This is a genomic window from Alteromonas confluentis (assembly GCF_001757105.1).
Taxonomy (GTDB): domain Bacteria; phylum Pseudomonadota; class Gammaproteobacteria; order Enterobacterales; family Alteromonadaceae; genus Alteromonas; species Alteromonas confluentis.
Map to the genome: position 1 here is coordinate 173,015 of NZ_MDHN01000008.1, position 50,798 is coordinate 223,812.

56 protein-coding genes and 1 other RNA gene (1 of these 57 cut by a window edge) are annotated in these 50,798 nt (G+C 47.7%); 37 read left to right on the top strand and 20 right to left on the bottom strand.

Annotation, left to right across the window (positions count from 1 at the left end):
• The 8 genes from recJ to BFC18_RS03935 form a co-directional block, all read left to right on the top strand.
• Positions 1–307 carry the 3' portion of a single-stranded-DNA-specific exonuclease RecJ gene (recJ, locus tag BFC18_RS03900; protein WP_070123882.1) on the top strand. The gene continues 1,424 nt to the left of window position 1, outside the view, so the window shows 307 of its 1,731 coding nt (coding positions 1,425–1,731); its start codon lies beyond the left edge, outside the window; it ends in the stop codon at positions 305–307.
• Positions 300–572 (top strand): hypothetical protein, encoded by a 273-nt coding sequence (locus BFC18_RS03905; protein ID WP_070123883.1) that lies wholly within the window; start codon positions 300–302, stop codon positions 570–572. The genes recJ and BFC18_RS03905 overlap by 8 nt, the downstream gene beginning before the upstream one ends.
• Before the next feature lie 5 nt (positions 573–577).
• Positions 578–1,273 (top strand): DNA repair protein RecO, encoded by a 696-nt coding sequence (recO, locus tag BFC18_RS03910; protein ID WP_070123884.1) that lies wholly within the window; start codon positions 578–580, stop codon positions 1,271–1,273.
• Positions 1,274–1,377: 104 nt separating this feature from the next.
• Entirely contained in the window at positions 1,378–2,121 is a 744-nt protein-coding gene (gene pdxJ / locus BFC18_RS03915; protein WP_070123885.1) for a pyridoxine 5'-phosphate synthase, read from the top strand.
• 3 nt (positions 2,122–2,124) lie between these two features.
• A complete protein-coding gene (gene acpS / locus BFC18_RS03920) occupies positions 2,125–2,526 on the top strand; it encodes a holo-ACP synthase (protein ID WP_070123886.1) in 402 nt (133 codons plus the stop codon).
• 2 nt (positions 2,527–2,528) lie between these two features.
• Positions 2,529–3,869: a 23S rRNA (uracil(1939)-C(5))-methyltransferase RlmD gene (rlmD, locus tag BFC18_RS03925; RefSeq protein WP_070123887.1), complete on the top strand. Its 1,341-nt coding sequence runs from the start codon at positions 2,529–2,531 to the stop codon at positions 3,867–3,869.
• 24 nt (positions 3,870–3,893) lie between these two features.
• The gene (relA, locus tag BFC18_RS03930) at positions 3,894–6,080 is read left to right on the top strand and encodes a GTP diphosphokinase (protein ID WP_070123888.1); all 2,187 of its coding nucleotides are present in this window, start codon (positions 3,894–3,896) and stop codon (positions 6,078–6,080) included.
• On the top strand, positions 6,058–6,510 hold the full coding sequence (locus tag BFC18_RS03935; RefSeq protein WP_070123889.1) for a MazG nucleotide pyrophosphohydrolase domain-containing protein: 453 nt from the start codon (positions 6,058–6,060) through the stop codon (positions 6,508–6,510). The genes relA and BFC18_RS03935 overlap by 23 nt, the downstream gene beginning before the upstream one ends.
• Here the strand turns inward: BFC18_RS03935 and BFC18_RS03940 are convergent.
• A complete protein-coding gene (locus BFC18_RS03940; RefSeq protein WP_070123890.1) occupies positions 6,473–7,390 on the bottom strand; it encodes a type 2 periplasmic-binding domain-containing protein in 918 nt (305 codons plus the stop codon). The genes BFC18_RS03935 and BFC18_RS03940 overlap by 38 nt on opposite strands.
• Positions 7,391–7,677: 287 nt before the next feature.
• Here BFC18_RS03940 and rplM point away from each other — a divergent pair, with 287 nt between their 5' ends.
• The 10 genes from rplM (at position 7,678) to BFC18_RS03990 (ending at position 15,242) form a co-directional block, all read left to right on the top strand.
• Complete coding sequence (rplM, locus tag BFC18_RS03945) at positions 7,678–8,106, top strand: 50S ribosomal protein L13 (RefSeq protein WP_070123948.1); 429 nt, start codon at positions 7,678–7,680, stop codon at positions 8,104–8,106.
• 12 nt (positions 8,107–8,118) lie between these two features.
• On the top strand, positions 8,119–8,511 hold the full coding sequence (gene rpsI / locus BFC18_RS03950) for a 30S ribosomal protein S9 (RefSeq protein WP_070123891.1): 393 nt from the start codon (positions 8,119–8,121) through the stop codon (positions 8,509–8,511).
• 493 nt (positions 8,512–9,004) lie between these two features.
• Complete coding sequence (gene petA / locus BFC18_RS03955) at positions 9,005–9,634, top strand: ubiquinol-cytochrome c reductase iron-sulfur subunit (RefSeq protein WP_070123892.1); 630 nt, start codon at positions 9,005–9,007, stop codon at positions 9,632–9,634.
• Positions 9,635–9,636: 2 nt separating this feature from the next.
• The gene (locus BFC18_RS03960) at positions 9,637–10,902 is read left to right on the top strand and encodes a cytochrome b (protein WP_070123893.1); all 1,266 of its coding nucleotides are present in this window, start codon (positions 9,637–9,639) and stop codon (positions 10,900–10,902) included.
• Positions 10,899–11,633 (top strand): cytochrome c1, encoded by a 735-nt coding sequence (locus BFC18_RS03965; RefSeq protein WP_070123894.1) that lies wholly within the window; start codon positions 10,899–10,901, stop codon positions 11,631–11,633. The genes BFC18_RS03960 and BFC18_RS03965 overlap by 4 nt, the downstream gene beginning before the upstream one ends.
• Before the next feature lie 113 nt (positions 11,634–11,746).
• Positions 11,747–12,379, top strand: coding sequence for a stringent starvation protein SspA (gene sspA / locus BFC18_RS03970; protein ID WP_070123895.1), 633 nt, complete (start codon positions 11,747–11,749; stop codon positions 12,377–12,379).
• Positions 12,376–12,834 carry a ClpXP protease specificity-enhancing factor gene (locus BFC18_RS03975; protein WP_170826560.1) on the top strand — a complete coding sequence of 153 codons (459 nt, stop codon included), beginning with the start codon at positions 12,376–12,378 and terminating at the stop codon, positions 12,832–12,834. Before sspA ends, BFC18_RS03975 begins: the two co-directional genes overlap by 4 nt.
• Before the next feature lie 138 nt (positions 12,835–12,972).
• Positions 12,973–13,683, top strand: a complete 711-nt coding sequence (locus tag BFC18_RS03980) for a spondin domain-containing protein (RefSeq protein ID WP_070123896.1) — start codon at positions 12,973–12,975, stop codon at positions 13,681–13,683.
• 11 nt (positions 13,684–13,694) lie between these two features.
• Positions 13,695–14,399 carry a spondin domain-containing protein gene (locus BFC18_RS03985; RefSeq protein ID WP_070123897.1) on the top strand — a complete coding sequence of 235 codons (705 nt, stop codon included), beginning with the start codon at positions 13,695–13,697 and terminating at the stop codon, positions 14,397–14,399.
• 72 nt (positions 14,400–14,471) lie between these two features.
• Complete coding sequence (locus BFC18_RS03990) at positions 14,472–15,242, top strand: winged helix-turn-helix domain-containing protein (protein WP_070123898.1); 771 nt, start codon at positions 14,472–14,474, stop codon at positions 15,240–15,242.
• Here BFC18_RS03990 and mgtE read toward each other — a convergent pair.
• The 13 genes from mgtE to BFC18_RS04055 all read right to left on the bottom strand — a co-directional run bounded on the left by mgtE (position 15,239) and on the right by BFC18_RS04055 (position 25,466).
• On the bottom strand, positions 15,239–16,597 hold the full coding sequence (mgtE, locus tag BFC18_RS03995) for a magnesium transporter (protein ID WP_070123899.1): 1,359 nt from the start codon (positions 16,595–16,597) through the stop codon (positions 15,239–15,241). The two genes, BFC18_RS03990 and mgtE, sit on opposite strands and share 4 nt — an antisense overlap.
• A gap of 156 nt (positions 16,598–16,753) precedes the next feature.
• The gene (locus tag BFC18_RS04000) at positions 16,754–17,596 is read right to left on the bottom strand and encodes a substrate-binding periplasmic protein (protein WP_170826561.1); all 843 of its coding nucleotides are present in this window, start codon (positions 17,594–17,596) and stop codon (positions 16,754–16,756) included.
• A 29-nt stretch (positions 17,597–17,625) separates the two neighbouring features.
• Complete coding sequence (locus BFC18_RS04005; protein ID WP_070123901.1) at positions 17,626–17,898, bottom strand: HPr family phosphocarrier protein; 273 nt, start codon at positions 17,896–17,898, stop codon at positions 17,626–17,628.
• Positions 17,898–18,743 carry an RNase adapter RapZ gene (rapZ, locus tag BFC18_RS04010; RefSeq protein ID WP_070123902.1) on the bottom strand — a complete coding sequence of 282 codons (846 nt, stop codon included), beginning with the start codon at positions 18,741–18,743 and terminating at the stop codon, positions 17,898–17,900. The genes BFC18_RS04005 and rapZ overlap by 1 nt, the downstream gene beginning before the upstream one ends.
• A 45-nt stretch (positions 18,744–18,788) precedes the next feature.
• Positions 18,789–19,232, bottom strand: a complete 444-nt coding sequence (gene ptsN, locus BFC18_RS04015) for a PTS IIA-like nitrogen regulatory protein PtsN (RefSeq protein WP_070123903.1) — start codon at positions 19,230–19,232, stop codon at positions 18,789–18,791.
• Between the two features lie 8 nt (positions 19,233–19,240).
• Positions 19,241–19,528, bottom strand: coding sequence for a ribosome hibernation promoting factor (gene hpf / locus BFC18_RS04020; RefSeq protein WP_070123904.1), 288 nt, complete (start codon positions 19,526–19,528; stop codon positions 19,241–19,243).
• A gap of 29 nt (positions 19,529–19,557) precedes the next feature.
• Complete coding sequence (locus BFC18_RS04025; RefSeq protein ID WP_070123905.1) at positions 19,558–21,042, bottom strand: RNA polymerase factor sigma-54; 1,485 nt, start codon at positions 21,040–21,042, stop codon at positions 19,558–19,560.
• A gap of 90 nt (positions 21,043–21,132) precedes the next feature.
• Positions 21,133–21,858, bottom strand: coding sequence for an LPS export ABC transporter ATP-binding protein (gene lptB / locus BFC18_RS04030; protein ID WP_070123906.1), 726 nt, complete (start codon positions 21,856–21,858; stop codon positions 21,133–21,135).
• On the bottom strand, positions 21,858–22,427 hold the full coding sequence (lptA, locus tag BFC18_RS04035) for a lipopolysaccharide transport periplasmic protein LptA (protein WP_083272903.1): 570 nt from the start codon (positions 22,425–22,427) through the stop codon (positions 21,858–21,860). Before lptA ends, lptB begins: the two co-directional genes overlap by 1 nt.
• A complete protein-coding gene (gene lptC, locus BFC18_RS04040; protein ID WP_070123907.1) occupies positions 22,396–22,959 on the bottom strand; it encodes an LPS export ABC transporter periplasmic protein LptC in 564 nt (187 codons plus the stop codon). The genes lptA and lptC overlap by 32 nt, the downstream gene beginning before the upstream one ends.
• Positions 22,956–23,510 carry a 3-deoxy-manno-octulosonate-8-phosphatase KdsC gene (gene kdsC / locus BFC18_RS04045; RefSeq protein ID WP_070123908.1) on the bottom strand — a complete coding sequence of 185 codons (555 nt, stop codon included), beginning with the start codon at positions 23,508–23,510 and terminating at the stop codon, positions 22,956–22,958. Before kdsC ends, lptC begins: the two co-directional genes overlap by 4 nt.
• A complete protein-coding gene (locus tag BFC18_RS04050) occupies positions 23,510–24,481 on the bottom strand; it encodes a KpsF/GutQ family sugar-phosphate isomerase (protein WP_070123909.1) in 972 nt (323 codons plus the stop codon). Before BFC18_RS04050 ends, kdsC begins: the two co-directional genes overlap by 1 nt.
• Positions 24,482–24,509: 28 nt before the next feature.
• A complete protein-coding gene (locus BFC18_RS04055) occupies positions 24,510–25,466 on the bottom strand; it encodes a calcium/sodium antiporter (protein WP_070123910.1) in 957 nt (318 codons plus the stop codon).
• A 558-nt stretch (positions 25,467–26,024) separates the two neighbouring features.
• Here BFC18_RS04055 and BFC18_RS04060 point away from each other — a divergent pair.
• The 8 genes from BFC18_RS04060 (at position 26,025) to BFC18_RS04100 (ending at position 31,478) form a co-directional block, all read left to right on the top strand.
• On the top strand, positions 26,025–26,825 hold the full coding sequence (locus tag BFC18_RS04060) for an ATP-binding cassette domain-containing protein (RefSeq protein ID WP_070123911.1): 801 nt from the start codon (positions 26,025–26,027) through the stop codon (positions 26,823–26,825).
• On the top strand, positions 26,822–27,598 hold the full coding sequence (gene mlaE / locus BFC18_RS04065) for a lipid asymmetry maintenance ABC transporter permease subunit MlaE (RefSeq protein ID WP_070123912.1): 777 nt from the start codon (positions 26,822–26,824) through the stop codon (positions 27,596–27,598). The genes BFC18_RS04060 and mlaE overlap by 4 nt, the downstream gene beginning before the upstream one ends.
• Positions 27,599–27,611: 13 nt before the next feature.
• The gene (gene mlaD / locus BFC18_RS04070) at positions 27,612–28,097 is read left to right on the top strand and encodes an outer membrane lipid asymmetry maintenance protein MlaD (RefSeq protein ID WP_070123913.1); all 486 of its coding nucleotides are present in this window, start codon (positions 27,612–27,614) and stop codon (positions 28,095–28,097) included.
• A gap of 72 nt (positions 28,098–28,169) precedes the next feature.
• A complete protein-coding gene (locus BFC18_RS04075) occupies positions 28,170–28,829 on the top strand; it encodes an MlaC/ttg2D family ABC transporter substrate-binding protein (RefSeq protein WP_070123914.1) in 660 nt (219 codons plus the stop codon).
• Entirely contained in the window at positions 28,826–29,134 is a 309-nt protein-coding gene (locus BFC18_RS04080) for an STAS domain-containing protein (RefSeq protein ID WP_070123915.1), read from the top strand. Before BFC18_RS04075 ends, BFC18_RS04080 begins: the two co-directional genes overlap by 4 nt.
• A 57-nt stretch (positions 29,135–29,191) precedes the next feature.
• Complete coding sequence (locus tag BFC18_RS04085; RefSeq protein WP_070123916.1) at positions 29,192–29,449, top strand: BolA family protein; 258 nt, start codon at positions 29,192–29,194, stop codon at positions 29,447–29,449.
• 14 nt (positions 29,450–29,463) lie between these two features.
• Positions 29,464–30,726 carry a UDP-N-acetylglucosamine 1-carboxyvinyltransferase gene (gene murA / locus BFC18_RS04090; RefSeq protein ID WP_070123917.1) on the top strand — a complete coding sequence of 421 codons (1,263 nt, stop codon included), beginning with the start codon at positions 29,464–29,466 and terminating at the stop codon, positions 30,724–30,726.
• Between the two features lie 527 nt (positions 30,727–31,253).
• A complete protein-coding gene (locus BFC18_RS04100) occupies positions 31,254–31,478 on the top strand; it encodes a hypothetical protein (protein ID WP_070123919.1) in 225 nt (74 codons plus the stop codon).
• A 50-nt stretch (positions 31,479–31,528) separates the two neighbouring features.
• Here the strand turns inward: BFC18_RS04100 and BFC18_RS04105 are convergent, their stop codons facing one another.
• The 3 genes from BFC18_RS04105 to BFC18_RS04115 all read right to left on the bottom strand — a co-directional run bounded on the left by BFC18_RS04105 (position 31,529) and on the right by BFC18_RS04115 (position 34,676).
• A complete protein-coding gene (locus BFC18_RS04105) occupies positions 31,529–32,530 on the bottom strand; it encodes a trypsin-like peptidase domain-containing protein (RefSeq protein ID WP_425388350.1) in 1,002 nt (333 codons plus the stop codon).
• A 252-nt stretch (positions 32,531–32,782) separates the two neighbouring features.
• Entirely contained in the window at positions 32,783–34,153 is a 1,371-nt protein-coding gene (locus tag BFC18_RS04110; protein WP_070123921.1) for a DegQ family serine endoprotease, read from the bottom strand.
• Positions 34,154–34,235: 82 nt separating this feature from the next.
• Positions 34,236–34,676, bottom strand: coding sequence for a ZapG family protein (locus BFC18_RS04115; protein WP_070123922.1), 441 nt, complete (start codon positions 34,674–34,676; stop codon positions 34,236–34,238).
• A gap of 391 nt (positions 34,677–35,067) precedes the next feature.
• On the opposite strand from BFC18_RS04115, the gene zapE reads away from it, so the two are divergent.
• The 6 genes from zapE (at position 35,068) to BFC18_RS04145 (ending at position 41,226) form a co-directional block, all read left to right on the top strand.
• Positions 35,068–36,168, top strand: a complete 1,101-nt coding sequence (gene zapE, locus BFC18_RS04120; protein ID WP_070123923.1) for a cell division protein ZapE — start codon at positions 35,068–35,070, stop codon at positions 36,166–36,168.
• 275 nt (positions 36,169–36,443) lie between these two features.
• Positions 36,444–37,166 (top strand): YebC/PmpR family DNA-binding transcriptional regulator, encoded by a 723-nt coding sequence (locus BFC18_RS04125; RefSeq protein WP_070123924.1) that lies wholly within the window; start codon positions 36,444–36,446, stop codon positions 37,164–37,166.
• Positions 37,167–37,293: 127 nt separating this feature from the next.
• Positions 37,294–37,836, top strand: coding sequence for a hypothetical protein (locus BFC18_RS04130; RefSeq protein WP_070123925.1), 543 nt, complete (start codon positions 37,294–37,296; stop codon positions 37,834–37,836).
• A complete protein-coding gene (locus BFC18_RS04135) occupies positions 37,833–39,266 on the top strand; it encodes a PepSY-associated TM helix domain-containing protein (RefSeq protein ID WP_070123926.1) in 1,434 nt (477 codons plus the stop codon). The genes BFC18_RS04130 and BFC18_RS04135 overlap by 4 nt, the downstream gene beginning before the upstream one ends.
• Before the next feature lie 39 nt (positions 39,267–39,305).
• An RNA gene (rnpB, locus tag BFC18_RS04140) (RNase P RNA component class A) lies at positions 39,306–39,655 on the top strand.
• 233 nt (positions 39,656–39,888) lie between these two features.
• Positions 39,889–41,226: a PKD domain-containing protein gene (locus tag BFC18_RS04145; RefSeq protein ID WP_070123927.1), complete on the top strand. Its 1,338-nt coding sequence runs from the start codon at positions 39,889–39,891 to the stop codon at positions 41,224–41,226.
• Positions 41,227–41,397: 171 nt separating this feature from the next.
• Here BFC18_RS04145 and BFC18_RS04150 read toward each other — a convergent pair whose 3' ends face one another.
• A complete protein-coding gene (locus BFC18_RS04150) occupies positions 41,398–42,741 on the bottom strand; it encodes an O-antigen ligase family protein (protein ID WP_070123928.1) in 1,344 nt (447 codons plus the stop codon).
• A complete protein-coding gene (locus BFC18_RS04155) occupies positions 42,738–43,448 on the bottom strand; it encodes a hypothetical protein (protein ID WP_070123929.1) in 711 nt (236 codons plus the stop codon). Before BFC18_RS04155 ends, BFC18_RS04150 begins: the two co-directional genes overlap by 4 nt.
• Positions 43,449–44,084: 636 nt before the next feature.
• Here BFC18_RS04155 and BFC18_RS04160 point away from each other — a divergent pair.
• The 5 genes from BFC18_RS04160 to BFC18_RS04180 all read left to right on the top strand — a co-directional run bounded on the left by BFC18_RS04160 (position 44,085) and on the right by BFC18_RS04180 (position 49,492).
• Positions 44,085–45,482, top strand: coding sequence for an undecaprenyl-phosphate glucose phosphotransferase (locus BFC18_RS04160; RefSeq protein ID WP_070123930.1), 1,398 nt, complete (start codon positions 44,085–44,087; stop codon positions 45,480–45,482).
• A gap of 22 nt (positions 45,483–45,504) precedes the next feature.
• Positions 45,505–46,113, top strand: coding sequence for a hypothetical protein (locus BFC18_RS04165; protein ID WP_070123931.1), 609 nt, complete (start codon positions 45,505–45,507; stop codon positions 46,111–46,113).
• A gap of 171 nt (positions 46,114–46,284) precedes the next feature.
• Positions 46,285–47,406: a glycosyltransferase gene (locus BFC18_RS04170; RefSeq protein ID WP_070123932.1), complete on the top strand. Its 1,122-nt coding sequence runs from the start codon at positions 46,285–46,287 to the stop codon at positions 47,404–47,406.
• On the top strand, positions 47,406–48,704 hold the full coding sequence (locus BFC18_RS04175; protein WP_070123933.1) for an O-antigen ligase family protein: 1,299 nt from the start codon (positions 47,406–47,408) through the stop codon (positions 48,702–48,704). The genes BFC18_RS04170 and BFC18_RS04175 overlap by 1 nt, the downstream gene beginning before the upstream one ends.
• A gap of 92 nt (positions 48,705–48,796) precedes the next feature.
• Positions 48,797–49,492: a sulfotransferase family 2 domain-containing protein gene (locus BFC18_RS04180; protein ID WP_070123934.1), complete on the top strand. Its 696-nt coding sequence runs from the start codon at positions 48,797–48,799 to the stop codon at positions 49,490–49,492.
• A 21-nt stretch (positions 49,493–49,513) separates the two neighbouring features.
• On the opposite strand, the gene BFC18_RS04185 is transcribed toward BFC18_RS04180, so the two are convergent.
• Positions 49,514–50,725, bottom strand: coding sequence for an IS256 family transposase (locus BFC18_RS04185; RefSeq protein WP_139138946.1), 1,212 nt, complete (start codon positions 50,723–50,725; stop codon positions 49,514–49,516).
• Positions 50,726–50,798 lie beyond the last annotated feature (73 nt).

Sequence of the window (50,798 nt, forward strand, 5' to 3'; positions counted from 1 at the left end):
TCTCACCCTTGCGCATGCATTGCGTCAGGCCGGGCCATTTGGTCAGGGGTTCGATGCGCCTAAGTTCGACGGTGTGCTGGATATTGTTGATCAGCGCATGGTGGGCGAGAACAAGAACCACCTCAAAGTGGTATTCCGCAAAGACAATGGCGAGGAAATCGACGGCATCGCTTTTGGCGTAGATACCAATGTGTGGCCGAACGCCGGTATTCTGCGTGCCGAAGTGGTGTATCAGTTAGACATCAATACGTTCCGCGGGCGCGAATCTGTGCAGCTATTGGTTGAGGAGATCGCGCCCCGTGACTGACGGCAAGGCCCTTACCGACAAACATCGCGACCTCACCCACAGCGAAAATCTGCGGGTGATCTCCCATGTTCAGCGGGAAGAGGGTGACTGGGTAAGACACACTTTAATGATTGAAGGCGTAGACGTGCCGTTTATTTTCCGTCGTAAGCAGCAGTATCAGTCGTTAAAAGGGGCGCGGGTAAACCTCACCTATTACCGGCAGAGTGAAGAGGTCGCCGGTATTGAATTTGAAACCATGAAAGTGGTGCGGATTAAGCGGAGCTAACCGGTATGTCGCAGTCGGAATGGCTGGATGCTTACGTGCTTCACCGTCGTCCTTATCGGGAAACCTCTTATATCGTGGACTTTTTTACCTTTCAACAAGGTAAAGTAAGCGCCGTGGCGAAAGGCGTGCGTAGCAGCAAAAACGACCGCAAAAGCCTGCTCCAACCCTTTCGCAAAGTGCGTGTTCAGCTTTCAGGCAAAACCGATTTAAAAAATCTACGTACCATCGAAGGCGACGGCCCTGTGCCCATGCTTTCCGGAAACAGCCTGTTTTGCGCCATGTACCTCAATGAAATTCTTAACCGCGTGATGCCCGCCGGCCTCGCCAGTGATACCGTGTATTTGCAATATCAGCATGCGCTCAATGCCATTGATGAACAGCCCGATATTGAAAAAATCCTCCGCGAATTTGAGTTTGCCTTACTTGAGGAAATGGGCATGCTGGCGGACTGGTTTTCAGACGGAATCAGCGGCGAGCCAGTGGAAGAGAGTGGCTGGTATTTATACTCGCCGGAACAAGGCTTTGTTACCTGTCATCAACGTGATCACAAATACCGTTTACCGGGTGCGGCGCTACTGGCATTGGGCAACGGGGAGTGGAACGAAGTGTCGCGCCGGGCAGCAAAACTTATCAATCGTCAGGCGCTTCATGTCTTGCTTGGCGGCAAACCGCTAAAAAGCCGGGAATTGTTTCGCAGTTAAACCCCATTGTGAAATGATTTTCAGCAACCACTTAGCGAGTTTTTTGCTACAATCCTCGCACTTCCTGGCTATCACGCTATTTCAGTTCAGAGGCACAATAATTCATGAAAGACATCCTGTTAGGCGTCAATATCGATCATATCGCTACGCTTCGTAACGCCCGTGGCACCAGCTACCCCGATCCGGTGCATGCAGCCGACATCGCTGAGCGTGCCGGTGCCGATGGTATTACCGTGCACTTGCGTGAAGACCGTCGTCACATTAAAGACAGGGACGTGGAAATTCTTGCCCGCACTATTAATACCCGCCTGAATCTTGAAATGGCCGTGACCGATGAGATGCTGGAGATTGCGCTTAAAACGCAACCCGCGTTTTGCTGTTTGGTTCCTGAAAAGCGTGAGGAACTCACCACTGAAGGCGGCTTAGACGTGGCTGGCAATTTTGATGCGGTGAAACATGCCTGCGATGTACTCGGCAACGCCGGCATAGAGGTGTCACTGTTCATCGATGCCGACGAAAAGCAAATTGATGCCGCGGTAGAATGTGGTGCGCCGTACATCGAAATTCACACCGGCCAATATGCCGAAGCCAAAAGCGAACGGGAACAGGAAGTGGAACTCGACAGGCTTCGAAAAGGCATAAGCTACGCCGCGAAGAAGGGCCTGAAAGTCAATGCGGGTCACGGCTTGCACTATCACAATGTGAAGCCCATTGCGGCAATTCCTGAACTGATTGAGCTGAATATTGGGCACGCCATTATTGCTCGCGCCGCGTTTGATGGCCTGGCAAACGCCGTTGCCGATATGCGTGCACTCATGATTGAAGCCCGCGCCGGGAGTGCTAAGTAAGTCATGGCCATTGTGGGAATGGGCACCGATATCGTTGAGATAGCCCGTATTGAAGAAGCGTTATCCCGATCATCGCGGTTAGCGCCTCGCGTGCTTACGCCAACGGAAATGACGCTGTTTGAAAGCAGCAGTGAGCCGGTGCGCTATCTTGCCAAGCGGTTTGCAGCAAAAGAAGCGGCCGTCAAAGCGTTAGGTACGGGGATCGGCCGTGGTATTGGCTGGCATCATATTGAAGTGTCTAACGATGAACTTGGGGCTCCTAAACTCGCTTTTTCAGATGCCTTCGCACAGCGCTGCGAGGCACTTGGCGTGACTCACAGCCACATTTCCATTTCTGACGAACAGCATTACGCCACCGCTACCGTGATCCTTGAATGCCTGCAACCCGCGGGCAAAGAGGTGTAAGCATGGTCAGTATTTATAAACCGGCTAAAAAACCGAAGAAGCAGCCCAGCGCAAAAACTGTGACCATTGAGTCTATGGACATGAATGGACAGGGCTTTTGCGGGCAGGACTCTTCTAAACAGGGAAGTCCGGTACTCTTTGTTGATGGCGCGCTTCCCGGCGAAACCGTAGAAGTGGCAATAACCCAAAGCCAGAAGCGCTTTAGCCGTGGTCGCGTGCGCAAGGTGCTGCAAGCCAGCGCTGAACGTCGCGCTCCGTTCTGTCCACTCATCAACACCTGTGGCGGCTGCCAGCTTCAACATGTCGATGCTGATGCGGCACTTAATATGCGACAGCAAGCCATGGACAGTTATTGGCAGAAGCAGCTTAACGTGGCCGATATTCCCTGGCAGCCTGCGATTACCGGCGAACGCCGTGGCTATCGACGCAAAGCGCGTCTGGCCGTAGACGCCCGCAACGACGATAAATTTATCATGGGGTTTCGTCAGGAACAGGGCAAAAACATCGTTAATGTAGACCATTGCCCGGTACTCAGAGACGATTTGTCTGCGCTGATAACCCCGCTAAAAAGTGTATTCGCAGGACTACCTGGTCGTCGTCACATTGGTCACGTCACCCTCACTGGTGGCGATAATGTGAACGCGGTATCGGTGCGTATGGTCAAACCGGCTAACTCTGCCTTTAAAAATGCGCTGACTGCGTTTGCCGAACAGAACCAGATTAATGTCAGTATTGATGGCCCTGATCAACACCAACGCTTGTATGAGGTGGCACCCTTAGTCTGTCACACTGAAGATGATCTGGTGCTGACACCGTCTGATGACGATTTCATTCAGGTTAACGGTGATGTGAACCGTAAAATGGTGGCGCAGGCCATGCAGTGGTTGAACCCGCAGGCGGGAGAACGCATTGCCGATTGGTTCAGCGGACTGGGCAATTTTTCTCTTTCGCTGGCAACGCGCGGCGCGCAGGTACAGGCCGTGGAAGGCGTGGCCGAAATGGTGCAACGGGCGAGAGAAAATGCGTCAAAGCAGGGCGTGAACAATATAGATTGGCTGCATCTGGATCTGTCTGACGAAAAAGCCGTACAAACTGCGTTGGCAGCCGGATTCGACAAAGTGCTTATCGATCCTTCACGTGAGGGGGCTTACGCCGTTTGCGAAGCGTTAAGCCAATCTGGCATCAAATCAATTTTGTATGTTTCTTGCAATCCGAGTACGCTGACAAGAGATGTGCAGTGCCTTCTGTCTGCCGGATACGCCATCGAGCAAGTGGGACTCATTGAAATGTTCCCGTATACACGGCATCTGGAAGTCATGATGTTACTAACGGATAACCAATAAGAAGTTAAAGCGAGTTGATGTGTTATGGTATCAACACGGAAAGTACACGAGCCGGACAGACCGTCCTTTGAAGCCTGGCTGGACAGCCTGTCGCTAGGTGACACAACCAAAGAAAAGCTGAAAGCAGTTTCGCACATGCCTGATCGCCTGCTGGTGGGTCAGGAAATGGTGGAAATTCTCCATCAATTGAATATGGACGACGCAACCTTGCAGGCTGCGCTGGTGTATCCTTATTGCGAAATGCATCACCTCTCCGACGCCGACGTGTTAAGCGAATTCGGCGAAGAGATCAGCGACCTCATTAACGGTGTTCGCCGAATGGACGCCATTAAAACGCTGCACAGTCGCCGTCGCAGCGAATCTTCTCTTTCGATGCCCGACGAACAGCATATCGATAGCATTCGTCGTATGTTGCTGGCCATGGTGGAAGATGTTCGCGCTGTGGTCATCAAGATGGCCGAGCGGATCTGCGCCCTGCAACAAGTGAAAAAGGCCGACGAAGAAACCCGGGTGCTGGTAGCCAAAGAATGCGCCACCATTTATGCACCGCTGGCGAACCGTTTAGGGATTGGTCAGTTGAAATGGGAACTGGAAGATCTCGCTTTTCGCTATTTGCATCCAAAAACTTATAAAGATATTGCGAGTCAGCTAGACGGCAAACGCAAAGAGCGCGCCAGCTACATCGAAAATATCGTGACCGATTTACAGGATCTGGTCGACCGGGAGCATATTAAAGCCGAGGTTTACGGCCGTCCTAAGCACATCTACAGCATCTGGAAGAAGATGCAGAAGAAGCATCTTACCTTTGAGCAGCTTTTCGATATCCGCGCCGTGCGCATTATCGCTGAGCGACTTCAAGACTGCTATGCCGCGCTGGGTACGGTGCATGCCAACTACAAGCATATACCGAAAGAATTCGACGATTACATCGCCACGCCGAAACCCAATGGTTATCAGTCTATCCACACGGTCATTGTGGGGCCCGCCGGAAAGCCGGTAGAAATTCAAATTCGCACCCAACAAATGCACCAGGATGCAGAGTTAGGTGTGGCGGCGCACTGGAAGTATAAAGAAGGCTCCACCGGTAAAGCGTCGGGGTACGACGAGCGTATTAACTGGTTACGCCGCATTTTGGCGTGGCAGGAAGAAGTGGCGGAAAGCGGCGATTTAGTGGAAGAACTGCGCAGCCAAGTCTTCGACGATCGCGTTTATGTATTCACGCCAAAAGGCGATGTGGTGGACTTACCTCAAGGTGCCACGCCGCTGGACTTCGCGTACTACATTCACAGTAACGTAGGGCACCGTTGTATTGGTGCGAAAGTAAATGGCCGCATCGTGCCGTTTACGTATCAATTGCAAAGTGGCGACCAGGTAGAGATCCACACCGGTAAAGAGCCGAACCCGAGTCGCGACTGGATGCATCCAGGCCTGGGTTATGTGCATTCTTCCCGTGCTCGAGCCACCATTCATTCGTTCTTCAAAAAGCAGGATAAAGAGAAGAATCTCCAGGCCGGTAAAGAGATGCTGGAGCGCGAACTTGCCCGTGCGCATCTGCCGGTGAAAGTGCCCGTTGAGGCCTGTGAGAAGTACAACCTGAATCACATTGATGATCTCTTTGCCGCTATCGGTGTGGGCGACATTCGTGTGATGACGGTAGTGAATCACGTTCAAAGTCTGCTTGAACCGCCTGCACCAGTGCAGGAGGAAGAAATCAGTCCGAAGGTGAAAACCCGTCGTAACGCCGGTGCCAAGGGCAAGCAAGATACCATTGTGATTGAAGGTGTTGGTCACCTCATGAGTCAGTTGGCGAATTGTTGTAAGCCGGTACCTGGCGAGCGCATTATGGGTTACATCACCATTGGTCGAGGCGTGAGTGTTCACAAAGAAAACTGTGATCAGTTGCAGCATTTGCTTGAGCAGCACCCTGAGCGACAAATTGAAGTGAACTGGTCGTCCGATCTTAATGTAGGTTTTGAAACCGATATTGATATCTTCTGTAGCGACAGAACCGGTTTGCTGCGTGATATTACTACGGTATTGGCCAACGAAAGCGTGGCGTTGTTAGGCGTGAACAGCTTAAGTGACAAGTCCCGTCAGACTGCACTCATTACGATATCTGTGGAAGTCTCTGACAATCAGGTGCTGGCCAAGGTAATTGCCCGTTTGCAACAGCTAAAAGGTGTGGTGGATGTCAAACGAAAAGCCCGTTAGTCCTTCGACGTCGTTCTTTTCTGCGCTGGACAGCGAGCCGACATCCCCGCTTGGGTATGCCTGTTCGCTGCAACAAGCATGCGCCAGCGTTGGCTTCGACTGGACCGAAATGCCACCGGTGCTGGATAAAGTCAGAGAGGAAATTGACGAAATTCAGCAAGAACTGGATTGCGAGCCGGTGAATCCGGCTCGTTTGCATGATGAAATCGGCGATGCATTTTTTGCTTTGGTAAATTTAGCCCGCCATGCGGGCATTTCGCCCGATGACGCCGTGGCAGCCGCCAGCAATAAATTTCGCCAACGTTTTGAATTGGTCGCGGCTTTGGCTGAGGCCGGAAAAGGCAGCATTGGCGATTACTCCCTGGAAGAACTGGATGCATTCTGGGGCCAGGCTAAAGTTTCGCTACAGACAAACCCTCAATCTCGCTGATCAACGCTTCAGGGTGCGAAATCCAGTTCGCGTGCTTTAGCTGATACGATAATACGTTAGACGCTAACCGGTGCACGCGCCGGTTTTTATCCCGCGCCATTGCCCAGCCTTGCTTGTGATAAGGGTAGCGATTAAATATTTCGACTAATTCACCGCTTACAAGCAAACGCTTAAGTCCTTCCTGTAATCGCTCCTGCAATTCCGGCTTGTTCGGATTTACAAAAAAGTACTCATAGCTGGGGTAAACCAGCAAATGATTTTGCTCAATGGTCAGTTTAGGGTTCTCGTGGTAGGAGAGGTCGCGGAATACCTCCACAACGTTACGGGGGAAGTAGTCAACAATGTCCTCTTCCAACAAGCGATACATCGACGAAAACCACGAACTCCAGGATATGCTCTGCACAGCAAATTCGTTGTACTTAAGAATTTGGGTATCTGGCCAGAATGTCCCTTGTACCGACGACATGGTTTTAAGCCTTGCCAGGCTAAGCTGAGCGGGGAAATCTTTTTGGCGGTTATCATGAATAACAAATACCCGGTGTCCGCCAAGACCTTGCAATAAAGGGAAGCGAACTGGCAGCAATTGCGACTCAAGTTCATCGGTGGTGACGCACCACATAATGTCGCTTTCACCGGCTCTTAGCGTTTGTATTTCACGGTTTTGCGGCAAGGGAACAGGGAAGGGGATGAGTGTGACGGCACCGTAATCGTTTTCCGTCACCCGAATGGCCGCATGCAACACTTCAATGTGGTAGCGCCCGTATTCCGGATCTGAAAAGGCCTGGGTATAAAGGTACTCTTCGGTCAACGCAGATTGCCCTGTAAAAAACAGCAACATGGTGAGATACATTCTGACTGAAAGGCTCATTTTACGTTTCATCGCATTTATTCTTCGTATTCTTTGCATAATAACGTTTGCGCAACATCCCCAACTAAATGTAGAACACAAATTAGCTAAATCCAATATTTCTGAAAAAATCTTATTAATTTACCTGCAGGGGTTCGCTTTTTGCCCAAAACCTGTATAATTCGCGCCCTGCCCAGTTACGCCCACCTTTGGGAAGGTGGAAGAATCAATGGGCTCGAAGGGGTCCGGTCATTGATTTTAATTAGATTTCCGGGGGTTCCGGTAATCTGTAACGAAGAATTTTTCGGGTGATTTTAGAAATGAAAACTTTTGTTGCTAAGCCAGAAACGGTACAACGTGACTGGTACGTGGTAGATGCCACTGACAAAACTCTTGGTCGTCTTGCGACTGAAATTGCACGCCGTCTGCGTGGTAAACATAAAGCTGAGTACACTCCTCACGTTGATACTGGCGATTACATCGTTGTTATCAATGCAGAGAAAGTGACTGTAACCGGTAATAAAGCGAAGGGCAAAATGTACTACGCGCACACTGGTTACCCTGGTGGTCTGAAAGAGACAAACTTTGAAAAACTGATTGCTCACAAGCCAGAAATGGTTATTGAGAAAGCAGTTAAAGGAATGTTACCAAAAGGCCCTCTGGGTCGTGAAATGTTCCGTAAAATGAAAGTTTACGCTGGTGCAGAACACAAGCACGCAGCTCAGCAACCACAAGTTTTGGACATCTAAGGAGCATTTGACATGGCAGATACTCAATACTACGGCACAGGCCGCCGCAAAAGTTCTACTGCTCGTGTGTTCCTGCGTCCAGGTACAGGCAGCATCGTAGTTAACAAACGTGCTCTTGACACATACTTCGGTCGTGAGACTGAGTGTATGGTTGTTCGTCAACCACTTGAGCTGGTAGAAATGACTGAAAAGTTTGACGTATACATCACTGTTAAAGGTGGTGGTTCAAACGGTCAAGCTGGTGCAATCCGTCACGGTCTGACTCGTGCTCTGATGGAGTATGATGAAGCACTGCGTCCTGCACTGCGTAAAGCTGGCTTCGTTACTCGTGACGCTCGTCGCGTTGAACGTAAGAAAGTTGGTCTGCATAAAGCACGTAAAAAGCCACAGTTCTCCAAGCGTTAATTCGTTTATTACTGTTGCAAAAAACCCGGTCATGTACCGGGTTTTTTTATCCTCAACATCCCCGCATTAAATTCCCTTCAAAAAACAATCTTATCCCGGCAGTAGTCTATACTGAAACTCGAATCGCAAGATGAGAATAGCCACACAATGCGTGTTGAAATTAAAAGGGAACTCTGCGTGTATTTTGTACAGCGGCATGTTAGCTTAACATTGTGTTAAAAACTGACCGTCGGCAAAAATTCAGCAAAAGACCGTTTTTTTCTCAGGACTTTGATTGAGCGCAGGTTATCGTTTTTTAATCAAAGATAAAACCTTGTAAGAATAAGGGCTTTTCACTTATCATCTTCGGTCGAAATTATAATAATGCATCGTGAAACTCGACGCTAACCCGCGTCAGCAGATGAAATCAAGACAGGCCGTCAGGTATTGTTCGTAATTATATTGTAAAAATAATGCGACAAGCCTGAGAGAATCCGAATCTGGAGAATTGTGGATGAGTAACGTATCAGTAGATGCAAAAGACTCTGCACTCAACGCACCTCAGCAAGACAATACACGTCGCCGTTTTTTAACGGTCGCTACGTCGGTTGTTGGCGCAGTGGGCGTTGCGGGTGCGGCAGTGCCTTTTGTTACTTCCTGGAATCCGAGTGCGAAAGCCAAGGCGGCTGGTGCTGATATTGAAGTCGATATCAGTGCTATCGAACCGGGTCAGCTAATCCGGGTGATGTGGCGTAGCAAACCAGTCTGGATTGTGCGTCGAACACCAGAAGTATTGGAAGAGCTGGCGACACACGAAGATCAACTTCGTGATCCCAATTCAGAAGCAGAACAACAACCTGCTTTTGCCCAGAACCGCTATCGTTCTATGAAAGACGAATATCTGATTTTGGTGGGTATCTGTACTCACCTGGGTTGTTCTCCGCAATATCAGAAAGACGGTGCATTTGAAGAAGCAGTTGAAGGCGTACCTAACGGTTTCTTTTGCCCGTGTCACGGTTCCAAGTTCGATATGGCCGGCCGCGTGTTTCAGGGGGTGCCTGCACCACTGAACCTGGTAGTGCCACCTTACCAGTATGTTAACGACACCACCGTTATCATTGGTTCCGAAGCGGAGGCCGTATAATCATGAATGCATTTCTGAATTGGATAGAGCAAAGAATCCCGATGATGCGGGTGGCGAATATGCACGCCATTCAGTATCCGGCTCCGCGAAACATGAACTTCTGGTATGTGTTCGGTTTCCTCGCCACCATTGTATTGGTGAATCAGATTGTTACCGGTATTTGGCTAACCATGAACTTCAACCCAACCTCGGAAGGCGCGTTCTTCTCTGTTGAATACATCATGCGTGAAGTCGATTTCGGTTGGATTATTCGCTACATGCACAGTACCGGCGCATCGGCGTTCTTTATTGTGGTGTATGCACACATGTTCCGCGGCATGATTTATGGTTCTTACCAGAAGCCCCGTGAATTACTGTGGGTGTTCGGTATGTTTATCTACCTGGCGCTAATGGCTGAAGCCTTTATGGGCTACGTGCTGCCTTGGGGCCAAATGTCATACTGGGGTGCACAGGTTATTGTATCCTTGTTCGGTGCCATTCCGGTTATCGGCCCTGATTTGGTAATTTGGATTCAGGGTGACTACGTTATCTCAGGGGCAACCCTTAATCGCTTCTTTGCCTTGCACGTTATCGCACTGCCGCTTGTCATTGTTATTCTGGTATTCCTTCATATTATTGCGCTGCACGAAGTGGGTTCTAACAACCCAGATGGCGTGGCCATTAAGCATAAAAAAGGCTCATTGCCAGAAAGTGAAAAAACCAAATATCAAATTCACGAATACTACACCAGCAAGTACGACATTGCTGACGACGTAGTGCCATTCTTCCCGCACATCGTGCTGAAAGACCTTGTGGCCTTCTCGGTATTCTTGTTTGTGTTCTGTTACATCATGTTCTTCGCCCCGGAAATGGGCGGTAAGTTCCTGGAGCATCCAAACTTTGAGATTGCGAATCCGCTGAAAACCCCGGAACACATCTTCCCGGTTTGGTACTTCACGCCTTTCTACGCCATCTTGAAAGCGGTGCCTAATAAACTGATGGGTGTACTGGCCATGTTCGGTGCTATCGCCGTACTGTTCGCGCTACCTTGGGTAGACCGTGGTCGGGTGAAATCATGGCGTTATCGTTGCGGTTTGCACAAAGTCAATCTGCTGGTATTTGCTGTTGTGTTTGTATTCCTGGGTTACCTGGGCGGCACACCACAGGAAAACTGGAAGATCATCGCGTCTCAGGTTGCGACTGTGCTGTATTTTGGTTTCTTCGTCGCACTGTTCTTATACAGTAAAAACGAAAACACTAAACCTGTACCTGCGAGGATCCCGAAATGAGAAAAATAATGTTGTTACTGGCATTCCTCGTACCGGGAATGGCGATGGCTGCCGGTGGAAATGTACATCTTGATAAAGCGCCTGTCGATCTTACCGACAAAGCTTCGATGCAGCGCGGTGCCAAAATTTTCATGAACTACTGTTTGGGCTGTCACTCGATGCAGTATCAGCGCTATCAGCGAACGTTCACGGATTTAGGCATTCCTGACGAAATCGGCCAGGAAAACCTACAGTTCACTGGCGAGAAGGTAACCGACTACATTACCCGCTCTATGCCAGAAGAATCAGCAGCCACCTGGTTTGGTGCGGCGCCACCAGATTTAACCCTGGTAAACCGTGTTCGTGGTTCCGATTGGATTTACACCTATTTGCGTAGCTTCTACGTGGATGAGTCCCGTCCTTTCGGTGTAAACAATCTGGTGTTTAAAGACGTGGGCATGCCCCATGTGCTGCAACCGTTGCAAGGTACACCGCGCCTGGCGCATGAAGAAGTCATGATCGATGGCGAGCAAAAAGAGCAGTATGCGGGTATTAAAACCGATGGCGACGGGGCATTAACGCCAGAAGAGTACGATCAGGCAATCGCCGATTTGGTTAACTTCCTCGCTTACAGCGGCGAACCCTTCCGTTTGCAGTCTGAAAGCATTGGAAAATGGGTACTGGCCTTCATTGTGGTGTTATTCATCTTTGTTTATCTACTGAAGAAAGAATACTGGAAGGAAGTGCACTAATTCGAGTTAATTTGTGTATAATACGCGAGGGGGCATTCCGCCCCCTTTTTTAGCATTTGTTTTTGGTCGGTTTTTGTCCAAAAACGGTAATATCTCTCGACGGAGGAAAATGAATGGCCGTAGCCGCGAATAAGCGTTCAATTATGACGTTGTTCTCAGATACCATCGACATATACAGCCACCAGGTGCGTATTGTGTTGGCGGAAAAAGGTGTAGGTGTTGAAATTAGCTACACTGATCCGACTAACCTGCCTGAAGATTTGATCGATCTGAACCCCTACGGTACGGTACCAACCCTCGTCGATAGAGAGTTAGTTCTATACAAATCTCACATCATCATGGAATACCTGGACGAGCGTTTCCCGCATCCGCCGTTAATGCCGGTTTATCCAGTATCCCGTGGTCAAAGCCGTCTAATGATGCACCGTATCGAGCAAGACTGGTATTCACTGGCAGGTCGTATCTTCCGTAACGAAGGCGACGTAGAAGATGCGCGCAACGAATTGCGTGAAGCATTGCTGTCTTTGGGTCCTATCTTTGCTGAAATGCCATTCTTCATGAGCGAAGAGTTCAGCCTGGTAGATTGCTACCTGGCGCCGCTGTTATGGCGTTTACCAGCGCTGGGTATCACCCTGACTGGCAACGGTAGCAAAGACGTAAATGCTTACATGAACCGCATTTTCTCACGCAGTTCATTCAAAGCATCACTGACCGATCAGGAACGTGAAATTCACAATCCATTATGAGTAAAATGACATCCAATCAGCCGTACCTGTTACGTGCTTTTTACGAATGGATTGTTGATAACGACCTTACGCCCTACATTGTTGTTGATGCAACACTTCAGGGCGTAGAGGTACCTCAGGAATTCGTCAAAGACGGTCAGATCGTACTGAACGTATCACCTTCCGCCTGCGTGAATTTCACGATGGATCTCGATGCATTGTCGTTTCAGGCTCGCTTCGGCGGCCAGCCTCGTCAGATTTATCTGCCTTGCTATGCCGTACTGGCTGTTTATGCCAGAGAAAACGGTGCAGGTACCGTATTTGCGGTAGAGGAAGACATGCAATTGCCGGAAACTAGCGGTAAAGACGAAACTGACACGCTGACAGCACCGTCTGCCGATGTGTCTGACGGTGATTCAGAAAATGCACCGGTACCGCCTAAGAAAGGCAAACCCAATCTGAAAGTAATTAAATGAAAAATCCGGCTTCTGCCGGATTTTTTATTTCTGCGTCGTGATCAGAACACCGCCATATTGTGATGGTTCTGTGAGAATACGGCGATAATTCTGCCCCATCATGCAATCTCACCTTTGAAGAAAACGGAAAGTATTGCAATGAAAGCCCCCTCACTACAAAACACCCTACTCGTTACTGGTTTGTTTACCGCCTCTTTTGCACAAGCTGCAGAACTAGAGATAACCGTTGAAAACCTTACCCGTGGCATTGCCTTTACGCCCATTTTAATTGCCGCACACGATATGGAGAGTCATTTATTCGTTACGGGAGAAATGGCAAGTACCGAACTTCAGGCTATGGCGGAAGGCGGCGATATTTCTGGTTTAGAAATGGTAGCAACCTCGGTAGCGGCTGATATGGCTACTAATCCGGCAGGCGGACTGCTAATGCCAGCCATGTCCACTACCACCATGTTATCGACAGAACAAATGAATACCCAGCTAAGCTTGGTGGCGATGTTGCTGCCCACAAACGATGGTTTTGTGGGATTGGATAGCTGGACCATTCCGGAAACACCGGGTACTTATAGTGTTTACCTGAATGCGTACGACGCTGGAACAGAAGCGAATGATGAGGTTCGTGGGAGTGGGACACCTGGTGAAGCGGGTATGCCGGTTCCACCGCCTCTTGAAAACGTGATTGGCATGAACGGAACCGGTGTTGCCGCCAGCATTACCAATGACAAGGTTCACATCCATCCTGGCAATATTGGTGATGCAGAAATAGACGGTGGCAGTAGCGACATTCAGAACACGGTGCATCGTTGGTTAAACCCTGTGGCAAAAGTGACCGTTGTGGTTTCTGAATAGGAGGGGAAAGCATGACTATTCGATTATTGAGAATGAGTGTCGCGACGGCATTATTGATCATGCTGGCTGCATGTTCTGATGATAACGATGACAGTGTCACTGAGGTGCCAGAAGAACCGGAGATGCGCACTTTTGAGGTGAGCGTGTTCAACCTCTCGGCCAATCAGCCCTTGTCTCCCATCGCGGTAATTGCCAGCGATGGCGGTATGTTATGGCACACCGGCGAAGCCGCTTCTGACGGCCTTGAAGCACTGGCAGAAGGCGGTGACAACAGTGTGCTTATCGGTGCTGATTCCACGCTGGGGTCAACAAGTGGTGATGCGCCGCTAGGTGCGGGTGAAAGCGAGATGCTAACGCTTTCTCTTGAAGCCGGTAGCGAGACAAGCATTAGCGTCGCGAGCATGCTGGTAAACACAAACGATGCGTTTTCTGGGATCACCGGTGTCGATCTTACCACCTGGGCGGTAGGAGAAACGAAGACGTATTTACCTGCAGTTTATGATGCCGGCACCGAGGAGAACACCGAAATGGCAGGGACAATTCCGGGCCCTGCTGATGGTGGCGAAGGCGTCAGCGAAGGGCGGGAAGCACTCGACGCGGTAACGATGCACAGTGGCGTGGTTACCGCTGATGATGGCCTGCCCGACTCTGTGCTGGACAGTTCTCATCGATTTGCGAACCCGGTTATGAAAATAATCATCAGTCGGGTGGAATAAACTGCATTTCCCTCCGGTCTGTCTAATTACTTAAAATAAATTTAAGCAATTAGGTAACAGGCCGGAGGGAAGATGATTCTGTTATATCAGCATGATCAGGCGAAATTGCGACATATTCGGCGCAATATACAGCAGATTGGACAGCAATGTCAGAGCTTCGACTCAGTGGAAACTTTGTCGGCGGCGTGTTTACTTCACCAAATCGCGATTATCGATTTAGAAATACCGGGGCAATGCTGCTTTGATGTTTGCCAGCAGTTACGTAGCCAGAACCCGAAAATGTCTTTGATTGCTGTCACTACTGCAACCAGTGAAACCGACCATATTTTGGCTCTGGAACTAGGTGCCGATGATGTTATTACGCTACCGTGTCACGACAGGGCTTTTCAGGCCCGGGTGAAAGTACAATTACGTCGAACCACACCGATACTTTATTCCTCTAAACCTGTTTCTCCCGTTGTCGATTATCCTTACTCTCACCAAAACAATGACGTACTGCAATGTGGCCTGTTGCAACTGAATATAAAAAGTCACGCTACTTTTATAGGCGGTGAGCCGTTGGCACTAACAGCCACGGAGTTCGCTTTGTTAAACCACTTTATGACACATCCAAATCAGGTATTTACCCGCAATCAGTTACTTAATGCCGTGTGGGGGCATCAATTGGAGTGCTATGAACATACCGTGGTTTCTCACATTAATCGGCTTAGAGCGAAGTTGTCTTGTGATAAACAGGTGGCGGCCATGCTTGAAACGGTGAGGGGCGTGGGTTACCGGCTAACATCGCCGGTAACCGAAGCGGCGCAACAGCGCAGCCGATTTGCGGTGGCTGCTAGCGCTTAAGTAAGCAGCAGGGTTGCGGTGCCAAGGAAAGCGAAAATACCCACCACATCGGTGATAGTGGTTAAAATTACGCTACCGGCGAGGGCTGGGTCGATTTTTAGACGCTTCATGATCATGGGTAAGGTAGCACCGGAAAGGGCTGCTGCTATCAGGTTTACCATCATCGCGAAGGCGATAACCACACCCAGCATGAGATCTTGTTTCCATAAACCAATGACAGTGGCAATTAAAGCGGCCCATATCACACCGTTCAACAAACCAATGGCCAGCTCTTTACTTACCAGCCAGCGGGCGTTGCTGCCATTAACATGACCCAGTGCCATACCGCGAATAACCAGCGTCAGGGTTTGGTTACCGGCGACACCACCCATGCTGGGTACAATGGTGTTCAATATTGCCAGCACAGCCATTTCACTGAGAGTATCTTCGAACAAATCGCTTACCGCCGCGGCCATCAACGCGGTAACCAGGTTTACCGCCAGCCACACAGAACGACGTTGGGTACTTTGCCAAACGGGAGCGAAGGTATCTTCTTCGTCATCTAGACCGGCCATACTCATCATGGAGTGTTCCGCGTCTTCCCGAATAATATCGACCACGTCATCAATGGTGATTCGGCCTACCAGGCGCTGTTTATCGTCGATTACCGGAGCAGACAGCCAGTTGTAGCGCTCAAATAGGCTAGCGACTTCATCGTCGGGCATGTTTACCGGAATGGCTTCAGGGTCGTCGTCCATGACTTCGGACACGGTATCGTCAGGGTCGGCAGTAAGTAATCGGGCAACCGGCACCAAACCTACCAGGTTATCGGTACGGTTCACCACATAAAAGGTATCGGTGTTTTCAGGCAAGTCGCCTTTCAAGCGCAAGTAGCGCAATACCACATCCACGGTTACATCAGGACGCAAGGTAATGGTGTCGGTATTCATGATGAAACCGGCGGTTTCTTCTCCGTAGGACATGGCTTGTTCAGCCCGCACTCTGTCTTGCGCGTCCATGGATTCAAGAATACCTTGCAGTACCTCTTCCGGCAGGGAGCTTAGGGTTTCTGCCAGATCATCGGTGTCCATCTCTTCAAGCGCATCAACCACTTTTTCCGGCACCATCTTGCTGATAATGCCGTTACGAACGTCTTCAGACAGTTCTTCTAAAATGTCGCCGTGGAAATCACCGTCGATGAGCTCCCACAATTCATCACGGGTTTTAGTTGGGCTGGATTCAAGGATTAACGCCACATCACTGGCTGGCAGCTCGTGAAGCATCTTGCGCACCGACACGAAACGGCCATCGGTCAACGCTGCATTAAGCGCCCTTAACTGGCTTTGTGGTGATTTGCTTTCGAGTGCTTCTGCCACGGAAATCCTTTGAGAAACAAACAGGGAGATTGGCGCTTAGCATACCGCAGCCCGCTTATGCTGTCATCGTATCAGAGTATGATAAAACCATATAAATAAAGAATAAACGGCCAGTTGGATGTTATTTAAACAGCGTGTAGCTATGTATCGAAATCTCTATTGTTGTTGTGAATGGGCGGTCTCGTCTCTGCGCATGTTTTCAAATAGTGAGGGCTTTTGCTCACCGATTGCCACTTCAGAAGCTACAGCAGCAAGCCCAGGCCGCTCATTGAGGTAATTCTGCAGAACCTCATTGAACTGGCTGACAAACTCGGGTGACACGCTGTACTTGCTAAACATGAAATGCACATTTTGCTTTTGAATAATCTCGTTACCTAGCGTCAAAGCAATATCATTTGAGTCGGCGGTAAACTGTAGTACTGCCGTGTCATCCAGAATCAAATCTACACGTTCACGCTTAAGAAAAGCCAGTCTTCGCTTTACACTTTCCAGGTGGATAAGCTGCTTGGGAAAGCGCGAAGCGATTTTCTCTTCAAACTCACTGCCATACCAGCCGCTGGTATTAAGTGCCAGCGTGTGGCCTTCGCTTAACAGTTGAAACAGTGTTTTGCCCGCAAACTCGCTTGCGCGCTCGGGAAGGTAGGCGAAGCCGATAAACTCGGCGCGATACGGTATCGAGAACAGGTTATTGCGTTGTCTGTCTTCGTTACGCGCGGCGCCGACTACGATATCAATGCCGCCCCGGGCAATTTGTTCACCAACCCGTCTTTCAGGGAGCGGATAGCTTTGTAAGTCGTAGTGCATGTGGGCGAGTATCTGTTTTAACAGTTCGTAATCCTCGCCGGTAAGCACATCATTGTGGTGGTAAATATAAGGCGGCCAATGTGCCGCACTGATCCCCAGAGTAGGGGCATTATCTTCAGCGGCATTTATTTGGGGAGTACAAACTAACATGGACAGCATGCTGAGCAGCAGCTGGGTAACACTTCTAACAGACACGTTCAATTCCATTTGTTGTGAGTGCGCGATCACTCGTCTTCGTTAAACCTACCGGCAATTAGCGCTTCTACAGCATCCATTGCTGCTTCTGCGTCAGGCCCTTCAGACACCACGACTACCTGTTCACCCTGGTGGCTTTCCATCATCATTAATCCTAACACGCTGTTGGCATTGGCCTGTTTATCACCTTTGTGCAAGGTGACTTCAGCATCAAACTGATTGGCTAACTGAACCAGTTGCGTTGCCGCGCGGGCATGCAAACCGAGTTTGTTTACAATGGTCAGTGATTTCTCTACACGCATTACTTACTTTGCTCACGGTGCCTGATTTGTACATCAGGGTGGTTTTCACGGAAGTTTTTTGCCAGCGATTCTGCTACGTAAACAGAACGATGCTGACCACCGGTACAGCCGATTGCAACGGTAACATAACTGCGATTATTGCGCTCGAGGTGAGGCAACCAGGTAGTGATTAGGTTCTGGATTTGCCAGATAAACTTCGTCACGATGGGCTGAGAACTTAAGAATACCTGCACCGGCGCATCAAGGCCAGTAAGATGTTTCAGGTCAGGCTCCCAGTGCGGGTTGGGAAGGAAGCGAGCATCAAACACATAATCAGCATCTTTTGGAATACCGTGTTTGAAGCCAAACGATTCGAACACCAGCACCAGTCGGGAGCTTTTCTTTCCAAGAATACGTTCGCGGATGAGTTCGGCGAGTTGGTGAATACTGAGTGAGTCGGTATCAATATTGAGGTCGGCACGCTCAGCGATAGGGGCCAGCAGCTCTTTTTCTGTTTGAATGGCATCCGACAACGATTTATTCAAACGTGCCAAGGGGTGCAAACGACGGGTTTCGCTGAAGCGTTTCAGCAGCATGTCGTCGCCCGCATCGATATATACGATGGTAACGGTCCAGGATTCTGGCAAGTAATCGAGAATTTCTACCAGTTCGGCAGGATCTTTAGGCAGGTTTCGAACATCAATGCTCACTGCAACCTGCTCGTACTCGTCGGCGACGGTATGGGTGAGTGCAGGAAGTAAATTAACCGGGATGTTGTCTACACAATAGTAACCGAGGTCTTCCAGCGCCCGTAATGCGACGGATTTCCCTGAACCGGAACGACCACTGATGATAATGAGCTTCACGTTTTTCTCCTGAAATACCGTGTTAACGCAGGCGTTTACAATAACTTACTGTAATGCGCGAATAATATCATCACTTGTATCAGCTTTTCGGATACTTTTTATTGTCTCTTTATCGCTAAGCTTGCCAGCAACCATGGCGAGCGTTTGCAGGTGACCGTCAGTTTGTTCCTGAGGTACCAGAAGGGTGAAGAAAATATCGACGGGTTTATTGTCTATGGCATCGAAATTAATGGCTGGTGTAGTGGTAACTACAATGGCAATCACTTTTTCGAGCCCGGCAAGGCGACCATGAGGAAGCGCGATACCATTACCAATACCTGTGCTGCCCATGCGTTCACGTGCCATCAAAGCACTTAACACCGTGGCTTCATCGATATCTGCGTTGTTTTTAGCGGCAATCCCACTGATGATTTCGAGGATGCGCTTTTTACTATTGCACTGGACCGCACATTCAGTGCGATCCAGGCTAACTATGGCTTGTATATCCATGAATTCAATTAATGCTTTTTAAGCTTTTCCTTGTGTTTCAGAACCTGCCGGTCGAGCTTATCTACCATGCTGTCGATAGCTGCGTACATGTCCTGATTTTCGGAAGAGGCGAACACCTCTGCGCCACTGAGGAAAACCGTTGCTTCTGCTTTCTGATTAAGTTTTTCGACATTCAAAATTACGTGCACATTCGATATGTGGTCGAAGTGACGTTCTAGTTTACTGAATTTCGTATCGACATAGGTACGCAAAGAATCTGTGATCTCAACATGATGACCAGTAAGGTTTATTTGCATATTTCGTCTTCCTTATTTTGAGCAGCCCATTAAATGAGGCTTTTGCGTTGGTTAGACGGCGGGATCGATAGGGACTCCCGGTACTTTGCTATTGTTCGCCGGGCAACCATGATGCCTTGATCGGCCAACAACGAAGCAATCTTGCTGTCGCTCAGCGGCTTGCTTGGCTTTTCAGCCGCAACCAGCTTTTTAATCAGTGCGCGAATCGCTGTGGATGAACACTCACCACCGGATTCTGTGGCCACGTGGCTTGAGAAGAAGTACTTCAACTCAAAAATGCCTCGGGGCGTATGCATGTACTTCTGGGTGGTAACCCGAGAAATGGTCGACTCATGCATATCTACCATTTCTGCGACATCGTTCAGCACCATTGGTTTCATCATTTCAGGGCCATGCTCAAAAAAGCCCATTTGTTGCTGAACAATGCAGTTCGCTACTTTAAGCAGGGTGTCGTTACGGCTTTCAAGACTCTTGATAAACCATTTCGCTTCCTGCATATGAGAGCGAATAAATTGTGAATCGCTGCTGTTGCGGGCCTTGCGGCTCATCGCGGCGTATTGTTGATTCACACTCAACTTTGGCAGGCTGTCTGGGTTGAGTTCTACCACCCAACGGCCATTTTTCTTCGCCACAGAAACGTCTGGAATAACGTATTCCGGTTCTTTGGTGATGAGCGCGCTACCCGGACGCGGATTCAGCGTTTGCAGAAGACGCATGGCTTCACGAAGCTGGTCTTCTTTCAGGCGCGTTTTCCGCATCAGCGTACGATAATCTTTGCTGCCAAGTAAATCGGCGTGTTCTCGTAACAGTAATCTGGCTTCTTCCAACCAAGGGGTATCGGGGGCGTATTGCGTTAATTGCACCAGTAAACACTCTTGCGGTGTACGCGAGCCAGAACCGATTGGGTCGAACAACTGGATGCGCTTGAGTACGCATTCCACTTCATCTTCTTCTACCGGTTCTTCCATGTCTTCACTGTTCACGCTTTGCAGAATGTCTTCCACGGTAACAGTGAGGTAACCCGATTCATCAATCGAGTCGATGATGGCCAGTGCGATAGCGCGGTCGATTTCTGAGAACGGCGTTAGGCGCATCTGCCATAGCAGATGGTCTTGAATATTTTCGGTGGTTTCACCCTGGAAGATTTGCTCGTCATCACCGCCGCCAGGGCCAGGGCCGGGGGCAGGCGCAGAAGACGCAGAAATGTATTCGTCCCAGGTGCTGTCGAGAGGGAGTTCATCGGGCAGGTCATTTTTTTCCAGCGCTTCGCCGGTGTCCATGCTTTCCGAAGCTGACGCAGATTCAGGCATGCTGTCATCGTTATCGAGATTATTCTTCTCAACAACATCGTTGTCTGAACTGTCGTCCACTTCCAGCAGCGGATTAGAATCCAGTGCTTCCTGAATTTCCTGTTGTAAATCCAGCGTCGACAACTGCAATAGTTTGATCGCCTGCTGAAGTTGCGGCGTCATTGTCAGTTGTTGACTAAATTTTAGCTGTAAAGATGGTTTCATCTACGTCTTATATTAACTCTGCAAAAAGTATCTGGCTAAAACGGCGATTTATTGTTCTTAAATTGCGGTTTGTTGTGCCGGATAACTTAACTATAGCCTGAATTGCTCTCCTAGGTATACATCTCGAACTTTTTGATTACTTAATACCTGTTCTGCGGTGCCCTGAGCAATCAGTTCTCCATGACTGACGATATAGGCTTCTTCACAAACATCAAGGGTTTCCCTTACGTTGTGATCGGTAATCAGGATGCCTATACCTCTGTCTCTTAAATGTTGAATGATCTTCTTTATATCATTAACCGAAATTGGATCAACTCCGGCAAAGGGTTCATCAAGCAAAATAAATTGCGGGTTAGCTGCTAAGGCTCTGGCAATCTCAACCCGGCGGCGTTCACCACCCGACAAACTCATACCTGTACTATTACGTATATGGTTAATATTAAATTCATCAAGTAGCGCGTCGGCTTCTTCTTCACGCTGATGGCTTTTTAAATCCTTTCGGGTTTGCAAAATAGCCATGATATTTTCATGTACCGTGAGCTTTCTGAATATCGATGCTTCCTGCGGCAAATAGCCAATGCCGCGACGTGCGCGCTCGTGCATCGGCTCGTGAGTCAGCTCATTGTCGTCGATATTAATTTTGCCTTTATCCAGCGGCACCAACCCTACGATCATATAAAAAGTGGTGGTTTTTCCCGCACCATTGGGGCCCAACAAACCCACAATTTGGCCGGTAGATACAGAAAGGCTTACATCGCGCACAACCTGACGAGATTTGTACGACTTAGCCAAATGGCTCGCGGTTAAGGTGGCCATTACTGATTGTCACCTTCGTTGTCATCGCTTTTCTTTTCGTCTTCAGACAACCCTTTTACGGTTTCTGGCTGAAATACCGTGGTAACACGACCACTGCTTGAGCTGTCACCGCCGGTGGCAAGAAGCTGCTCTTTGCCCATGTCGTAACGAATGCTATCGCCCTGAACCATGCTGCTATCTTGCTGAATTTGTGCCTGACCTTGCAGGGATATGAGCTTACTGGCAACTTCGTAACGAATTTCATTAGCGCTGGCTTTTACTTGTGCACCATCGTCCATGGTTTGTGAATAGCTGGCTGGTTCACCATAAGCCACAAACACTTCTTTGCCGTCACCATCGCTGGCAATAACCTGAACTTCATCGGCGGTGATCACCAACGAACCCTGGGTGATCTTCACGTCTTCTTTAAAGGTAGATGTTTTCTTCTTGCCGTCAATGAACTGCGACTTCGCATCAACTTTAATTGGCTTGTCGAAATCTGTGTTGTCGGCCAAGGCTACTGTGGGCATTACAGCAACAGAGAGCGTTGTAATCAGGCTAGCTGCCAGGGGAATAAATCGTTTGAACATGATCTATCAACTCATATTGTTGGGTACGCAGGTTTGCATTAAAACCATTGCTTTTGATGATGGTCTGAACACCGCGGATATCAACAGGTTGATCGGATGTCATCGTTTTATCATCCAGATTAACCTTAATGAAATCAGTTGTAATGGTCTGAACGAACTCGTCAGGATTCAGACTCTTAATCAGCACATTATCTTCTAACTGAATGAGATCGTCATTATATAATGTGCCTTTATCTGCGGTTACCTGCCAGGGAGCTTCATTTTCCGCAGCATAGACAGTGTATTTGGGTTGACTGAATAACACAAAGCCAAGCTGATCGTAATGTTCCATTGAAGCCGCGTACACTTCGTGATTCACCTTACCTTCATCGTTGTACAAGGTGGTGGTGAGGTTTTTGGCCTTGTAAGCCGGGCGTAACGCGCTATCACTCATCGATTGAGCGGGTTTTTCATCTTCGGCCATCCACACTGGCATGTACATCAACAATGCCATCACAAACAGTGCGGAAATACTGAGGCCTAATCGATTCATACACTGGCACCGTGAATAATATCCAGCGTACCCACCGCTTGCATGATCACATCACACACTTCACGCACAGCGCCGTATCCACCAGGCTTCGTGGTGATCCAATTAGCTTCACGGGTAACCGCGGGGTGGGCATCTTTAACGGCAATTTTGGTTTCAGCGTGCTTGTACATGCCTAAATCTGGCATGTCGTCGCCAATGGCCGCGACTTGTTCGGGGCTCAGACCAAGCTTCTGGCATAAATCTGCCATGGCATCGGCTTTGTTTTCCTGGCCTTGAATGATGTGTTTAACGTTCAGCGCTGTCATGCGGTTTTTCACAATGGCCGAGTCGCGACCGGTAATCACCGCCACTTCAATGCCGCTGTTTATTAGCGCTTTAATGCCATAACCGTCGCGGGTGTGAAAGGCTTTCAGCTCTTCTCCATCGTTGCCGAGGTAAATACGGCCGTCAGAAAATACGCCGTCTATGTCGCAAACCAACAGTTTGAGATTCTTTAGCTTTTCAAATCGCTCTTCACTGATAACGCCGTAAAAGGTGACTTCATGTCCCATTAGAGCACTCCTGCTTTCAATAGCATATGCATGTTGAATGCGCCGACAGGTTGCCTGTTCTCATCGACAACCATAAGCGCGTTAATTTTGAACTCTTCCATCAGGTTCAATGCTTCCACTGCCAGCGTTTCGGCGCGGGTTGTTTTGCCGCCGCGCGTCATCACCTGGGCTACCGGCGTAGAATGAATGTCGGTTTTCGCATCCAGAATACGGCGCAGATCGCCGTCGGTAAAAATACCCGCGAGCTTGTTGTCTTTGTCAGTGATACCTGTCATGCCCAGCCCTTTGGAAGAGATTTCCAGCAGCGCTTCAGAAATGGTGGCAGACGATGACACCAAGGGCAGTTCATTACCCGTCATCATAATATCACGGACTTTTAATAACAGTTTACGGCCAAGGCTACCGCCCGGGTGCGACAACGCGAAATCGTCTGACGTAAATCCTTTGGCATCCAGTAACGCAATGGCGAGTGCATCGCCCATCACTAATGTGGCGGTGGTACTGGATGTTGGCGCTAAGCCTAATGAACAAGCTTCTTTTTCCACGCTGATGTCTAATACCACATCGGCATGTTGCCCCAGAGAACTGTGGGCGCTGTTTGTCATAGCAATAACAGGTACGTTCAAGCGCTTCACCACGGGCAACAAGTTAACCAGTTCGCCGGTTTCGCCTGAATTGGAAATAGCCAAAAGCACGTCAGACTCACTAAGCATACCCAGGTCACCGTGATTCGCTTCACCAGGGTGCATAAAGAACGCCGGTGTACCGGTGCTGGCTAGGGTGGCTGCAATTTTGCGGCCTACATGACCGGACTTACCCATGCCACTTACCACCACTTTTCCTGTGCAGCTTGCGAGCATTGCGCAAGCGGCTTCAAATGTGGCATCCAAACGCTCGGTGAGGGCCGAAATTGCCTGAATCTCAATATCGATAACCCGTTTAGCCGAGGCAATATAGCTAGAATTATTCATTTATCCGTTTTCGCTTGTTCGTAAATACTTACCCGAATAGCCAGTACTGATAACCAAGAAAGCATAAAACAAAAATAGCACCTTCAAGGCGACCAAGCTGTCGCTTACCGATGAAATTGAAGCTTAAGAAAAACAACAGCACGGTAAGGCCAAACATCACCCACATATCCCGGTTGTACACGTTCTCATCTAACGGGCCTGGCGCAATTAACCCTGGCATACCAAGCACCGCCAGCAGGTTAAAGATATTCGAGCCAATCACGTTACCTAACGCTAAATCACTTTCCCCTTTCAATACGCCGGCAATACTGGCGGCGAGTTCGGGTAAGCTGGTACCGAGGGCAATAATTGTCAGACCAATAACCAGGTCAGAAATTCCAAAGAAGTGGGCGATATCTACAGCCGCTTCTACCATGAAATGTGCGCTTAACGGCAACAAAACAAGCCCCACGCCTACCCAAAGTACTGCCGAGCCGGTATTTACACCTTCGGGAATTTCGCTGTCGGTGTCTTTCACCAACGGATCTTCTTTATCTACCTGCAGTGAAATCCATGCCATTGCGGCGAGTACGAACACGAACAGACCGAACAGAATCATACCTTCAAAATGCGCTAACTTACCGTTATTCAGGAAGAACATGGCCAGAACGGTAACGCCGAGCAATACCGGAAATTCGCGTTTGAGGGTAGAGGAAGACACCACTAAGGGTTTTACCAGGGCTGTAATACCCAGTACCAAAGCTACGTTGGTAATATTTGAACCCAGCGCATTCCCCACCGCGGTATTCATGTTACCGTTCGAGGAAGCAATGGCCGAGACCACAATTTCAGGTGCAGATGAACCCATAGCAACGATGGTCAGACCGATCATCATGGGTGAAATGCCTATATTTTTCGCCAGTGCAGAGGCGCCGTACACAAAGCGGTCAGCACTCCAGCTAAGTACAGCAAGTCCCAGCAGGAAAATGCAGATAGAAAGTATCACAAGTTACCATTCGTCTTTTGTTTTTTCGGATTGTCGCAAAAAGCGCGGCATTTGCCTATGCTTTCGATAGAATACGCACGTTTTGCATAATTCGATGTTTAAAATCTCTTCGAAATGGAAAAAGCGAAAGCCCGGTCAGGTTATTGAGGGATGAAGCCCTTAATCGCGGCGTTCGTTGATGTATTCAATCTGCGATATTTCTATTGTTGACCTGAATCAGCATTATCAGTGTGATGAATCCCCGATTTGGTAAAAAAATGTCAGCATAGCGCATTATTTGCTGTGTGCTTGTATGCTGCGTGATTACAACATTACGTTTATGACATCCGACTTGTTTTCGCGCTGTTTGGCGCGACATTTGCTGAATCTTAGATTATTTGCATGTTAAGCCGGGCAGTAGCCCAAACTTACATACGAATAATCGAAAAATGCGAACACAACTTGTAACTTTTTCGTCTTTTGTTGGAATTAGTAAAAAACGTACAATGACCTCATAGTGGTAAAAGCCGCAATATCTGGCTCAGTAACGAATCTGAAAGGAAGGCAAGTCTTCAATATATGGGAAATTTAGTAGAAATAGACAACATAACATTCCGTCGCGGTGAACGCGTTATCTATGACGGTGTGTCGATTGTTGTCCCCAAGGGCAAGATTACCGCGGTAATGGGGCCTAGCGGAATAGGTAAAACAACGCTGTTAAAACTGATCGGTGGTCAGTTAGCGCCTGAAAAGGGTGATATCCGTTTCGACGGCGACAGCATTGTTTCAATGAGCCGCAGTGAGCTCTATAAAACCCGTCGCCGAATGAGCATGTTATTTCAAAGCGGCGCGTTATTTACCGACATGACAGTGCACGATAACGTGGCTTTTCCGCTGCGAGAACATACTAAGCTAGATGAAGATATTATCAGCACTATTGTCGCGCTTAAGCTACAGGCTGTGGGCTTACGTGGCGCTGCGCAAATGAAGCCGAGTGAATTATCTGGTGGTATGGCCCGTCGTGCGGCGTTGGCCAGGTCTATTTCCCTCGACCCCGATCTCATTATGTATGACGAACCGTTCGCCGGTCAGGACCCAATCTCCATGGGCGTGCTGGTAAAGCTTATCCGCGAACTTAACGATGCACTGGACCTTACTAGTATCGTGGTTACTCACGATGTGACTGAAGTACTCACCATCGCCGATTACATCTACATTCTTGCCGATAAACGCATTATCGGGCAGGGCACAGCAGACGAAATTAAAAACAGTGATTCTGCGCTGGTTCAGCAATTTTTGAAAGGCGAAGCCGACGGCCCGGTGCCGTTTCATTATCCTGCCGCCGATCTCAACGAAAGCCTGTTTGGAGGTAAAGCATGAACTTCTTCCAACAGGTAGGGGCGAATACACTGGCCCGCTTAACTTCTATCGGCCGCGCCGCACTTATGCTATTCGGTGCCATATTCGCGATGCCGTCGCTGAAAAATATCCCGCTCACAATTCGACAGGTCTACGTGGTGGGTGTGCAGTCGCTGCTTATTATTGTGGTGTCGGGGTTGTTTATCGGCATGGTAATGGCATTGCAGGGCTACACCATTTTGGTTGGCTATGGCGCAGAAGGCAGCTTGGGACCCATGGTGGCGTTGTCGCTGCTTCGTGAACTAGGCCCAGTGGTTACCGCGCTATTGTTTGCCGGCCGTGCTGGTTCTGCGTTAACCGCGGAAATTGGCTTAATGAAGGCCACAGAGCAGTTATCCAGCCTTGAAATGATGGCCGTTGACCCACTTCGTCGTGTGGTCGCGCCGCGATTCTGGGCCGGTTTGTTTTCTATGCCGGCACTTGCCATGATCTTCAGTGCTGTAGGTATTCTTGGCGGTCACTTAGTGGGTGTTGACTGGCTAGGCGTAGACAGCGGCAGTTATTGGTCGCTCATGCAATCCACCGTAGAACTTCAGAAAGATGTCATAAACGGGGTACTGAAAAGCCTCGTGTTTGCCTTAGTTGTGACCTGGATTGCCATTTTTAAAGGATATGATTCGGTTCCGACATCAGAAGGCATCAGTAAAGCCACGACGGAAACCGTTGTATTTTCATCATTAGCAGTATTAGGGCTGGACTTCGTGCTCACCGCCCTGATGTTCGGAATAGAGTAAGTAGAGAGTAAACATGAATAAACATAAAACGGAATTGATGGTTGGGGTGTTCGTAGTATTAACAGTCGCGGCTGTTTTGCTACTGGCGCTGAAGGTTGCCAACCAAACCATGACCAGTTCAGGTGACACCTACCAACTCTATGCGAAGTTCGACAATATCGGCGGTTTAAAAGAGCGTTCCGCCGTAAAAGTGGGCGGTGTGACCATTGGTCGCGTAACCGATATTCATCTTGATAAAGAAGACTATACCCCTGTAGTGACATTGAGTATTTCTACAGATTATGAAGGGTTTCCTGAAACCAGCTCGGTTTCTATTCTGACATCTGGCTTACTAGGCGAGCAGTACGTCGGTTTTCAGCCAGGATTTTCTTTCGACGGTATTGAAGAACTGAAAGACGGTGACTATCTACAAGACACCAAGTCGGCGTTAGTGCTGGAAGACCTGATTGGACAATTCCTGTTCAATCGCGGTGGTAGCGACAGCAAGAACGACGAGTAATTGAAACATTTTTTATGTGTCGCGGTCTTTATTAATGCGGCACTCAGGATATTTAGTTTAGGAGAAAGACAGTTGAAAAAGTTCTTTTTAATTGCCGGAGTATTAATTGCCAGCCTGTTTAACGCAGCGCAGGCGCAAGAAATAAACGAACAAAACCCGTACGAAATGGTGAAAGATGTCGGTAATCGCACCTTCGACCGTATCAAAAACAGCCAGGATGAAATTAAGAAAGATCCTGAAGTATTACGCACCATCATGAAAGATGAGTTGCTTCCTCACATCGATTATCAATTCGCAGCATTTAAAGTACTGGGTCGTTACTTTACCTCACTGCCTAAAGATAAAATGCAGGAATACGTACAAGTGTTCAGACAATATCTGATCACCACTTATGCGGTAGCCATGGGGTATTACGACAATCAAACCGTTACCTTTGAGCCGGAAGCCGATTTCTCGGGTAAAAAAGCAGTAACCGTGCGCGCCATCGTGCAAGACACGGGTCGTCCAGATATCAAAGTGGCTTTCCAGGTGCGTAAAGATTCAAAAACCAATGAATGGAAAGCTTACGACATGTCTGCGGAAGGCATTAGCCTGCTAGACAGTAAGCGTAGTGAGTTCGAGCCTATCTTACGTCAGGAAGGTATCGACGCCATCTTAAAACTGATGCGCGAGAAAATTGAACAACCCTTGGGCGAACAGGTACAGGAAGCTCAACAAAAGGAAGATGCGTGAATCTATTTCAGCTAGGTGAAAATGGTATTGTGCATATTCACGGTAACCTCGACCGTGATACACTCGCTAAAAATTGGTGGGACATGTTAAGTGCCACTGAAAAGTCCTCTTTGGTAAAGGAAGGGCGATGCGTTCTTGATTTAGGGGACGTAGAGCGAATCGACAGTGCCGGGCTTGCCTGGTTGATTAACGCAGTGCGCGATGGTAAGGCAAGCAACGTGAATGTTGTGCTTGCCAACGCGCCGGAAAAACTGCTTAAGCTGGCTAAAATCAGCGATGTCGACACCCTTTTGCCGGTAGAGTAATTTTCCCGTATCCGACGGCATGGTCGTCTTCTAAGTTAGCGAATTATTGGCGAAATTATGGAATTAGCAGAAATCGAAGCGTTATTAAAAGAGAAACTGAACCTTGCAGAAGTGCACGTGAAAGGTGAAGGGTCTCACTTTACGATTATTGCTGTAAGCGATAGCTTTAGTGAAATGAGTCGGGTTAAACGTCAGCAAGCCGTTTATGGCCCACTGCAAGACAAAATCGCCGACGGCTCAATGCACGCCATTTCAATTAAAACCTTTTCCGAAGCAGACTGGCAGCGTGAGCGTCAGTTCCATTTACCCCAGTAAGGTTTTCTTCTCCTGTGGATAAACTCATAATTAAAAAAAGCCCGCCTCTGAATGGTGAGGTGCGCATAAGCGGTGCGAAAAACGCGGCATTACCGCTGCTAATGACGCCACTGCTGACTGACGACTTATGTCGTTTCACCAATGTGCCTGCATTGCGTGACATTAATACTACTACTGCACTGCTTAAAGAACTGGGTGCTGAAGTTGCGCGCCCAGGTGCTAATGAAGTTACCATTAATGCTTCAACATTAAATAGCGTCACCGCGTCGTACGACCTGGTAAAAACCATGCGTGCTTCTATCCTGGTTTTAGGCCCGCTGCTGGCTAAGCAAGGTAAAGCCAACGTGTCGTTACCGGGTGGCTGTGCCATTGGTGCGCGACCGGTGAATCTTCACCTTTCCGGCTTAGAGCTGATGGGCGCGAAGATTGAAGTAGATGAAGGTTATATTCGCGCTGAAGTGGACGGCCGCTTGAAAGGCGCGCGCATTTTCATGGACATGGTAAGCGTTGGCGCAACAGAAAACCTGATGATGGCGGCAGCGCTGGCAGACGGTACTACCGAGCTTGAGAACGCTGCACGCGAACCTGAAATTGTCGACCTGGCAAACTGTTTGAATCAGATGGGGGCAAAGGTAAGTGGTGCGGGTACCGACCATATCACCATTGAAGGTGTTGAAACCTTGAATGGCTGTGATTACCGCGTGCTGCCTGACCGCATTGAAACCGGTACGTTCCTGGTAGCCGCTGCGGTATCCGGCGGTAAAGTAAAATGCTTAGACGCCGCGCCAGAAACCTTAGAAGCCGTGTTAAATAAACTCCGTCAGGCCGGTGCAACTATTACTACCGGTGATGATTGGATTGAGCTGGACATGGAAGGTCGCAAGCCGAAAGCGGTTCAGGTAAAAACCGCGCCGCATCCTGCTTTTCCCACCGACATGCAAGCCCAGTTCATGACATTAAACTGTGTGGCAGAAGGCACGGGCGTGATCACGGAAACGATTTTCGAGAATCGCTTTATGCACGTACCAGAGCTGCAACGCATGGGCGCAGAAATCTCTTTGGAAGCTAACAGTGCGTTGTCCAAAGGCAGTTCGCGACTGAAAGGTGCGCCGGTAATGGCCACTGACCTTCGCGCTTCAGCCAGCCTGGTGATTGCCGGTTTGGTGGCAGAAGGCGAAACCCATGTTAGCCGTATTTATCACCTTGACCGGGGTTATGAATGCATTGAAGAAAAGCTGAATGGCTTGGGTGCAAACATCGTTCGCGTGAAAGATTAATTGCCGTAAGCGCAAACCAGATTCACACCCTAACGTGTGAGCGCTAAGAAATGTGAGAAATGGCGCTATTCCTAAACAGGAATAGCGCCATTTTTTTATTCAAACGCCAGCTAACCTGACGAATTTGCTAATCTGGTCTATCTTGTATTTGAAGGTTTGAAACTGCGGGGCAGAACGCCAGAGGGCACCATGTACACACCACAAAAGTGCAGTACGCAAAATTCATTAAATTTTAATGAATTACTGGCTCGGCCTGTCAATTATTTACCAATTATGGTACATATACCAAAGTCTGAGTTGTGGTTTTCTTTCAGGGAACCTTCAGCAAAGATGAAAGGAAATAAAAATAAAAGATCCAAAGGCACTGGTATAACGGTAAAAGAGGTAGACAATACTACCCGAACACACCTCGTACACAGTGGCCTGACGAATCCATTTCAATTTGTTTGTATCGACACAATACAAGATATGTGGTTCAGGGAAGTGTCAAAAATAATGGATAGAATTGATTTTATTGGGGTTCGCGCGTGAGTATTTCTTTTTCGCTTAGTCAGCAACTTCGGCGTGTGGTGAGCACAGATCCGAAAGATGCCATACCTGCTGTACTGTTCAGTCTTATGGTGGCAACGATTGTTTTTATCGGAGAGCCGCCTTATGCACTGGCCAAAGAGTCCAAACCGGACAATACGGCACAGGCAGGCATACATTGCAAAGATGGTAGCCAATGTGAATACATAAAAAACCGGAGTTAACTCCGGTTTTTTTTATGTCTGCTAATTTGTCATCGTTACGAAATGCGCGCTTAAGGTGCCGCTCCTAACTCAGCCACTTCCGCTGACAGCATAATGTTCTCGCCATCGCGGCTAATATTCAGTTCTAGTGTGGTTCCCGGCACAGTTTCGGCAATCATATCCAGGGTTTTCGATGCGCTTTTTAATTGAATGCCATCGATAGCCAACAGCACATCGTTTTTACGTAAACCCGCTCTTTCAGCCGGTGAGTCTGTGGCCACTGCCGTTACGGTAATGCCCGGCGCACCTCGATTTTCTTGCCCCACAAAGCCCAACTGACCACGAATCACTTTACCGTTCTGGATAATATCGGCCATGACCCGTTTTGCCAGTTCATAAGGCACAGCGAAGTTGATGCCGTCTACGTTGCGCACGCCATTACGGGAATCGCGTACCTGGAAGTTAGCATTGGTAATACCTACTAGCGTACCGTTGCTGTCGACCAACGCGCCACCAGAGTTACCCTGGTTCAGTACTGCATCAGTTTGAATAAAATCGACATAGTTCGATAAGCCATTTCGTCCTGCACGACTCACAATACCGTTGGTAATGGTCTGGCCTAAATCGAAGGGGTTACCAATGGCCATCACCACATCGCCCACATGCAGATTTGATTCATCGGTTTGTGGTATTACGTGTAGGTTGTCGGCATCGACTTTCAGCACCGCCAAGTCGGTTAGGGCGTCGGTACCTACGATTTGTGCTTCCAGCACACGGCCATCCTGAACCGCAACAAAAATACTGTCGGCATCAGCCACCACGTGATTACAGGTAAGCAGGTAACCGCTTTCGGTCATGATTACACCGGAACCCAGGCTGGCACGTTCGCGGGCGCGATTACGGAATAACCCGGTGTCGTTTTCGATGCTTACACTATAAATGTTTACTACCGCAGGCGCAGAGCGGCTAATGGCTGAATAATGGGATTCACGGGGAGGCAAGCCATTATTGGCAGAGAACAGGTATTCGCTGAATCCTGCACCGTTGCGTAATGCGGGCATGAATAAAAGCATCAGTGCCGCTACAACGATACCGAGAACAATAGATTTAATAACGAATACGATGAATTGCTTACCTGCCACGCCGGTCTATTCCATGTTGCCTCAGGAACGTCCTGCGAGGCGAATTTTGAAGAATGTTAAGGATATCATTTTAACCCTTTAATACCAATGCGGCGGAGAATTTAACAAAAAAAGGCCGGAAAAATTTCCGGCCTTTAGAAGTTACTGTGTTGCTGGCTAGCGAATGCTGCTTAGCGAATCTTCTTAGCGAATAATGACCGCCAGCGACGCTTTGCCTCGTTTAATATCGAGTACCAGCACGTCGTCACCGGAATCGTCGAGCTTATCGCGGAACTCAACTACCTTGGTTACGCGCTGACGGTTAACACCAACGATCACGTCGTTGGGTTGCAGACCAATGCGGGCAGCGGGTGTGTTAGGGGTAATTTCTTCCACTTTCACGCCATCGTTACCGCTTTCGTCTTTACCGTTCACCAATGTCGCACCTTCAAGTGCTGGGTGAATGGTGGCTGCGGTTACTTTGCTGTCGGCAGCATCGTCGAGCACAACGTCTACGGTTTTCTCTTTACCGTCGCGAATAATGGTTAATTCCACTTCAGCACCGGCGCCCATGCTGGCAATTTTCGCTGCCATTTCACGGAAGCTGTGCAGGGCACGACCATTCACTTCGGTAATGATATCACGGGCTTTCAAGCCGCCTTTCTCAGCAGCAGAATCTGGCGTGACTTCTCGTACGAAGGCACCACGGTTAGCGCTAACGCCTAACGCTTTAGCGATACCGGCGTCTACGTCGCTACCGGTAATACCCAGCAGGCCACGGCGTACTTCACCAAATTCAGCAATCTGATCAACCAGATTTTTCATCATGTTGCTAGGAATAGCAAAGCCAATGCCCACGTTCCCGCCGTTAGGGCCAAAGATAGCTGTGTTAATACCAACCAGTTCACCACGCAGGTTTACCAATGCGCCACCTGAGTTACCACGGTTAATCGCTGCGTCGGTTTGAATGTAATCTTCATAACCACCAATATTCAGACCAGAGCGGCCCATGGCAGAAACAATACCGGAGGTGACGGTTTGCGACAGGCCAAAGGGGTTACCAATAGCTACCACATAGTCGCCTACACGCATGGAGTCGGAATCTGATACCGGCAGAGCGGCTAGGTCGTCTGCTTCAATTTTCAGCAGTGCAATATCGCTTTGCTCGTCAGAACCCAGCTTCTTCGCTTTAAATTCGCGACCATCGCTAAGTTTAACGGTAATTTCGTCGGCGTTGTCGACCACGTGGTTATTGGTAACCACATAGCCTTTGTCCGCATCAATGATGACACCGGAACCTAAGCCGCGGAAGGGACGTTCCTGCACTTGTTCCTGTGGACCGCCGAAGAAATAGCGGAACATTTCAGGCACACGCTGGGTAGCAGTTTGTGTGCCTTCAACAGAAATGCTCACCACCGCTGGCATTGCTTCTTCAAGCATGGGTGCCAGCGAAGGCATTTCCTGTTTTTTATCATCGCCGAAGAAAGGTAACGCAGCACTCGCGCTAGCAGACATACCCATAGTACTGGCGACAACACTAGAGACAACCAACATCTGGCGTAGAGATTTCTTCATATTCGCTTACACTCCTCATGTTTCATGCGATTATGTTTACTTTCACTGACAGACTCAGACGAACGGGTAAAAGTTCCGAATTCTACTCTTTTTCTGCGGTAGAACGACCGGATGAACCGACAAACAGGCCGGAACCCACATTCGCAAAATCCCGTGGCTGAGTTTCGGCAACCGTTACGGGTTTCGTCTTTTCTCTGCCTTGAATGTTATTACGTAAATACGACGTAGCCTGTTCACCGTAAAAAGGCACACTCGGCGCGTCTTCATTATCACCCTGGTTCAGCAAGGTTTCATAATCTGCCACTTGCTGCTTCAGTGCCTGGCACTGCTTCTCAATTGAATCAATAGCCTGACGGGTTTGATGAATATGGTGAACAGCCTGTTGCGACATCAATTCCTTGAGGTTCTGCTCTGCCTGCTTCGATGAGTTTGAGGCACCATCCCGGGAACTCATAAAACGGGCTACGAAAAAGCCGATGATCAAACCAACAATCAACAAAGCAACGGGAATTAAAACGTCCATTCATTTCTCCAAAACGCTGCGCCGGGTAAAAGTGGCGACGCAGTAATACATATACTCAATGAGACTATAGCAATTTCTGAATGTGAATGCCCTCAGGTATTTACTCAAAGCTTTTTAATTTTCTGTAACCCAGACATAACGCTGATTTTTTCAGCTTTTTGTGGGTTATCCGCGATGTAAAACCTTATCTGACTTTCAGCATTGCTATATAATCGTGACTCATTTGAAGTAATACGGTGCTCGGCTGGTAGTCGACCAGTTTCACCTCGCATAAGACACAGCGCTGCGATTCTACCTGTATTTATTCGGAATTTAAGATCGGAATCTGATTTTTCAAGGAGGTCGGTGCAGCGGACCTTCAATTTATCTTGTATCGGGAGTAGTTTCGGCGATGACGCCCTGGGAAAAATATCAGCAAGACCTGCAGTTGCCCACGTTTAAACACGATCCTGCACAGGAAAATGCGGTTAAAGCATTGCAGCGTTTATACGACGACCTTACCGCACAGAAAGCGCAAAGTGGCGGTTTAGGTGCCAGCCTGAAAAAGCTGTTTGGCAAGCCCGCAGCGAAAGAGCCAGTAAAAGGCATTTATTTCTATGGCGGAGTAGGGCGGGGTAAAACCTATCTGGTAGACACGTTTTTTGATTGTTTGCCGTTTGACAAAAAATCCCGGGTGCATTTCCACCGATTCATGCACCGCGTGCACGCCGAACTTAAAACACTAGATAACCACTCCGACCCACTGAAAATCGTGGCAGATCGTTTGGCCGATGAAGCGAGGGTCATTTGTTTTGATGAGTTCTTTGTATCTGATATTACCGACGCGATGATATTAGGTACGCTGATGGAAGAGCTATTCGCCCGCGGTATCACGTTGGTAGCCACATCGAACATTGTGCCAGACGAACTGTACAAAAACGGTTTGCAGCGTGCCCGATTCTTACCGGCCATTGCGTTAATCAATAAATACACTGAAGTGATTAACGTAGATAGCGGCATTGATTATCGCTTACGTACCCTTGAGCAAGCAGAAATTTTTCATTCGCCGTTAGATGAAGACGGCGACAAACACCTGCACATGTATTTCGACCAGTTGGCTCCCGAAAATCGTAAAAGCGGCGAAGACATTGAAATCAATAACCGCAAAATTCCCACGCGCAAAAGTGCCGAAGGTGTACTTTCTATTGAATTTGCAGCCTTATGCGAAGGCCCCCGCAGCCAAAGTGACTACATTGAGCTGAGCCGCTGCTATCATTCTATTCTGTTGGCAAACGTGAAGCAGATGGGTGAAAAGAACGACGACACCGCGCGACGCTTTATTGCCATGGTGGATGAATTCTACGAGCGTCATGTAAAACTCATCATGACAGCCGAAGTACCGCTAGAAGAATTGTACACCGATGGACGTTTAAGTTTTGAATTTCGCCGCTGTCTGAGCCGCCTAAAAGAAATGCAGTCGAGAGAATACCTGGCGCGAGAACACTTGCCGTGAGTTGGTGGGGTGAGCGCTGCTGACGGGTAAGCTTATCGCAAATGAAACCGTCTGCCGCAGGGAAGCGGCAGCCGAGGCCCCATGGATGGGTTTACGCCGTGTTTCATTTGCGATAAGCGTCCCGGCAAAAAAGCGCTCGCAACCTCGTAAGCCGAGAAGTCACGCAAAACTGTTAACTCACCGGTAAAGTCGGTAAACTGCACAGCAATTTTTAAACTGTGCCTGTATTTTTTCCGCGGGCATCGTCAAGTAAAAGTAAGATACAGAGACCTAAGATGGGCAGAGCATTTGAAGTAAGAAAGAACGCCATGGCCAAAACGGCTGGCGCTAAAACTAAGGTTTATTCTAAATACGGTAAAGAAATTTACGTGTGCGCGAAGAACGGTGGTCCGGATCCGGATACCAACTTGTCGCTGAAGCGTCTGATGGAAAAAGCCAAGAAAGATCAGGTTCCAAGCCACGTAATTGAAAAAGCCATCGACAAAGCCGCTGGCGGCGCTGGTGAAGATTTCGTACCAGCACGTTACGAAGGTTTCGGCCCGGGTAACTGTATGGTTATTGTTGACTGTTTGACCGACAATAATAACCGTACCATTACCGACGTACGTAACTGCTTCACCAAAACTAACGCGAAAATTGGTGGACCTGGTGCCGTAGCGCACATGTTCGACCATCAGGCCATTTTCCAGTTTGCCGGTGACGACGAAGACACCGTGCTGGAAGCTTTAATGGAAGCCGATGTAGACGTAACAGAAGTGGAATGTGAAGACGGTAAAGTTACTGTTTACGCACCGCACACAGAATTCTACAGCGTAAAAACCGCACTCACTGAAGCTTTCCCAGACATTACCCTGGATGCAGAAGAAATCAGCTTCATTCCACAAACCGAAGTGGAAATCAGTGAAGAAGACATGCCTATGTTTGAAAAATTCATGGACATGCTGAACGATTGTGACGACGTGCAAGACGTTTATCACAACGCGATTACGCCAAACTAAGCGTTATTCTCCTGTGCAGACTTGCTGAATTATCGGCAAGTCTGTCTTTTCCCGCTGTTTTTTGTTCTCTTGCGTGGTGTTTTTCATTACCATGCTACTTTCTCTTACCATTTCTTAAGGTTTTCAGGTGCCCTGGAGCAGTCTTGCCTGTTTGCTGGCGTTCGTCAGTGTTTTCGGGCTGTATCTACAATGGAAGACCCGCCGCAAAAGTCCGCTAAAGAATCTGCTTTTCTGGACCGCTTTTGTGGTGAGCGTGTATTGCTGGGTGTTACTTGCCGGCGCTGAATTTGGCATTGTGTATGGTTTTGCCGTAGGAGGGCTGCTGGCGATAACCGTGGCTGTGGCTACCGCCAACTACAAAGATATTCGCGCAGATAAACAAAAGCTGCTTAAAAACCTTTCCGTGGGCCGACATGTCTGGCTCAGAAACCTCGCTTACGCGTTACTCTCCGTGCCGCTTGCTGGCTACGCCGCAACAGCATCAACCACCTGGGTGAGTGCGTTATTCCTCGGGAATCCCACCAACCACATCGTTTTTGTGTACCTTGCGGTGCCAGTCGTGTGGGGTGCACTTGCCTTTGTTGCCTGCAGCTATCGCAATATCTTTCGTGGGGCAGCATTGCTTGGCCTGTTCGCTGTTATTCCTACCGTGGGGCTGATCTGGTTATGAGTTTATTACCATCTAAAACCACCTCGCAAAAAGCCCTGCTGAGTCATAGTTGTCTAGGATTAGCCGCCGGTGCGCTGATGTACCTCATTTGCTTATCCGGTGCCTTAGTGGTGCTTAACCCGTTTATTGAACGCTGGGAGCAACCCGCGGCTGAAGAATACAGCAGCATCGACATTGAAAAGCTGCAACACGCCTATGAAAGTGCGCTGTCGAACGAGCAAGCCCCTGCAAATCATTTATTTATCATGCTGCCCACAGAGCAAAGCCCACGGGCTAAAATTTCCTCGGGCAACGGCAGCTTTTATGTGAATCAGGACGGCAGCCTGGGGGAACAGGTTTCACACGGCTTCATGGACATCATTACCAATCTTCACGTGTATCTGCACTTGCCTTACAACTGGGGCATGATTGTGGTGAGTGTGTTTGGTGTGGCACTGTGCGCCCTTGTCATATCCGGCTTCTTTGCCCACCGCCGGCTAATAAAAGATGCGTTTTCATTTCGGGTTAACGGCAGTAAAAGCAAACAGCAAACCGATATCCACAATCGGTTAAGCGTATGGCTTTCTCCTTTTCACCTTATGTTTGGTGTTACCGGCGCGTATTTTGGATTGGCCGGATTACTCGCAACCTTTTATGCTGCCGTTTACTTTAATGGCGATGAAGGCGTTGTTAAAGATGCCGTTTACGCAGCCGAACCTGAACTGGCCCAGCCAATAGCGCCTGCGAATTTAACGGCAGCTATAGCTGAGCTTGCTCAAGTAGCACCAAATGCAAAGCCTTTTTATATCGCACTGGAAAAGTTCGGCACACCCAGTCAGTACATGCTGATTGGCGCTACACTGCCAGAACGATTGATTTACGCTGAACAATACCGCTTCGATAATCAGGGCAATTACTTAAGCAATGTGGGCTTCAGCGACGGTGAGCCTGGGCGTCAGGCGGTGTTCTCTGTGTTCCGGTTGCACTTCGGGCATTTCGGGCCGCTTGTGGTTCAGCTGTTCTATGTATTCTTAGGTATAGCGCTGTGTGTTATTTCGGTAACTGGCGTGAATATGTGGTTGGCGAAGCGCAGTGGCAGTGATTACATCAACCATCTATGGACTGGCGTTGTGTGGGGAACGCCATTGGTGATTATCACCTGCGCACTTATCGACCTCATCACTGGGTTCTCATCAATCTGGCTGTTCTGGGGCGGGCTGGTGTTTACCTTATTTATCAGCTGGCGCTTTAAAGATCACCCACGCAGCAAATGGCTGTTTCTGGTATTAAGCTTTATTCTGGCCTTAGCGCTGGTGGTAACGCACGCCGCGCTGTTCGGAGCCAACGCCTGGCGCGGAGGCGCACTTATCGTCAATATAAGCTGGATTTTCTCTGCCGTGTGCTTCGCCTGCTTAGCCTTACTGGTAATAAAAGCCAGTCATCGCCGTTAATTGTCGCATCCGATAACGTTCGCTGCTAGAATGCGCGCCGGAGCTGGCCTGGCAATCGCTGCTTTCGCAAGAAAGGGGAGGAAAGTCCGGGCTCCACAGGGCAGGGTGCCAGATAACGTCTGGGCGGCGCGAGCCGACGACCAGTGCAGCAGAGAGTAAACCGCCTAAGCGCTTTTAGCGCCGGTAAGGGTGAAAGGGTGCGGTAAGAGCGCACCGCGCAACTGGTAACAGTTTGTGGCACGGTAAACTCCACCCGGAGCAAGACCAAATAGGCCTTCTATACGTGCGGCCCGCACGGAAGGCGGGTAGGTTGCTTGAGCCTGTGAGTAATTGCAGGCCTAGAGGAATGATTGCCCACGACAGAACCCGGCTTATGGCCAGCTCCCACTATTTTATTCTGTTTGCAGAATCTCCACTTTCTTATCTCTTTGATTTCCCGAAATAACTCTTCCTGCTAATAATAAAGTATTAGTTAAGATAATAAATCTTTGTAGAGAACTAATACAATTCAGGGTTTAATACGTACAGAAATCGGTTAAAAAAATTGCACGTTATGCCCTGCATACAATATGCTGGTGTACCGGCAACACTCACAACAAGTATTTACCCATAAGGAGATCTAATGGGACACGCTAAGTTAAGTATTCTTGCGACCGCAGTGGTAATAGGATTAACCGGCTGTGGTGGCGGCTCAAGCTCATCGGTTGAAGGCAACGTTCCTCCTGCGAACACTGCGCCGGTAGCAAACGCAGGTTCAGCTCAAACGGTAGCGCTGGGTGAAGAAGTTACCGTTTCAGGTTCTGCCAGTTCAGATGCCGACGGCGACGCGCTTACCTATGCATGGGAAATTACCTCTGCGCCAACGAACAGTTCAGCGGCACTAAGCAGTGCTACAACAGAATCCGTTACCTTTACCCCGGATGTTGTGGGTGATTACACCCTTGAACTCGTGGTAAACGATGGCACTACATCAAGCACTGCAACAGAAGTAGTGATTTCTGCTGAGTTTGTTAACACTGCGCCAACGGCTGAAGCCGGTGTGGATCAAGAAGCACCGCTTTCAGAACTGGTTACCCTTGATGGTTCTGACAGTGACGACGTAGACGGCGATGAAATTACTTATTCATGGTCACTAACTACCACTCCAGACGGTAGCTCTGCAGCACTGACTGATGCTGACTCAGTAATGCCAACGTTCACACCAGATGTAGCCGGTGAATACGTGGTTACGTTGGTAGTTAACGACGGCACTGACGACAGTGAAGCTGATACCGTAACCATCACGGGTGTAGTAGGTAATACCGCGCCAGTTGCAGACGCAGGTACCGACCAAAGCGTGCTGATTGGCGACACTGTTCAGTTAGTCAATAACAGTACTGATGCCGATGATGACACCCTCACCAGCCAGTGGACACTTACTGTGCCTTCAGGCAGTACTGCTGTACTGAGTGATGACACCGCAGCTGCACCTACCTTTGTTGCAGATGTTGAAGGTGATTACACCGCTTCACTGGTAGTGAATGACGGCACCGTAGACAGCGCCGCCGATACGGTAAGCATCGACGCTATCACGCCAGAGCTGCTGTTCTTCCGTAAGAGTGGTTCTACAGATAACTACTTCCCACTGGCGCTAACCAGTACTGTGGGCGGTAATATTGAAGTGGTTATCAGTGAAGACCCAACGCCAGAGTCGTACGCTATTCGTACTTATCGACTGCAGGCTATTGGCGAAGACTACACTATTGTAGATGTAACTGCGTACGATCAAATGGATGTAGTAGTGCCATTCTTCGATGGCCTTGAAGACGGTCAGGTGATTGAAGCGGGTACAGAAGTTACGTTCTCGTTAAGCTCACCGTTAACGAACGGCGAAGTGACTACACCAACTTACACGTTCACGGTTGAAGAAACCGGCGAAACCTTTACAGCATCGTTCTCGTTCAGAACTACTGTAGAGTAAATGCCGAGCGCTCTTAAAAGAGGGCGCTTAGCTGTGTGAAGATATTAAAATTGAAAGCGTGCTTTTCGAAGCACGCTTTTTTTATGTTTAAAACGGTGCTTAGTCAGATTCTCTGTTAAGCGAAGGAATCTCGCTGAACAAAAAGCAGAATTACCAGTGAAGACGCTTAAATTAGACGTGTTTAGTGGAATCTGGATTTCTGAAATTGATAATAAAACCAAGCGACAACACAGTAATAAACAATACGGGTAAAAAGAAAATACCCGTGTTGGTATCGAAAGATGACTGAATTAAAAACGTTAATATCGCTACTCGTATCCCTATTAATACACCGTCTGATTCATTATTCCTGTTACGGAAAGTCGCCAGCAATAACAATCCCAAAGGCAAAGCCAACAACGTGAAGCCGATGATGCCCGTACTCGCTAAAGTTTCCAGGTAATCGTTGTGCGCCCGCTTCGACATCTTAGAGATCCCTAGTTCCATTGGCTTGTACACGTGCTGGATAAAAGGATAGGTGCCAGGGCCTGAACCGGTTAATGGATGATCGCTAATCACTCCCATCGCTGTCTGCCGTAAATAAGTGCGACCGTTATCCTCGAGCTGCTGGTTGGCAAATCGGTCGTAAACGGATGACTGAGAGAAAGCAAAACCCATAACAACAAAAAGGGCTAAAACAGAGACAAGCAATTTAGCGGTAAGAAAACGCTTCACGTATGCCCGATTTCTGTAAATAAACAACAGAAATGTAATTCCCGCCCCGCCTACTAACGAAACTATGGCACCGCGACTACTCGTATTAATGAGCGTTACCGCTAAAAGCAGTAACTGTATGGTTAGCAACGTTGAGTATTTACGATTACCTCTACTGACAATATTTTGCGCTAACAAACCCGCAGCCAACGCCATACAGAGGGCGAGATACATAGCATACTGATTCTTATAGCTAAAAGTGCCGCGAATACCATCTTTCCAGGCTAAATCCCACGGTGGAATACTGCCGACAACTTCGTATGCGCCATCACTTGCAAAATTGATAAGAGAATAAATAGCCGTGATAGTGCAGCCTGCGACAATGGCATTAGCAATAATGTAAAGCGCACGTCGAGATCTCACCAGTAACCAAATAGTCCAGAAAAGAACCGGAATTGTGAGGAATTTAAACCATTCAATCAGCGAGGCCTGGCGATAAACCGACAAGTAATAGTCTGATGCCTTCCCGAGGTTATACCAATACAGGGTTTTCGGTGAAATTAACTCCAGAATAGAAGCAGGCAGCTTTAACAGATAAAGTGCACACCATACTAGCCACACTAGAAAAGCGAGGGAAATCCATTTAACCTGTCGGGCTTTTCCTATTTTTACAGTTGCGATATTCACACCAAAAAGCAACAAAGTACACCCAGCAAACAGCAGCTGCTCCCACGCTAAATCAAGACCATGCAGCCAAGGGAACACGATAAAAAGCACGGAAAAACAGAATATTAGTGGTGTATGCAGGCGATTAAGCGTCATTCGGCTATATCCGCATTTTGTAGCAGCGACTTCATTACTTCAGATGTCTTTCGGTTCGGCGATAACGACATAAAAGGGGCGACATTGCCTGAAGATGCCATTGCATCTAGTAGCACCTGTCGGGTTGGCGCCTGGCGTAAACCACTTTGGATCATGGGCAAGCTCATCGATTGAATATCCTCTGGAAGCACGTTCCAGTGATGAATTATGTAAGGGCCAACATAGCGTTGCGTTTCTTCTTCGTGAAGCCCTAGTGGAAGTCGCGCTCTTAATGTATTGAAAGTGGATGAGGGGGGAACACCATTCACTTCAGCTCTGAGCACTTCGAGAGGTAAAGCCAAGTAACCCGTTGGTTGTATTTGATAGATTTTTGTCAATGCACCAAAATCTTGCTCTGCACCATTTTGGTTATTATTCGACGCACCATTGGATAACGCATTCAGGTTGTATTTCAACCTGTTTATGGTTTCATCAAGTTGCTTTTTATAGGCATCAAGGACGTACTCCGACGTATTCATGTTCGCATCACCAGAAACACGTGAAAAGTGATTCGGGAGCGGTGCTAGCTCACTTTTATTGGCCTCTATTTCAAAGTTTGTGACATCGATACCATATATATTTAGTGAAGACTGCACACAAAACAAGCCAAAGCATACAGCCAATATAGAAATAAGTATCTGAAAAACCTTATTTACTTCGATTCTCATTTGCCCGCCATTGTCAGTATTTCTGTAACAGTGTTGTGAGATGGTATGTCATCGCATCATCATGCATAAAAGTTAATGCTCAAAACCGAAAGCGAAACGTGTATCCTCTTTTTTGTCACAATAATTTACACGTTAACTTTGATTACGATCTAGTCAAAAATAATTTTGATTTGATACAAGGTTAGCTAAGTTATTGTTTTTATATGGTAATAGCTTGTGGGGTTACAGGCGCTAATTTTGCGCGATTTCGATATGCAAGCATCCCGAGCAAATAATGTAATAAGCAATTTTTAATGCTGTGATCTTAATGTAAATGGTCTGACCATGAAGTGTAAAAGTGTCAGTTTTTTTTACAAAAAGAAAGATAAAGCAGGAATATGCTTCTAGTAAAAATTAATGATGTATATTTTCGATTAATCAAATTCTTATGGTAAAATTCCCGAAAAGTTCACTTGTCAGTGAATTTTCTCGATTTTCTGTAAGAAAGTTACAACGGAATGTACAAGGGTCAATCGGTAATTTAAAGTTGGTATTGAAATTGCGTTAGTGCTTTTGAGATGAAGCGGTGCACTAACAAGACTTCAAAAGTAACCCACTTTCAATTATCAATCATTAACTATTCAAGGATGGTAAGTCATGGGAAACGGTTTCGTTAGAAACAATATCAATCAATTCGCTGTTGTATATCGTTTTGTTGATTTCTTAATTATTCAGTTAACGCTGCTTGCCGCTTGTAGTGTTTTCGGTGTTGCCATCGATGTGCATTATCATCTACTCGGTCTGATCGGCAGCACAACTTATCTTCTTTCTGCCGAACTTTTCTGGATTTATCGTTCCTGGCGTGCGGGTACTTCAAAAGAGTTGCTCTTTTATACCGTAGTAAGTTGGGTAGTCAGTGCGGTGATCGTTCTAATCTATCTCTTCTTGACTAAAACCTCAGAAGACTACTCCCGTATAGCAGTTGTTAGCTGGTTGTTTGTTGCGCCATTATTTTTGTGTGCATGGCGCATGGCAATGCGAGCTTTTCTCTATCAAGTTCGTGCCAAAGGTTATAACAGTCGATCAGTAGCAATCATTGGTATGAATGAAAATGCCGTCGCTCTCGCCAACGAGTTGAAACGTAATCCGCAAACGGGTTTTCTTTTACGTGGAGTTTATGACGATAGAGAATTAAATCGGTTAGCAATTCCTGACGGTATGACTGTAGAAGGTAATATCAATGATGCTGTTGAGGCTGTGCAGAACGGTGAATTTGATCAAGTATTCATTACTCTGCCTATGACGGCGAATAAACGCATTGAACAAGTATTACATCGGTTAGGCGACACTAACGCAGAGGTACATTTCGTTCCTAATTTCTTTATGTACAACATGGTTCACTCTCGTTTATGTAATGTGGGTAATCTGCAAACCATCAGCGTTTTCGATACGCCAATGCGTGGTGCGACAACTGCTATTAAACGTGCGGAAGATATATTTTTGGCATTGTGCATCTTAACGGTAATAGCTATTCCTATGCTTATAATTGCGGCGGCTGTGAAATTGACATCCAAGGGCCCAATAATCTTTAAGCAGAATCGCTATGGTGTTGATGGTAAAAAAATCAAGGTGTGGAAATTTCGTTCGATGACAGTGACCGAAGATGGTGATAAAGTAACCCAGGCCACCAAGGGAGATGCAAGAATAACTAAAGTTGGTGCGTTTTTACGACGGACCTCTCTCGACGAGCTCCCGCAATTTATCAATGTATTGCAAGGCTCTATGTCTGTGGTGGGGCCTAGACCTCACGCTGTCGCACATAATGAAATTTATCGTAAAACAGTCAAGTATTACATGTTGCGGCATAGAATTAAGCCAGGCATAACGGGTTGGGCTCAAGTCAACGGATGGCGTGGCGAGACAGATACAGTAGAAAAGATGCAAATGCGAGTGCAGTATGATTTGGAATATATCCGAAACTGGTCACTCTGGCTCGATTTTAAAATAGTCCTGTTTACCTTTGTTAAAGGATTTGTAGGCAAAAACGTTTATTAAAAATAATTAGACTGGGGTAGTGATGAAGAAGTTAATATTAGCAACCGGAATGCTTTTATTGTCTGCATTTTCTGCGAATGCCGCATTGATAGCGCATTCAGTTGAAGCAGACATTACAGAAACAAATCAACGGTTTTCATTTGATTTTACGGATCTTAGTCAATTTGAAGATGGTAAAGATGCTTATCTTACCTTTATTTTTAAGGGTGATTATGGTCGTTTAAATGCAAAGTCGGCAACGCTGAGTATTGAATATGTTCATGGTTCAGCTAGGGTTGGCACCAGCGGTGAACAACTTAACATGATCGACGGTTTTGAGTATATCGATTACTTTGACACTGCAAGTTTGGGACTTACAGGTAGTGAAAATATTGTTGCTTCCTATAAGCTGTCTGCTGATGTCATGGCGCGTCTAAAATCCAGGGACTTTCTTCGGGCTAAAGTTGCTAATGCTTATAAAGTAGTTGGGTCAGACATTACTCCATTATCAGAGGATGAGCGTGAGTTTGTCAGGGTTGTTATGTCTTCTGAGCCAACAGCTAGTGTAGCGTTGAGTGAAAGCTCATCACTGTTTATATTAGCTTTAGGGCTTTGTGCTTTTGCGAGCAGGAATGTCTGGCGTAAAAAGTAAAATCGGAGCCCCCGGTATAGGGGGCTTTTGTTTCTTGCAAATGGACTGCAGTGGTGCCTGCCAAGCACTGGATGGATGAGTGCGCTGAATATCCTTGGCAGCGCTGGTACCCATCCCTTCTCTTCCTATTCCCCTTTTTTCAGATTTTAATACGAGCACGACAATCAGAATATGTCTAAAGTTTCTATAGTTCTACATGACCTCAGGGGCGGTGGCGCCGAAAAAATGATGGTTCGACTTGCGAACCAACTTTATAACGATGGGATAGACATAGAGCTTGTCTTATTGACGGAAGGGGGGGTGAATTTTAAATATGTTGCAGAGGGTTTATCTGTTGTTGAACTCAAGGCTCCACGTACCTTAGGGGCATTCAAGCCATTACGACATTATTTAAAAGCCCGACAGCCTGATGCCATACTTTCGGTTTTAACCCACGTTAACGTTATCACAGCATTAACCTGTCTTTCTCTGGGCATGACCGGAATTCTATCGACCAGCGAACGCAATACATTCTCTCTGGATCGAAAATTAAATAACGATCCAACAGTAAAACTGGCTTATTGGCTGGCCCCCTATATCTACCGCTGGCTGCCAAAGCCGGTTATTGCGGTATCTAATGGCGTTGCTGACGATCTTGTAGCCTGTTCTTGTGTGCGAAGAAAAGACGTTACTTCTGCCTCTAACCCTGTAATAACAGTTGAAACCCGAAATGCGGCAATGGCATTACCGAGCCATCCTTGGTTACTGAATAAAGAGGGTAAAAAGGTCATTGTTTCTGTGGGCCGTTTATCCCACCAGAAAGGTTATGATATGTTATTGCCTGCCTTAAAGCAGGCCGCTGATAATAGCGATGTCAGGCTTGTTATTTTTGGCGAAGGTGAACTGCGCGACGATTTAGCCAATCAAGCAAAGCTTCTGAATATAGCCGACAGAGTGGATATGCCGGGCTATACCGAAAACCCTATCGCGGAAGTGCAGGCTGCCGATCTGTTTGTTTTGTCTTCGCGTTTCGAGGGTAGCCCGAACGGTCTGGTGGAAGCAATGTCAGTAGGTACACCTGTAGTTGCTTTTGACTGCCCACACGGTCCCAGAGAAATTCTTGACGGCGGCAAAGTAGCGCCACTGGTGGAATACAAGAATATTAATGCTCTGGCCAGTGCGATAGAGTCAGAGTTAAACAGCAGCGTTGATAAAGCGACAAAAAGGCAGCAAATCATACAGAGTGTATCCCGATTTAGTTCCGAAAACTCAGCCGCTGAATATCTGAAACTGATTTTGCCAGGGAAGCAATAATGAAACTGACATACGGTAGCCTGTTAAAAATTGTGTTACTGACTTCAATTGCATATTACTGTGGCTTTTTATTTTTCGCGCTTAGATTAGTGGAATCGGGGAGTTTATCTCACGGGACGGAGTTGATGGAGTCGAATGCATCCGGAAGTTCAATAAAGCAAGTCATAGGTCTAATATTATTCGGCATCTCAGGGGTACTAGTTGTCCGACTAGGCAAGTACCGTCTTTTTTTTATATTAAAAGAGAATCTTGCATGGATGCTTTTGATTGGGTACTTGGCATTTTCCATAAGTTGGTCTGTAGAACCAACTATCTCTATGCGACGAATAATAGGACTGTTGACAGTTATATTCACATGCTTAGCGCTTTGTTTGTATTTCCAGCCTTCCACGTTACTAATTTTAATTGCAGACGCTATCGTATTAGCTGCATGTATCGGTCTGGTCCTATTTGTGGTCAATCCGACTATGGCGACTGCATATTTCTCAGACCGTGGGCTCTCCTTTGTCGGCATGTTTTTCGATAAGAATGCTGGTGCGCGAGCATATGCCTATGCATTTATAATACTGGTCTCTCTGAACCAAAGAGTGACAAAAGTATACCTTTGCAAGCTAGCTATTTTAGGTGGCTGCCTGATTTTTGCTAAATCAGCATCTGCCGCTATTTTATTGCTTGGAGGGCTCGGTATTGTTTTTTTATTAAAGAATATGCAGAGCAGCGAGCCAAAAAAAAATCTAAAGCATTCTGTAATATTCTGCTTGATACTGGGCACTGGTGCACTTCTGGCCAGCTGGCTTTATCCCTATGTGCTTGAGCTTTTTGGTCGAGATGCCAATCTGACCAACCGCACCATTATCTGGGAGCTCCTCAGTATAGAAATCGCTGAAAAGCCTGTTTATGGTTATGGATTTGGTGCATTCTGGGCTAGTACGGCTGTTAATGATTTCGTTGAGCGATGGGGATTTATAGGCAACGCGCACAGCGGGTATTATGAAATGTTGCTTAACGGCGGATTTATCGGCCTTTGTTTATTGTGTTTTTTAATGCTGGTGGTTTTAGTTCAGGCGTTTTCACTTTATAACAAGGGAAACTCTGTGGGAACGGCTATTGTGGTAATAGCGTTGCTGCAGTATCTGGCAAATTATGTGGGTTATGTTTTTCTTAACTACAATAACTTTGACATGTTTCTGTTTTGCCTCTTAGCCTTCTCTCCCATAGCAATTAAGCTTTACGGTGAAGAAGAGACGGCGGAAGATAATAATTATAAAAGCACTCCTCATTTGAACCCGGTGAGCTAGTTCGCTTTATGAGCGCTAATCTCATCCATAATAGAACTTTTTGATTAGTTAGAATGCTATGTGTGCATAGTAAAAAATAAGAAGGCCCCTCTATGATATCCCATGAGCACAAGTGTGTGTTTGTTCACATCCCCAAGTGCGCCGGTACGAGTATTGAACACGTGCTAGGACATTTCGACGACTTTGAAGGGCGACAGGGCCAAGACCACCGTTCGGTGAGAATGATGGATCCTAAACCGCCTTATTCAAAAATATTGTTTGACCCGGATAATGCGAAAGACTTCATACGCGGTGTGCGACATGGCTTTAGACAGCATAAAAACCCTAAAAATGCATTAACACTGACATCAAAGCAATATAATGACTATTTCTTTTTTACATTCGTGAGAAACCCGTGGGAGCGTTGCTTTTCCTGGTACAAGAATGTTATTAGAGATGAAATCCACCAGAAAAACTATAGGGTGCCGGCGACGATTAGCTTTGACGATTTTATGAAGGAGTATGCAGGTACTGGCTATTTAAGGCCGCAAACATACTGGTTGAAAAATTATAACGGTAATTTGAATGATATTGACTATGTAGGGAAGTTCGAAAGTTTAACTGAAGATTTTGTGGTCATAGCTCAAAAGCTTGGTATAAAGAGTACAGCGTTGCCGCATAAAATCAAAGGAAGCACTTCTAAAACGATAGAGATGTCTGCAAGCGTAACGCGTTTCATATCACAATATTACGAAGAAGAAATCGAACTGTTCGGATACAAGAACAGTCCGTACATGAAGAGCCTGTAACAGATTCTGTGTAACTGCCATTTAGTTAATATGCTTTTCGAGGCGTTCCTCGAACTCGATAATAAAACGACTCATAGCCTGACGCCAGTTCTGAATGGGCATTGTCCATTTTTTGCTGGCATCTTTAATCGCTAAGTAAATCATCTTCTTAGCTGAATCATCACTTGGGAAGATTTTCCGCTTTTTAATAGCCTTTCTGATAACGCTGTTGAGCGACTCAATGGCGTTGGTGGTGTAAATCGCTTTGCGGATATCCTCAGGGTAACTGAACAGCGTATTAAGGTTTTGCCAGTGATTGCGCCATGATTTAGCAATTTGTGGGTACTGGCCGTCCCAGATTTCACTGAAGCGTTCCAGTTCAAGCAAGGCTTCGTCTTCAGTGGCTGAGCGGTACACCCGCTTTAAATCTGCTGTTACAGCCTTGTAGTCTTTCCACGATACATACTTTAGTGAGTTGCGCACTATATGCACGATACACAGCTGGATGTGGGTCTGAGGGAAAACGGTGTTAATAGCATCAGGGAAGCCTTTCAGACCATCCACGCAGGCGATAAGAATATCTTCGACGCCACGCTGCTGAAGCTCCGTCAACACGTTTAACCAGAACTTAGCGCCTTCATTCTCGGCAATCCACATGCCCATCAGTTCCTTGTGACCTTCAGTGTTGATACCCAGAGCCAGAAAGATGGACTTGTTGATGACCCGCTTATCTTGGCGAATCTTCACGACGATGCAGTCCAGGTAAACAATCGGGTAAACGGCATCTAGAGGACGTGACTGCCATTCAATCACCTGCTCAATAACTGCATTGGTGACACGAGAAACGAGCGTGGGCGATATCTCAGCGCCATACCACTCCTCAAAGGCATTGACGATGTCACGGGTGCTCATGCCCTGTGAGTACAGCCAGAGGATTTTCTCGTCCATGGAAGTGAAACGGGTTTGGTGCTTTTTGACAAGTTTGGGTTCAAAGGAGCCTTCACGGTCGCGAGGCGTATCGAGTTTAAACTCGCCATCTTCGGTTTTGACCCGTTTACTGCTTTTGCCGTTGCGGGTATTGGTCGACGTGGACTGTTGATGTTTTCCGTAGCCAAGATGCTCATCCATCTCTGCGTTTAGTGCCGCTTCAACGGTGATCTTCTTCAACATCTGACTAAATTCGTTCAAGTCCTCAGGTGTTTTAATCCCTTTGGCCGCTTCCATTGCGAAAGCTTCAAGCTCTTTCTTGTTCATTTGCATCTGCCTATCCTTAACTCTCAATAGAGTATGTTGAGATAGGCAGTTACACAAAATTAGTTACAGTCTC

Bases quoted from the DNA above. Each gene is read 5' to 3' on its own strand.
- recO (WP_070123884.1), top strand. From the start codon at position 578: ATGTCGCAGTCGGAATGGCTGGATGCTTACGTGCTTCACCGTCGTCCT.
- pdxJ (WP_070123885.1), top strand. From the start codon at position 1,378: ATGAAAGACATCCTGTTAGGCGTCAATATCGATCATATCGCTACGCTT.
- acpS (WP_070123886.1), top strand. From the start codon at position 2,125: ATGGCCATTGTGGGAATGGGCACCGATATCGTTGAGATAGCCCGTATT.
- rlmD (WP_070123887.1), top strand. From the start codon at position 2,529: ATGGTCAGTATTTATAAACCGGCTAAAAAACCGAAGAAGCAGCCCAGC.
- relA (WP_070123888.1), top strand. From the start codon at position 3,894: ATGGTATCAACACGGAAAGTACACGAGCCGGACAGACCGTCCTTTGAA.
- BFC18_RS03935 (WP_070123889.1), top strand. From the start codon at position 6,058: ATGTCAAACGAAAAGCCCGTTAGTCCTTCGACGTCGTTCTTTTCTGCG.
- BFC18_RS03940 (WP_070123890.1), bottom strand. From the start codon at position 7,390: ATGAAACGTAAAATGAGCCTTTCAGTCAGAATGTATCTCACCATGTTG.
- rplM (WP_070123948.1), top strand. From the start codon at position 7,678: ATGAAAACTTTTGTTGCTAAGCCAGAAACGGTACAACGTGACTGGTAC.
- rpsI (WP_070123891.1), top strand. From the start codon at position 8,119: ATGGCAGATACTCAATACTACGGCACAGGCCGCCGCAAAAGTTCTACT.
- petA (WP_070123892.1), top strand. From the start codon at position 9,005: ATGAGTAACGTATCAGTAGATGCAAAAGACTCTGCACTCAACGCACCT.
- BFC18_RS03960 (WP_070123893.1), top strand. From the start codon at position 9,637: ATGAATGCATTTCTGAATTGGATAGAGCAAAGAATCCCGATGATGCGG.
- BFC18_RS03965 (WP_070123894.1), top strand. From the start codon at position 10,899: ATGAGAAAAATAATGTTGTTACTGGCATTCCTCGTACCGGGAATGGCG.
- sspA (WP_070123895.1), top strand. From the start codon at position 11,747: ATGGCCGTAGCCGCGAATAAGCGTTCAATTATGACGTTGTTCTCAGAT.
- BFC18_RS03975 (WP_170826560.1), top strand. From the start codon at position 12,376: ATGAGTAAAATGACATCCAATCAGCCGTACCTGTTACGTGCTTTTTAC.
- BFC18_RS03980 (WP_070123896.1), top strand. From the start codon at position 12,973: ATGAAAGCCCCCTCACTACAAAACACCCTACTCGTTACTGGTTTGTTT.
- BFC18_RS03985 (WP_070123897.1), top strand. From the start codon at position 13,695: ATGACTATTCGATTATTGAGAATGAGTGTCGCGACGGCATTATTGATC.
- BFC18_RS03990 (WP_070123898.1), top strand. From the start codon at position 14,472: ATGATTCTGTTATATCAGCATGATCAGGCGAAATTGCGACATATTCGG.
- BFC18_RS04005 (WP_070123901.1), bottom strand. From the start codon at position 17,898: ATGCGTGTAGAGAAATCACTGACCATTGTAAACAAACTCGGTTTGCAT.
- ptsN (WP_070123903.1), bottom strand. From the start codon at position 19,232: ATGGATATACAAGCCATAGTTAGCCTGGATCGCACTGAATGTGCGGTC.
- hpf (WP_070123904.1), bottom strand. From the start codon at position 19,528: ATGCAAATAAACCTTACTGGTCATCATGTTGAGATCACAGATTCTTTG.
- BFC18_RS04025 (WP_070123905.1), bottom strand. From the start codon at position 21,042: ATGAAACCATCTTTACAGCTAAAATTTAGTCAACAACTGACAATGACG.
- lptB (WP_070123906.1), bottom strand. From the start codon at position 21,858: ATGGCCACCTTAACCGCGAGCCATTTGGCTAAGTCGTACAAATCTCGT.
- lptA (WP_083272903.1), bottom strand. From the start codon at position 22,427: ATGTTCAAACGATTTATTCCCCTGGCAGCTAGCCTGATTACAACGCTC.
- lptC (WP_070123907.1), bottom strand. From the start codon at position 22,959: ATGAATCGATTAGGCCTCAGTATTTCCGCACTGTTTGTGATGGCATTG.
- kdsC (WP_070123908.1), bottom strand. From the start codon at position 23,510: ATGGGACATGAAGTCACCTTTTACGGCGTTATCAGTGAAGAGCGATTT.
- BFC18_RS04050 (WP_070123909.1), bottom strand. From the start codon at position 24,481: ATGAATAATTCTAGCTATATTGCCTCGGCTAAACGGGTTATCGATATT.
- BFC18_RS04060 (WP_070123911.1), top strand. From the start codon at position 26,025: ATGGGAAATTTAGTAGAAATAGACAACATAACATTCCGTCGCGGTGAA.
- mlaE (WP_070123912.1), top strand. From the start codon at position 26,822: ATGAACTTCTTCCAACAGGTAGGGGCGAATACACTGGCCCGCTTAACT.
- mlaD (WP_070123913.1), top strand. From the start codon at position 27,612: ATGAATAAACATAAAACGGAATTGATGGTTGGGGTGTTCGTAGTATTA.
- BFC18_RS04085 (WP_070123916.1), top strand. From the start codon at position 29,192: ATGGAATTAGCAGAAATCGAAGCGTTATTAAAAGAGAAACTGAACCTT.
- BFC18_RS04105 (WP_425388350.1), bottom strand. From the start codon at position 32,530: ATGCTTTTATTCATGCCCGCATTACGCAACGGTGCAGGATTCAGCGAA.
- BFC18_RS04110 (WP_070123921.1), bottom strand. From the start codon at position 34,153: ATGAAGAAATCTCTACGCCAGATGTTGGTTGTCTCTAGTGTTGTCGCC.
- BFC18_RS04115 (WP_070123922.1), bottom strand. From the start codon at position 34,676: ATGGACGTTTTAATTCCCGTTGCTTTGTTGATTGTTGGTTTGATCATC.
- zapE (WP_070123923.1), top strand. From the start codon at position 35,068: ATGACGCCCTGGGAAAAATATCAGCAAGACCTGCAGTTGCCCACGTTT.
- BFC18_RS04125 (WP_070123924.1), top strand. From the start codon at position 36,444: ATGGGCAGAGCATTTGAAGTAAGAAAGAACGCCATGGCCAAAACGGCT.
- BFC18_RS04135 (WP_070123926.1), top strand. From the start codon at position 37,833: ATGAGTTTATTACCATCTAAAACCACCTCGCAAAAAGCCCTGCTGAGT.
- BFC18_RS04145 (WP_070123927.1), top strand. From the start codon at position 39,889: ATGGGACACGCTAAGTTAAGTATTCTTGCGACCGCAGTGGTAATAGGA.
- BFC18_RS04150 (WP_070123928.1), bottom strand. From the start codon at position 42,741: ATGACGCTTAATCGCCTGCATACACCACTAATATTCTGTTTTTCCGTG.
- BFC18_RS04155 (WP_070123929.1), bottom strand. From the start codon at position 43,448: ATGAGAATCGAAGTAAATAAGGTTTTTCAGATACTTATTTCTATATTG.
- BFC18_RS04160 (WP_070123930.1), top strand. From the start codon at position 44,085: ATGGGAAACGGTTTCGTTAGAAACAATATCAATCAATTCGCTGTTGTA.
- BFC18_RS04165 (WP_070123931.1), top strand. From the start codon at position 45,505: ATGAAGAAGTTAATATTAGCAACCGGAATGCTTTTATTGTCTGCATTT.
- BFC18_RS04170 (WP_070123932.1), top strand. From the start codon at position 46,285: ATGTCTAAAGTTTCTATAGTTCTACATGACCTCAGGGGCGGTGGCGCC.
- BFC18_RS04175 (WP_070123933.1), top strand. From the start codon at position 47,406: ATGAAACTGACATACGGTAGCCTGTTAAAAATTGTGTTACTGACTTCA.
- BFC18_RS04180 (WP_070123934.1), top strand. From the start codon at position 48,797: ATGATATCCCATGAGCACAAGTGTGTGTTTGTTCACATCCCCAAGTGC.
- BFC18_RS04185 (WP_139138946.1), bottom strand. From the start codon at position 50,725: ATGAACAAGAAAGAGCTTGAAGCTTTCGCAATGGAAGCGGCCAAAGGG.